General features: G+C 39.4%; 59 protein-coding genes and 5 tRNA genes (1 of these 64 running past the window's edge). 28 read left to right on the top strand and 36 right to left on the bottom strand.

Annotation, left to right across the window (positions count from 1 at the left end):
* A protein-coding gene (locus T489_RS0102325; RefSeq protein ID WP_218140303.1) for an O-acetylhomoserine aminocarboxypropyltransferase/cysteine synthase family protein crosses the window boundary here: on the bottom strand, positions 1–459 show its start. The gene continues 822 nt to the left of window position 1, outside the view; 459 of the gene's 1,281 nt are visible here — the first part of the coding sequence; it begins with the start codon at positions 457–459; its stop codon lies off the left edge, out of view.
* 876 nt (positions 460–1,335) lie between these two features.
* Here T489_RS0102325 and T489_RS0102320 point away from each other — a divergent pair.
* From T489_RS0102320 to T489_RS13405, 4 genes are all read left to right on the top strand, one after another.
* Positions 1,336–1,411: transfer RNA gene (locus T489_RS0102320), tRNA-Phe, on the top strand.
* Positions 1,412–1,420: 9 nt separating this feature from the next.
* Positions 1,421–1,496: transfer RNA gene (locus tag T489_RS0102315), tRNA-Thr, on the top strand.
* Positions 1,497–1,522: 26 nt separating this feature from the next.
* Positions 1,523–1,598: transfer RNA gene (locus T489_RS0102310), tRNA-Phe, on the top strand.
* A 169-nt stretch (positions 1,599–1,767) separates the two neighbouring features.
* A complete protein-coding gene (locus tag T489_RS13405; RefSeq protein ID WP_051621722.1) occupies positions 1,768–2,124 on the top strand; it encodes an RNA chaperone Hfq in 357 nt (118 codons plus the stop codon).
* Between the two features lie 122 nt (positions 2,125–2,246).
* On the opposite strand, the gene T489_RS0102300 is transcribed toward T489_RS13405, so the two are convergent.
* Positions 2,247–2,846 carry an HAD family hydrolase gene (locus T489_RS0102300; protein WP_051621721.1) on the bottom strand — a complete coding sequence of 200 codons (600 nt, stop codon included), beginning with the start codon at positions 2,844–2,846 and terminating at the stop codon, positions 2,247–2,249.
* Positions 2,847–3,032: 186 nt separating this feature from the next.
* Here T489_RS0102300 and T489_RS0102295 point away from each other — a divergent pair, with 186 nt between their 5' ends.
* Positions 3,033–4,460, top strand: a complete 1,428-nt coding sequence (locus T489_RS0102295; RefSeq protein WP_031578427.1) for an FAD-dependent oxidoreductase — start codon at positions 3,033–3,035, stop codon at positions 4,458–4,460.
* A 32-nt stretch (positions 4,461–4,492) separates the two neighbouring features.
* On the opposite strand, the gene T489_RS0102290 is transcribed toward T489_RS0102295, so the two are convergent.
* From T489_RS0102290 to T489_RS0102250, 9 genes are all read right to left on the bottom strand, one after another.
* Entirely contained in the window at positions 4,493–5,713 is a 1,221-nt protein-coding gene (locus T489_RS0102290) for a hypothetical protein (protein ID WP_031578426.1), read from the bottom strand.
* A 73-nt stretch (positions 5,714–5,786) separates the two neighbouring features.
* Positions 5,787–5,978: a DUF4250 domain-containing protein gene (locus T489_RS0102285; RefSeq protein ID WP_031578425.1), complete on the bottom strand. Its 192-nt coding sequence runs from the start codon at positions 5,976–5,978 to the stop codon at positions 5,787–5,789.
* Between the two features lie 251 nt (positions 5,979–6,229).
* The gene (secA, locus tag T489_RS0102280; RefSeq protein WP_031578424.1) at positions 6,230–8,971 is read right to left on the bottom strand and encodes a preprotein translocase subunit SecA; all 2,742 of its coding nucleotides are present in this window, start codon (positions 8,969–8,971) and stop codon (positions 6,230–6,232) included.
* 362 nt (positions 8,972–9,333) lie between these two features.
* Positions 9,334–9,873, bottom strand: a complete 540-nt coding sequence (locus tag T489_RS0102275) for a glutathione peroxidase (protein ID WP_031578423.1) — start codon at positions 9,871–9,873, stop codon at positions 9,334–9,336.
* Between the two features lie 319 nt (positions 9,874–10,192).
* Positions 10,193–10,693 carry a hypothetical protein gene (locus tag T489_RS0102270; protein ID WP_031578422.1) on the bottom strand — a complete coding sequence of 167 codons (501 nt, stop codon included), beginning with the start codon at positions 10,691–10,693 and terminating at the stop codon, positions 10,193–10,195.
* Between the two features lie 314 nt (positions 10,694–11,007).
* On the bottom strand, positions 11,008–11,631 hold the full coding sequence (locus tag T489_RS0102265) for a hypothetical protein (RefSeq protein ID WP_031578421.1): 624 nt from the start codon (positions 11,629–11,631) through the stop codon (positions 11,008–11,010).
* Between the two features lie 183 nt (positions 11,632–11,814).
* Positions 11,815–12,636 carry a tRNA1(Val) (adenine(37)-N6)-methyltransferase gene (locus tag T489_RS0102260; protein ID WP_031578420.1) on the bottom strand — a complete coding sequence of 274 codons (822 nt, stop codon included), beginning with the start codon at positions 12,634–12,636 and terminating at the stop codon, positions 11,815–11,817.
* 73 nt (positions 12,637–12,709) lie between these two features.
* A tRNA-Gly gene (locus T489_RS0102255) sits at positions 12,710–12,785 on the bottom strand.
* A 32-nt stretch (positions 12,786–12,817) separates the two neighbouring features.
* Positions 12,818–12,893 (bottom strand) — tRNA-Gly (locus T489_RS0102250).
* Between the two features lie 327 nt (positions 12,894–13,220).
* Between T489_RS0102250 and rsgA the strand changes: the two genes are divergently transcribed.
* From rsgA to T489_RS0102215, 7 genes are all read left to right on the top strand, one after another.
* Positions 13,221–14,273, top strand: a complete 1,053-nt coding sequence (gene rsgA, locus T489_RS0102245; protein ID WP_031578419.1) for a small ribosomal subunit biogenesis GTPase RsgA — start codon at positions 13,221–13,223, stop codon at positions 14,271–14,273.
* Between the two features lie 5 nt (positions 14,274–14,278).
* Entirely contained in the window at positions 14,279–15,136 is an 858-nt protein-coding gene (asd, locus tag T489_RS0102240) for an archaetidylserine decarboxylase (protein WP_031578418.1), read from the top strand.
* A 343-nt stretch (positions 15,137–15,479) separates the two neighbouring features.
* Complete coding sequence (frdA, locus tag T489_RS0102235) at positions 15,480–17,291, top strand: fumarate reductase (quinol) flavoprotein subunit (protein WP_031578417.1); 1,812 nt, start codon at positions 15,480–15,482, stop codon at positions 17,289–17,291.
* On the top strand, positions 17,291–18,046 hold the full coding sequence (locus T489_RS0102230) for a succinate dehydrogenase/fumarate reductase iron-sulfur subunit (RefSeq protein WP_031578416.1): 756 nt from the start codon (positions 17,291–17,293) through the stop codon (positions 18,044–18,046). Before frdA ends, T489_RS0102230 begins: the two co-directional genes overlap by 1 nt.
* Positions 18,046–18,453, top strand: a complete 408-nt coding sequence (locus tag T489_RS0102225) for a succinate dehydrogenase/fumarate reductase transmembrane subunit (RefSeq protein ID WP_031578415.1) — start codon at positions 18,046–18,048, stop codon at positions 18,451–18,453. Before T489_RS0102230 ends, T489_RS0102225 begins: the two co-directional genes overlap by 1 nt.
* A gap of 12 nt (positions 18,454–18,465) precedes the next feature.
* Positions 18,466–18,810, top strand: coding sequence for a fumarate reductase subunit FrdD (gene frdD, locus T489_RS0102220; protein ID WP_031578414.1), 345 nt, complete (start codon positions 18,466–18,468; stop codon positions 18,808–18,810).
* 183 nt (positions 18,811–18,993) lie between these two features.
* Complete coding sequence (locus tag T489_RS0102215) at positions 18,994–19,332, top strand: hypothetical protein (protein WP_031578413.1); 339 nt, start codon at positions 18,994–18,996, stop codon at positions 19,330–19,332.
* A 441-nt stretch (positions 19,333–19,773) separates the two neighbouring features.
* Here T489_RS0102215 and T489_RS0102205 read toward each other — a convergent pair whose 3' ends face one another.
* The gene (locus T489_RS0102205) at positions 19,774–20,115 is read right to left on the bottom strand and encodes a helix-turn-helix domain-containing protein (RefSeq protein ID WP_051621720.1); all 342 of its coding nucleotides are present in this window, start codon (positions 20,113–20,115) and stop codon (positions 19,774–19,776) included.
* A gap of 118 nt (positions 20,116–20,233) precedes the next feature.
* Between T489_RS0102205 and T489_RS14040 the strand changes: the two genes are divergently transcribed.
* The 12 genes from T489_RS14040 (at position 20,234) to T489_RS14030 (ending at position 31,652) form a co-directional block, all read left to right on the top strand.
* Positions 20,234–20,566, top strand: a complete 333-nt coding sequence (locus T489_RS14040) for a helix-turn-helix domain-containing protein (RefSeq protein WP_051621719.1) — start codon at positions 20,234–20,236, stop codon at positions 20,564–20,566.
* A gap of 296 nt (positions 20,567–20,862) precedes the next feature.
* A complete protein-coding gene (gene trbB / locus T489_RS0102195) occupies positions 20,863–21,813 on the top strand; it encodes a P-type conjugative transfer ATPase TrbB (RefSeq protein WP_031578410.1) in 951 nt (316 codons plus the stop codon).
* 75 nt (positions 21,814–21,888) lie between these two features.
* Positions 21,889–22,281 carry a TrbC/VirB2 family protein gene (locus tag T489_RS0102190; protein WP_031578408.1) on the top strand — a complete coding sequence of 131 codons (393 nt, stop codon included), beginning with the start codon at positions 21,889–21,891 and terminating at the stop codon, positions 22,279–22,281.
* A 66-nt stretch (positions 22,282–22,347) separates the two neighbouring features.
* Positions 22,348–22,683: a conjugal transfer protein TrbD gene (gene trbD / locus T489_RS0102185; RefSeq protein ID WP_051621718.1), complete on the top strand. Its 336-nt coding sequence runs from the start codon at positions 22,348–22,350 to the stop codon at positions 22,681–22,683.
* A 3-nt stretch (positions 22,684–22,686) separates the two neighbouring features.
* Positions 22,687–25,266, top strand: a complete 2,580-nt coding sequence (locus T489_RS0102180) for a VirB4 family type IV secretion/conjugal transfer ATPase (protein ID WP_031578406.1) — start codon at positions 22,687–22,689, stop codon at positions 25,264–25,266.
* On the top strand, positions 25,259–25,984 hold the full coding sequence (locus T489_RS0102175) for a VirB8/TrbF family protein (RefSeq protein ID WP_198020393.1): 726 nt from the start codon (positions 25,259–25,261) through the stop codon (positions 25,982–25,984). Before T489_RS0102180 ends, T489_RS0102175 begins: the two co-directional genes overlap by 8 nt.
* Before the next feature lie 17 nt (positions 25,985–26,001).
* Positions 26,002–26,946 (top strand): P-type conjugative transfer protein TrbG, encoded by a 945-nt coding sequence (gene trbG, locus T489_RS0102170; RefSeq protein WP_084155368.1) that lies wholly within the window; start codon positions 26,002–26,004, stop codon positions 26,944–26,946.
* 14 nt (positions 26,947–26,960) lie between these two features.
* Positions 26,961–27,392, top strand: coding sequence for a hypothetical protein (locus T489_RS0102165; RefSeq protein WP_031578403.1), 432 nt, complete (start codon positions 26,961–26,963; stop codon positions 27,390–27,392).
* Positions 27,393–27,403: 11 nt separating this feature from the next.
* A complete protein-coding gene (locus T489_RS14035; RefSeq protein WP_051621716.1) occupies positions 27,404–28,879 on the top strand; it encodes a TrbI/VirB10 family protein in 1,476 nt (491 codons plus the stop codon).
* An 8-nt stretch (positions 28,880–28,887) separates the two neighbouring features.
* Positions 28,888–29,655, top strand: a complete 768-nt coding sequence (locus T489_RS0102155; RefSeq protein ID WP_031578401.1) for a TrbJ/VirB5 family protein — start codon at positions 28,888–28,890, stop codon at positions 29,653–29,655.
* 9 nt (positions 29,656–29,664) lie between these two features.
* Positions 29,665–31,134 carry a P-type conjugative transfer protein TrbL gene (gene trbL / locus T489_RS0102150; protein ID WP_031578399.1) on the top strand — a complete coding sequence of 490 codons (1,470 nt, stop codon included), beginning with the start codon at positions 29,665–29,667 and terminating at the stop codon, positions 31,132–31,134.
* Between the two features lie 2 nt (positions 31,135–31,136).
* The gene (locus T489_RS14030; protein ID WP_051621715.1) at positions 31,137–31,652 is read left to right on the top strand and encodes a hypothetical protein; all 516 of its coding nucleotides are present in this window, start codon (positions 31,137–31,139) and stop codon (positions 31,650–31,652) included.
* Positions 31,653–31,825: 173 nt separating this feature from the next.
* On the opposite strand, the gene T489_RS0102135 is transcribed toward T489_RS14030, so the two are convergent.
* The 14 genes from T489_RS0102135 to T489_RS14010 form a co-directional block, all read right to left on the bottom strand.
* Positions 31,826–32,281 (bottom strand): hypothetical protein, encoded by a 456-nt coding sequence (locus T489_RS0102135; RefSeq protein WP_157608033.1) that lies wholly within the window; start codon positions 32,279–32,281, stop codon positions 31,826–31,828.
* A 20-nt stretch (positions 32,282–32,301) separates the two neighbouring features.
* Positions 32,302–32,739 carry a hypothetical protein gene (locus T489_RS0102130; RefSeq protein ID WP_031578397.1) on the bottom strand — a complete coding sequence of 146 codons (438 nt, stop codon included), beginning with the start codon at positions 32,737–32,739 and terminating at the stop codon, positions 32,302–32,304.
* 84 nt (positions 32,740–32,823) lie between these two features.
* Positions 32,824–33,495 (bottom strand): recombinase family protein, encoded by a 672-nt coding sequence (locus T489_RS0102125; protein WP_031578396.1) that lies wholly within the window; start codon positions 33,493–33,495, stop codon positions 32,824–32,826.
* On the bottom strand, positions 33,495–34,421 hold the full coding sequence (locus tag T489_RS14025) for a DUF5710 domain-containing protein (RefSeq protein ID WP_051621714.1): 927 nt from the start codon (positions 34,419–34,421) through the stop codon (positions 33,495–33,497). The genes T489_RS0102125 and T489_RS14025 overlap by 1 nt, the downstream gene beginning before the upstream one ends.
* Complete coding sequence (locus tag T489_RS0102115) at positions 34,414–34,677, bottom strand: hypothetical protein (protein WP_031578394.1); 264 nt, start codon at positions 34,675–34,677, stop codon at positions 34,414–34,416. Before T489_RS0102115 ends, T489_RS14025 begins: the two co-directional genes overlap by 8 nt.
* Positions 34,678–34,929: 252 nt before the next feature.
* Positions 34,930–36,087: a site-specific integrase gene (locus T489_RS0102110; protein ID WP_031578393.1), complete on the bottom strand. Its 1,158-nt coding sequence runs from the start codon at positions 36,085–36,087 to the stop codon at positions 34,930–34,932.
* A gap of 90 nt (positions 36,088–36,177) precedes the next feature.
* Positions 36,178–38,655 (bottom strand): zincin-like metallopeptidase domain-containing protein, encoded by a 2,478-nt coding sequence (locus tag T489_RS14020; RefSeq protein WP_157608032.1) that lies wholly within the window; start codon positions 38,653–38,655, stop codon positions 36,178–36,180.
* Positions 38,656–38,784: 129 nt separating this feature from the next.
* A complete protein-coding gene (locus tag T489_RS0102100) occupies positions 38,785–39,087 on the bottom strand; it encodes a hypothetical protein (RefSeq protein ID WP_031578391.1) in 303 nt (100 codons plus the stop codon).
* Positions 39,088–39,116: 29 nt separating this feature from the next.
* Positions 39,117–41,168: a DNA topoisomerase 3 gene (locus T489_RS0102095; protein ID WP_031578390.1), complete on the bottom strand. Its 2,052-nt coding sequence runs from the start codon at positions 41,166–41,168 to the stop codon at positions 39,117–39,119.
* Between the two features lie 149 nt (positions 41,169–41,317).
* Positions 41,318–41,881 carry a conjugative transfer signal peptidase TraF gene (gene traF / locus T489_RS0102085; RefSeq protein WP_037318473.1) on the bottom strand — a complete coding sequence of 188 codons (564 nt, stop codon included), beginning with the start codon at positions 41,879–41,881 and terminating at the stop codon, positions 41,318–41,320.
* 1 nt (position 41,882) lies between these two features.
* Positions 41,883–43,724: a type IV secretory system conjugative DNA transfer family protein gene (locus tag T489_RS0102080; protein ID WP_031578388.1), complete on the bottom strand. Its 1,842-nt coding sequence runs from the start codon at positions 43,722–43,724 to the stop codon at positions 41,883–41,885.
* Entirely contained in the window at positions 43,721–44,059 is a 339-nt protein-coding gene (locus tag T489_RS0102075; protein ID WP_031578387.1) for a hypothetical protein, read from the bottom strand. Before T489_RS0102075 ends, T489_RS0102080 begins: the two co-directional genes overlap by 4 nt.
* Entirely contained in the window at positions 44,056–45,927 is a 1,872-nt protein-coding gene (gene traI, locus T489_RS14015) for a TraI/MobA(P) family conjugative relaxase (RefSeq protein WP_051621712.1), read from the bottom strand. The genes T489_RS0102075 and traI overlap by 4 nt, the downstream gene beginning before the upstream one ends.
* An 81-nt stretch (positions 45,928–46,008) precedes the next feature.
* Entirely contained in the window at positions 46,009–46,371 is a 363-nt protein-coding gene (locus T489_RS14010; protein ID WP_157608031.1) for a plasmid mobilization protein, read from the bottom strand.
* Positions 46,372–46,752: 381 nt separating this feature from the next.
* On the opposite strand from T489_RS14010, the gene T489_RS0102060 reads away from it, so the two are divergent.
* The 4 genes from T489_RS0102060 (at position 46,753) to T489_RS0102045 (ending at position 48,575) form a co-directional block, all read left to right on the top strand.
* A complete protein-coding gene (locus tag T489_RS0102060) occupies positions 46,753–47,136 on the top strand; it encodes a hypothetical protein (protein ID WP_031578384.1) in 384 nt (127 codons plus the stop codon).
* Positions 47,137–47,200: 64 nt separating this feature from the next.
* Entirely contained in the window at positions 47,201–47,440 is a 240-nt protein-coding gene (locus tag T489_RS0102055) for a hypothetical protein (RefSeq protein WP_031578383.1), read from the top strand.
* A complete protein-coding gene (locus T489_RS0102050; RefSeq protein ID WP_031578382.1) occupies positions 47,437–48,174 on the top strand; it encodes a nucleotide-binding protein in 738 nt (245 codons plus the stop codon). The genes T489_RS0102055 and T489_RS0102050 overlap by 4 nt, the downstream gene beginning before the upstream one ends.
* Entirely contained in the window at positions 48,171–48,575 is a 405-nt protein-coding gene (locus T489_RS0102045) for a hypothetical protein (protein ID WP_031578381.1), read from the top strand. Before T489_RS0102050 ends, T489_RS0102045 begins: the two co-directional genes overlap by 4 nt.
* A gap of 219 nt (positions 48,576–48,794) precedes the next feature.
* Here the strand turns inward: T489_RS0102045 and T489_RS13395 are convergent, their stop codons facing one another.
* The 10 genes from T489_RS13395 to T489_RS0101990 all read right to left on the bottom strand — a co-directional run bounded on the left by T489_RS13395 (position 48,795) and on the right by T489_RS0101990 (position 57,025).
* Entirely contained in the window at positions 48,795–49,631 is an 837-nt protein-coding gene (locus T489_RS13395) for a ParB/RepB/Spo0J family partition protein (protein ID WP_051621710.1), read from the bottom strand.
* 114 nt (positions 49,632–49,745) lie between these two features.
* Positions 49,746–50,999, bottom strand: coding sequence for a hypothetical protein (locus T489_RS0102030; protein WP_157608030.1), 1,254 nt, complete (start codon positions 50,997–50,999; stop codon positions 49,746–49,748).
* Positions 51,000–51,013: 14 nt separating this feature from the next.
* Positions 51,014–51,625: a hypothetical protein gene (locus tag T489_RS0102025; protein WP_031578377.1), complete on the bottom strand. Its 612-nt coding sequence runs from the start codon at positions 51,623–51,625 to the stop codon at positions 51,014–51,016.
* Between the two features lie 37 nt (positions 51,626–51,662).
* Entirely contained in the window at positions 51,663–52,208 is a 546-nt protein-coding gene (locus T489_RS0102020; protein WP_031578376.1) for a 3'-5' exonuclease, read from the bottom strand.
* A 53-nt stretch (positions 52,209–52,261) separates the two neighbouring features.
* A complete protein-coding gene (locus tag T489_RS0102015) occupies positions 52,262–53,356 on the bottom strand; it encodes a DUF5710 domain-containing protein (protein WP_031578375.1) in 1,095 nt (364 codons plus the stop codon).
* A 10-nt stretch (positions 53,357–53,366) separates the two neighbouring features.
* Positions 53,367–54,566, bottom strand: coding sequence for a ParB/RepB/Spo0J family partition protein (locus T489_RS14005; RefSeq protein ID WP_051621709.1), 1,200 nt, complete (start codon positions 54,564–54,566; stop codon positions 53,367–53,369).
* On the bottom strand, positions 54,556–54,813 hold the full coding sequence (locus tag T489_RS0102005; RefSeq protein ID WP_031578373.1) for a hypothetical protein: 258 nt from the start codon (positions 54,811–54,813) through the stop codon (positions 54,556–54,558). The genes T489_RS14005 and T489_RS0102005 overlap by 11 nt, the downstream gene beginning before the upstream one ends.
* The gene (locus T489_RS0102000) at positions 54,800–55,594 is read right to left on the bottom strand and encodes a ParA family protein (protein ID WP_031578372.1); all 795 of its coding nucleotides are present in this window, start codon (positions 55,592–55,594) and stop codon (positions 54,800–54,802) included. Before T489_RS0102000 ends, T489_RS0102005 begins: the two co-directional genes overlap by 14 nt.
* A 13-nt stretch (positions 55,595–55,607) precedes the next feature.
* Complete coding sequence (locus T489_RS15105; protein WP_031578371.1) at positions 55,608–56,216, bottom strand: hypothetical protein; 609 nt, start codon at positions 56,214–56,216, stop codon at positions 55,608–55,610.
* The gene (locus tag T489_RS0101990) at positions 56,213–57,025 is read right to left on the bottom strand and encodes a sigma factor-like helix-turn-helix DNA-binding protein (protein ID WP_031578369.1); all 813 of its coding nucleotides are present in this window, start codon (positions 57,023–57,025) and stop codon (positions 56,213–56,215) included. The genes T489_RS15105 and T489_RS0101990 overlap by 4 nt, the downstream gene beginning before the upstream one ends.
* Positions 57,026–57,671: the final 646 nt, after the last annotated feature.

The raw sequence follows: 57,671 nt of genomic DNA, 5'->3' as shown, positions 1-57,671 counted from the left end.
TTCAGCGTATAAGGCTCTGGTGTTTTCATCAATGGCAGCTTCAAAAGCGGCAAGATCACCAGGATCCACAAACTTGGTCTGCACACCGTAATTAGGAAGAGTATGAGCCAGAAGATTAAAGGTGCCGCCATAGATGTTTGAGGCAGCAACCACATTCTGACCGCCACTTACGGCAGTAAGGATGGCATAGGTGATTGCAGCAAGACCGGAAGCGGTAGCCAGAGCCCCCACACCGCCTTCAAGAGCAGTGATTCTCTGTTCCAGGACATCAACGGTAGGATTGGTCAGTCTGCCGTAAATATTGCCAGGATCTCTTAAAGCGAAACGATCTGCGGCATGCTGTGAATCGTTAAATACGTATGATGAGGTTAAGTAAATAGGTACCGCTCTTGCACCGGTAGCACTATCTGGTTTTTCCTGACCTGCATGTAACTGTAATGTTTCAAACTTGTATGACATCTTTATCTCCTTACGGTTCATTCTGAGATTCAAACTGTTTCCTGTGCCTACCATCAACTTAATCAGACTGACCGTAAGTTTCCTGATAAAGCACTTCTCATGTATTTCAATTATTTCTTCTTATTATTCGGACAGGAAGCCAGAATGTCTTTTTTGTTTATTATGTTTATTTATGACTATCTTATTTGAATTAACGTGCAGAAAAACTTCCACTTTAAATCATTCCGGACTTCCTTTATCCGTAAACCTTTCGTGTTGTGCAGGAGTTTTTTATTGTTTTGTTTATTACCCCCTTATTTCCTACTCAACCAATAGGTTTAGTCATACTATACAGAATATTACATAGTAATGCAATAGGAATTATATAATTTTTTTCAAAAATTTTTCATCATTCTAAAAAAAATCACTGCAATCCATTGATTATCAAGGCGTTTAGCAAATTTTATCCATTAAAATTTTTTTTGCGTAACATCATTTATTTTCAGAAAAATCCCGTTTTTTTAATCAAAAAAGGTTAATTCACTATATTTCTGGTATGAAATAAGAAATATCATTTTCATATCCTCAGCTGACCCCGATTAATATATAAGATATTCTGAATTCATGTTTTCCTGACGTATCCATTTCCTATTACCTCATCCTGCCTCACCGGACATATCCATACACCTGACTTTTATCTGCCTGTTCAGTAACACATTAATCAGAGACGGTTTACGGTAAACTGCAGGCACACACCTGTCCCAAAGTAGAGAAAAGGCTAAAATAACGACACATTACACATATTTAGGGTAATATTTATACAAACAGCCGTAAAATCACAAAAAAACACAAAAAATATTTGACTTAAAAAAATCATTCTGTAAAATAGCCCCTGTTGCCCAGATAGCTCAGTCGGTAGAGCAGGGGATTGAAAATCCCCGTGTCGGTGGTTCGATTCCGCCTCTGGGCACCAGGCAAATGTGCCGGCTTAGCTCAGTAGGTAGAGCAACTGACTTGTAATCAGTAGGTCAACAGTTCGATTCCGTTAGCCGGCACCATCAGTTATCTTTCTAACGACTCTAATGCCCAGATAGCTCAGTCGGTAGAGCAGGGGATTGAAAATCCCCGTGTCGGTGGTTCGATTCCGCCTCTGGGCACCATTCTATTACACATCAAAAAAGCTCAAACCAAATCAAAAACACAATGCATATTTGATTTTGTGCATATTGTTCATGTTTTTTATTGTTTAAATGTAAATTTGGTATAAAATCTTAAACACATAGAACTATGAACATTTCTTCATGAAAATATAATAATTACGAGAATCCAATGACAGATAATCAGATTGACACTCAGAATTCCGAGAATACAGAAAAACTTAACTACAAGACACTTGAACAGGCTTTTTCATTAGGCAACGGACAGAATACCGCTCTTAACTGGCTTATGGAAACAAAGCAGACCGTATCAGTTTTTTTAGTCAGTGGCATAAAGCTTGAAGGTGTTATCAGCGGACACGATCAGTACAGCATGGCTTTAACCGATGCCAGCGGAAATCAGCAGCTTATCTACAAGGCTAAGATTTCCACCATCACCATTGCAGGCAGTGCCGAAAAGCCGGCTCACAGAAACAACTTCAGACAGAATAATCACAGACCTCAGAGAAATTATCAGAACCAGAACTAATCTGATGTCTGTTAGATTCTTTTCCGGTCGTCCGATGCGGCCGGATTTTAAAACCCGAACCTGAAGTTCGGGTTTTCTTGTTCTACGGCGCCCTGCCCTGTCATTTGCAGAACACACCGCACTTACTGAAATTCGGGGATACCGTTTATCACCTTTATGAGATCGAATCCACCGTTAATCGCAGCCTCATATCCGAAATATGAATCCTCAAAAACCGCACTTTTATGAGGATCAGCCCCGAAAGCTTCGGCAACCTTCAGAAATGTATCTGGATGAGGCTTGTGATTTTTTACGTCATCAGCAGAAACAATAACTTTTATATAATCTTTCAGAATGGTGTGATTCACGATATATTCAACATTGGAACGCAGCGTCCCCGTCCCTATTCCCATGGGAATGTTATGCTCTCTGGCAAAATTCAGAAGCTCCAGCATCACGGGATATACTTCCACGTTTCTGATGTTTTCAAGATAGTTGCGGGTCTTGATTGCTGCAAGTTCATGGGGATCATCAAACGGCAGATGATGTTCATCAATCAGGATTCTGGCAATCTTATGACTTGGAACCCCGCCGTGTCTGTACATCCATTCCCTGTCTGGCACAAAACCGAAAGGAGCCACGGCCTTGACCCAGGCTCCGTAATGAAAAGGCATGGAATCCACCAGTGTACCGTCAAGATCAAACACCAGACATTCATATTTCAATAATTTTGCAAAATCCATCATTCCACCCTGTCATCTGTCAACTGTCATATGCCACTCATCAGTAATATATAACTCTGACGAATGCGAGCCTATTCTAACAAATTAATAGTTAACATCAACGAACAACACTCTTTATACTTAAAATCATTGTCTCGGAGCCTGCAATCTCAGTATAATTGAGAACAAAAAGCTGAGGGAATAACCATGAGACACATCTCTGTTGACACTGTTATTATCGGTGCCGGCACTGCTGGAATGCAGGCCTACAAGGCGGCTGTTGAAAATAACGCGGACACAATCATTATCGAACAGGGTCCTTTAGGCCCCACCTCAATAAATTCAGGATGTGTACCTTCTCAGCTTCTTCATGAAATGGGCAGACAGTATTCAGCCAACAGCACTCCGATGCTTACCATGACACTTTACGGAAAATCACCGGACAAGCATCTGGACAGAAGTGACATTCTCAATACCGTACGAAATGAGAAAAGAGCTTTTCTTGATCAGTACATCAAGGAATTCTATACCATTCCCGAGGACTGCCGTATTATGGGGAAAGCCTTCTTTGTTGACCCTTACACCGTTGCCATTGAAGGAACTGACACCACCATTTCCGCCAGAAGTTTTGTTATTGCAACAGGATCAAAACCCTACGTTCCCGCCAATCTGAAAAAAATCGGAAACAAGATAATAACCAGCGATGAACTTTTTGAACTGAAGGAACTGCCTAAGAGCATTGCCATATTCGGTACAGGAAGCATAGGACTGGAACTTGGGGAATACCTAACCAGACTAAACGTTAAAACGGCTATATTCGGCATGGGAGAAATAGGCCACCTGACAGACCCCAAGGTTGCATCAGCAGCTCTCAATGCCATCAGAGAAAGAGTATTCATCGTACCTTACGGACATTTCACAACCATAGAGCAGAACAACGATTCCGTTGTTATATATTATCTTGATGAAAGCGAACACGAATGTTACCTGAAGGTTGACTGTGTACTCTGCGCAACAGGGCGAATACCGAATCTTGACGGACTGCAGCTTGAAACAGCTGGAATACAGCTTGATTCGATGAACTGTGCCTACTGCAATGAAAAAACACTTCAGACCAGCGTTCCCCATATATTCATAGCCGGAGACACCACATCAACAAGGAACAATCTGCAGAAGGCTTTATACCAGGGAAAAATAGCCGGGAGCAATGCCGCCACATACCCGCGTATACCCCAGACATGCGACATGCCTCATCAGGACATTACCTTTACCGATCCGGAAATAACCGTAACCGGACTGTCATTTGAAGAAGTTAAACAGAGAGCAAGATGCGGACACAAGTTCATTCTCGGTGAAAGCTCAACCGCAAACAATACCACTTCAGTCATCAAAGGATACAAACACGGACTTGTTCACGTGTATTTTGACAGGGAAACACAAATGCTGCTAGGAGCTGAAATATGCGCTCCCTATGCACAGCAGATGTCTCAGTTTATTTACAGTGCGCTGTTCAATCGGCAGACTCTTGACGACCTGATAGGATACAACTTCTATCACCCTTCTGCTTTTGAAATGCTTACCGAAGCATTTGAAGACGCCAAAAAGAGTTTTAAGCTTTTTGAACCGGTAATTTAAAACAGGCTGTTATTCAAATTCAAAGCCTTTTATTACTCAGACAGATACCTGTACAGATTCGCCAGTCTCTGAAGACTCTGCTGATTACTGTTCTTTTCAGCCTGAGCCGTTGCATATTCAAGTTCAGCGACCATATTGTCTCTTGCGTTGCTGATTCTTGCCGAGACAATGTCTCTGTATACCTCATCATATCCCAGTGGCAGAGGATAATCCTCTGAATAGAGGTAATCCATCATGGCGGTGCGAAGTCTGCCTGAGGCTCTGGCAATATGTGCACATACTTCATCTGCAGACAGAACATCCCGGTCCTTCTCGAACCACTCAGACAGTTCTGCAAACATTGATTCAGTACTTCTGTATTCATCTGAAGCAAGAACATCCTCAGATTCATTTTTAATACTGCTTTCAAGGTTATCCATAAGCATGAGGTATTCTGCCGAATCGGTTCTTAAATACGCAGAAGATTCCGCATGAAGCTTCTTTATCTGCTCGAAATCAGTTTCGAGTTCTCTGGCAATGGACGTATTTATTGCCGAACTTACCGTATAACAGACAGCTCCGTTAACAGGAAGTACCAGAGGTTTTATCTCCTTTACTATACTGATTCCGAGTACATATTCGGATGTCACCATTACCGGTGTAAAAATAAAAAAAGAATCCTCACCTATACCCAGTATAATTTTTCCGGATGATTCAGCCGTATCCAGAACAAGGGATTTATTGACAAAATAACTGAGAAGCTTTGGAGCCTTAATATACAGATCCTTAAAAACAGCATACATGCTTCTAATGTATCTGTTATCGGTGTTTTCCGTTTCAGCTCCGAGCTTCTTTATATTATTCCATGCCTGTGGATAATAAAGTCCCTTCAGTGAAACCGCGGCATGAACAATACTTTTAAATGAAGTTATTCTTTTGTTTTTCAGCACGTTTCTCATCTGCAGATTACACAGAAGTTCCCTGAACATCAGATAGGCTCTTTTTCCGGAAAAAACCAGACGTTCGTGATTCTTTATAATCATTGCAAGTCTTTCTGCAGCTGCCGCCGGATTCAGTCCGGTATTCCTTACGGCTTCAATGCAGTCGCAGTCGAATGAAACAGCATACGTCGGGGACGGGCATATGCCTGCAGGAGGCGTTACCACAATTCTGCTCTGAGAAAGAATCTCAGCATTTTCTGGATTTACGGAAATTATATCCACACACCATGGATAATTATCGCGATTAAACGGAAGAAGATGAATTAATAACATAATTTAAACTGTGGCAATCAGGGGATTATTCTTATTTAATCTGAACGGAGTAGCCGGTAATTCAAAGTGAATTCTATTTGAACTGGTTGGTCTCGGGATCGTACTCGAAACCGGCATCTTTCAGTTTCTTCTCGAGTTCTTCCCTGTTAATTTCGTATGTGGCACAGAAGCTGTCCAGATCATGATCATCAAAATCGCGAAGTTTCATGTTTACTATGGACAGTAAAATATAAGGATCCATTTTTGACAAGTTTTCAAAAGCCATAATAACCTTCTTTCAAAATCTGATTTTAAATTACGTTAAAACTGACGCAGGATGTGTTATTCCCTGGCTGACAATAAACGTTTTTCAATGAGCCGATAACAAATTACGGCTATTATACTATGTTTTCTGCACCAGTGTTTTTTTGCTTAATTTATCTCTGATTAACGGACTGAATTCATCATGATAGTAAAAACCCGTTATCAATCCAGTGATCAATAACGGGTTCAGATTATTCACGATTCATTCCAGAATTAAACCAGACGTCCGTGACAGTTCTTATACTTCTTTCCGCTTCCGCAAGGACAAGGATCATTGCGCCCCACCTTGTGGTCAGGATCTGAGAAAGCCGCATTCATCTTTTCGATTTCCTTGGCCTTGGATTCAGCTTCGTCATTAAACTTCTTTTCAGCTTCATCAGCCAGTTCCTGACGCTTCTGTTCCATTTCATCAATTTCCTGAACCTTAATCTGGATGCAGCTGAGAATTCTGATTACCTGATACTTGAAGTTCTCCATCATCTCAGTGAACATACGATAGGATTCAAGCTTGTATTCCTGCTTAGGATTACGCTGTGCGTAACCTCTTAAACCGATACCCTGACGGAGATAATCCATTGAAGCAAGGTGTTCCTTCCAGAGAGTATCAAGAGACTGCAGCATAATGTTGCGAATCAGCTGACCGGCTCTTTCCTCTCCGATAAGCAGCTTCTTCGCTTCAAATACATCCTTTGCCTCATCAACGATCTTTGAACGGATGTTTTCCTCAATCAGCTTCTCATCATTATCAATCCAGCTCTGAATAGGTAAATCCAGGGCAAATTCATTCTTGAGCTTTTCAGTAAGGCCAGGAACATTCCAGGTTTCAATTAAAGAATTAGGACTGATGAATTCATTGATAACAGAGTTGTAAACATCTGAACGAATCATGTCGATATTACCCTGATCAACCTTGCCGTCGAGCAGGGAATTACGTAATTCGTAAATTACCTTACGCTGTTCATTTGCTACATCGTCGAATTCAAGAAGGCTCTTACGCAGGTCAAAGTTTCTGGTTTCAACCTTACGCTGTGCATTTTCAATCGCTCTGGACACAAGCTTGTGACCAATAGGCTCACCGCGTTCCATCCCGAGATGCTTCATAACGGTCTTGATTCTGTCTGAACCGAATCTTCTCAGCAGATCATCATCGAGAGAAAGATAGAAACGGGAAGAACCTGGGTCACCCTGTCTGCCTGAACGACCACGGAGCTGATTATCTATACGGCGTGATTCATGACGTTCTGTACCGATGATATGGAGACCGCCAGCAGCTACAACAGCATCGTGACGCTTCTTCCATTCATCCTTAACCTGCTGAATCTGTTCAGGAGTTGGATCGGTGAGAGCGGCAAGGTCCGCATCAAGAGAACCGCCGAGTACGATATCAGTACCACGACCTGCCATGTTGGTTGCTATGGTTACTGTACCAGGACGACCTGCCTGAGCAACAATCTGAGCTTCCTGTGCATGGAACTTGGCGTTAAGAACCTGATGCTTGATATCGAGCTTGGTCAGATACTGAGACAGCTTTTCGGAATTTTCAATTGAAATTGTACCTACAAGAACCGGACGGCCTTTACCGATTTCAGACTTGATATCCTTCACAACAGCTTCAAACTTTTCTTCTTCAGAACCGTAGATAAGGTCAATCAGATCTTCACGAATCATCGGCTTGTTTGTAGGAAGCACAACTGTTCTTAAGTTATAAATCTGCTGGAATTCGTATGCTTCGGTATCTGCGGTACCGGTCATACCTGCAAGCTTTTCGTACATACGGAAGTAATTCTGGAATGTAATGGAAGCAAGAGTCTGGTTTTCATGATGAATTTCCACACCTTCCTTGGCTTCAACTGCCTGATGAAGACCGTCACTCCATCTGCGGCCGATCATGGTACGGCCAGTGTGTTCGTCAACAATGATTACTTCACCGTCTTTAACGATATAATCCACATCCTTTTCAAAAAGCACGTGAGCACGCAGTGCAGCCATCACGTGGTGCAGCAGGGTAATACTTGCACTTGAATACAGTGTCTGGTTTTCAGGAAGAATACCTGCCTTCTGAAGCAGTTCCTCAACATGAATCTGACCGTTTTCAGTAAGATAAGCCTGCTTGTTCTTGAGATCACGTGTATAGTCACCATTGCCGTGGTAATCGTCAGAATCTTCCTTTTCCTGTTCTACAAGTTCTGGAATAATCTTGTTCACAGCCACATAAAGATCGGAACTGTCTTCTGCAGCACCGGAAATAATAAGAGGAGTACGAGCCTCATCGATGAGCACTGAGTCCACTTCGTCCACCAGAGCATAGAACAATGGTCGCTGAACACGCTGTTCAGGAATATAAGCCATGTTATCTCTGAGGTAGTCGAAACCGAATTCATTGTTGGTACCGTATGTTACGTCACAGGCATATGCGGCACGCTTTGCTTCCGCATCCATTCCCGGAATGTTACATCCCACGGTCATTCCGAAGAACTCAAAAAGAGGACGACACCAGTCACTGTCACGCTTGGCAAGATAATCATTTACGGTAACAACATGAACGCCTTTACCAGTAAGTGCATTGAGATATGCAGGAAGAAGTGCAGTCAGAGTCTTACCTTCACCGGTCTTCATTTCAGCAATCTGGTTTTCATTGAGAACCATACCGCCCATCAGCTGAACATCAAAAGGTCTGAGTCCGAGAACACGTTTTGAAGCTTCTCTTACCAGAGCAAAAGCCTCAGGAAGAATCTCATCAAGAGTGCTGCCGTACTGTTTCTTTCCGTCAGCTTCAAGCTTTAAACCTTCAGCCACGCGCTTTTTATAATTCTCTGTATAGGTTTTGAAATCCTCATCCTTAAGCTGTTTGAACTGAGGTTCTAAACCGTTAATCTTAACAACAACCTTATTTAATTGCTTAACTATACGATCATTGCTGCTGCCAAAAATTTTTGTAAGTATTGTCTGAAACATTATTCTAACCAGTTATTTTTATAATTCATCCGTATACAAACGTTTTTTACACATATGGTTCTGTATTTTACAGTAATACATGCTGTTTGTCTTAGCATAATTCGTCAGTAATGGGCTACTGCACACTATATAAATGGATTCTCTCTGCCAATGCCCAAGTTAAAAAAAATCTGAATGCTATATTTTAAATATGTTATGCCTTGCGTTTTTTCAATGACATACTCTTTTAAATTTACAAATATATGTTAGAGATCTCATTTTTACGTATGCACAATCGTAAAAATTCCGAGACCGGAGAACTTAAATTACATGAGAGAATCCTGTTCCGTCCTTCGAAACAGAACAGGATAATGATTCACACGTTAAATAAGTGACCTGATAAAATCTTCCACGTCACTCATGTCGGCCGTAGGTTCAAAACGGGCGACAACCTGACCATTTCGGTCTATTACGAATTTGGTGAAATTCCACTTAATATCCGATTTTTTATCCCATTCCGGATCTGCTTCAGCCAGCATTTTTTCAAGAAGAGGTTTCAGTTTGTGTTCATCAAAACCGGCAAATCCCTTCTGGGACTTAAGATAGGTATACAGAGGAAGCTCATCAGGTCCGTTGACATCGGCTTTTTTCATCTGAGGAAAGGTTGTATTGAAATGCAGAGTACAGAATTCATGTATTTCATCATCAGTCCCCGGTGCCTGACCACCGAACTGATTACACGGGATATCAAGGATCTCAAGTCCCTTCTCATGATAATTTCTGTAAAGCTGTTCAATAGGCTCATACTGAGGGGTGAAACCGCATCCTGTGGCGGTATTTACAATCATAATCACCCTGCCGCGATAATCATTGAGATTCAGCTTATCACCCTTGCCGGTGGTGATAACGTAATCATATATCATTCATTTTCTCCTTAATATGTTAATTGAATTCAGACCTTAACAACAAAGGGCACAACAGACAATTATGTTATTATATAAAAAACATATCAGAACATTCCTTAGAACATTCATAATACATAATAACATAAACGTATTTTTGAAATACTGAATAATTATATTACTGTGAAAACGAACGTTTTCCGTCTATAAAAACCAAAACTTCAGAATTTTATCTTCACCTGTAAAAAACGAAGTCGTGTACTTTACTCAAAGGACACGACTCTGAAAGAAGTCTTTACATCAGGGTATACCACGCAAAGCCTCATTTTGTCACTTATATTTAAAAAGTATTTTTAAAAAAAGAAAATAACTTTATCCAGACAAAAAGAAGAAATCCCTGTATACCCAAAGTGACTACAAGAAGTCCGCTGATAATTACTGTTTCAATAGAAGAAAGATTGGATAAGGCCCTGTTGATAAGTTCATAAGTACTGAACATCATATCAAACGGTTCCATTCCTATTCTTACCGCAATTTTAAATAAAAACATCCCCATGAATAAACCGAACACCTGAAGAACTATATTGGCAACTATGGAGCTGAATGAAAGCAGTCTCAGGAACTCAGGTGCTCTTATATCATCAAGCATTTTTTTTACTTTTACCATTGCCATAAAGTTTACCACCACGGCAAATATCCCCAGAAATGAAACAAGGTATGTGGCCAATGTAATAATCAGACCTCCCATCATCCATGATTTCACATTCTCCACATCATGATTTACCTGTGCAGATACAGTAACACTTTTACTTCTTTTGTTATGATAATCATTATTGTACATACAGCATTCTCTCCTTTATTTAAATAATTACCTGTTCCTGTTCATACCTGCGGTTCATCAATCCTCATAGAAGGAATCCATGGTAAAAATTTATATTTCTTTTTCTGCTGTTAACCAAACAATAATCAGTTAACGCACACTTTTTATTAAAAAGTTTTATATTCTATACAAAAATAAACAAAAATCAAAAAATGTTTTTTAGAACTCAGGGCATACCGCAAAAAACCACTGTAATTATTGAAAACATTAAAAAAAAAACAGGGAGGCTGTGTCCAGCCTCCCTGCAATATAATTTTTATATACTTTCAAACCTTTTAATAGTATGCCTTCAATGCCTTATGCAATCTCAACCAGGCGTACAGCATGTATAAACTGATTAAAATAACAGCCACAGTGCATAATAACATCACTCCAATTTCCAGTCCGCTTAATCCTTGGAAAACAAAATCATAGACATCACCATCCTCACTATCAGACGAATGATCGAGAGAACTAATAAAGCCTTTCATCATCAGAATAATCATAATTACCTGCACTCCTATTGAGGCCCAGTATGTGTAGGCTGTACCGGCTGCAAATTTTCTGTTTTCCTCAGAATTGACTCTGGTAAAAAATTTTTTTACTTTTGAAAGTCCGATCAAAGTAAACACCAGAGATAAAATGCCGAGTACTGTTGTTGCATCAAGCATTGCAAGAATTACACTTGCAACATTTGACCAAAGCCCCATATGCATGAAAACAGAACAGTTCTGGGCTTCAACACGAATTGACGCCTTTTCTCTTCCGCTCGGCTGAAATCCAAATCTTTCAACATTTCTTAAATTATTCTCTTCACAGGGAAAAGGATTGGAATACTCCTGCTGACCGTTTCTCTCAACACGATTTTCGTTGTTGCGATAATCTCTATTGTAACCGTCATTCAAATCTCCGCCTCTCACTGTTTATTCTCCAATTCAAATGCAAATAAAATGAGGGACACATTACAACCGCCTGCCATGTTAAACATACAGGCCGTTTTCTCTGTTATTCCGCATGCATACCTATATCTGACACCGAAGCCATAATAAATTCAATCAAGAACCTTAACAAGATATTTCGATTTTTTGCAGATTCAAAACATGTCATGTGCTGAAAAGATAAAGATTAGCGGTAATCCTGCTGAAAAAAACACTTCTGGAGCCATCATCTTCATGCAGATAACACTCATGAATACTGTTCATTTCTCCAACAGAAACAGAATGATTTTCATTATCTGTCTCATCTGCATCCTGATTACCCAATACAGGCAGCTTACCTGATTTTACAAAACCAAGCAGAATGACATAAGGCTCCTTATCCTTTTTTGATCTGACCATTACTCTGTCAGCAGCGATCAAACCGCATTTTTGAGCAACGGTTAAATATGATTTTTCCTGCTCGACCGGAATTATTATGCAGGCTCTGCCGTCATCCGCCATTAATCTGGCTATAGAGGAAAACAACGCATCTGCAGACAGACTGACATTACACCTGGCATTTTTTCTTGAATCATCGGCAAGTTCAGCACTGAAATCAAAATATGGAGGATTACAGATAATGAGTTCATAAACTCTGTTGTCGTTACGGCAATTACCGTAGCTGTTTTCGAGACCAAAAGTTGATATATCCTCTTTTATCAGAGTTAATCTGTCTTTATAGGGGCTTGCGGAAAAATTCAGGCTGGCATCATGAATTGCTCCGTCATCGATATCAACAGCATCAACCTTAGCATTCGTAAAATTCTGAGCCATGATGAGGGCCAGAATTCCGGTTCCCGTGCCAATGTCAAGGATAGCGGAAAATTTTTTATCTTTAAGCAAATCTGCTGTCCATGCCCCCAGAAGCACTGCATCGGTACTTAACTTCATTCCCGCCTTTTCACGCGTGATGGAAAAAGATTTAAATCTGAATACCTTTGCAGCCATAATGCTCGAACCCAACAACAGAAAACAAATAAAACAGAAGAATCTGAAACAAGATTGGTTATCTGAAAAAATTTGGAGCGGGAAACGAGGCTCGAACTCGCGACATCAACCTTGGCAAGGTTGCACTCTACCAACTGAGTTATTCCCGCATCAAAACGATAACAAGTTTATCTGAAGTTTCTGGAGCGGGAAACGAGGCTCGAACTCGCGACATCAACCTTGGCAAGGTTGCACTCTACCAACTGAGTTATTCCCGCTGAAAAAACAGGTGCATTATACCTGTATTTCAGACTCTTGCAACAATTTTTTTCCAAATAATCAAAATTTTCTTTGAATTTTATATTTTTTAACCACACCTGATTAAAATTAAATCAAATTTTTACAATCCCAGGCCTATTACGGAAAATACGGAGATTTTTCATCTCATACCATAGATACTTCATGCGAGACAAAGCATCTCGACAACGATTTATCCCGAACACATCCTATCTTTTGTTCAATATTTTCGTTAAACATCAAAAATGAAGTAAAATATTGGCATACGAAATAAAAATAATTTTCAGATATAGGATTCACCATAATTAATGGCAAAAAACAAAATTACCACCAGACAGGCACGCAATATTAAGGCCCGACATGAACGTCTGCTGAAAAACACAGAAGAACTTTTACCCGATGATTCATCTCTGGGGCCTCTGACCGAAGGTACTGTAATCAGCAGATACGGTAAACAGGCTGATGTGGAAAACGATGCTGATTTATCCGTTCACAGATGCTATATCAGAAGAACAATTGAAGGTCTCACCACAGGTGACAGGGTTCTGTTCAGGGCAAACATCAAGAATGAAACCGAACAGAACGGTCTCATCGAAGTACTTAAACCAAGAACAAGTCTTCTCAGCCGTCCTGATTATTATGACGGTGTTAAACCTGTTGCCGCCAATATAACCAGAATTCTTATAGTAAGCACAAGGGAACCTGAGTTTTCCACCAACATCATAGACAGGTACCTCATTGCCTGTATTCACTGCAACGTTCAGCCTGTACTGATTATAAATAAGAGTGACCTTTTTTCTGAAAATGAAAGAAACGAAATCTCAGATATTCTGAAAACCTATGAGAAGATAGGCTATAAAGCACTCTGGGTAAGTACTGAAAACGGCGAAGGAATTGATGAATTAAAAGAAATCATCAGGGGAGAAACCACGATTCTTGTCGGACAGTCAGGCGTAGGCAAGTCATCCATCATCAACCGAATCATCCCTGAAGCAAACGCTTCAACCAACAGAGTTTCGGATATTTCCGGTCTGGGACAGCATACCACCACCAGCTCAAGACTGTATCATCTTCCGGATCACACGACCATTATCGACTCTCCGGGGATAAGAGAATTCGGTCTCTGGCATTTGACTCCTGAAGAAGTAATCAAGGGATATCCCGAATTTCTTGAGCATACCCCCTACTGCAAGTTCAGAGACTGTAAACATCTGAACGATCCCGGTTGCGCAGTTGTTGAAGCAGTGAAAAATTCCGAAATTGCTCAGTTCCGCTTTAACAACTATCACCGTATAATTGAATCCATGCAGCAGAATGCCCCGACAAGTTTCAGTTCTCCGGGCAAGAAAACAAGGAAATAACCGATATGAACGAATCAGTAAAGACAATCATCCACCGCATGACGCCAAAATACCTGCTTACGAGATTAGCCGGCGTATTGGCACGCAATGAACTGGGCAGCCTCACTACCTGGGCAATCACCAAGTTCATCAGTAAATACGGCATTGACATGAGTGAAGCTCAGAAGGAAAAACCTGAGGATTACAAGACATTCAACGAATTCTTTACCAGAGATCTGAAAGACGGTGCCAGACCTATATGCCCTGAAGAAAACAGACTTTGCATGCCTGTGGACGGAACAATAGCGGAATTCGGCGACATAACACAGGGAAGAATTGTGGCAGCCAAGGGCCAGGACTACAGTTTCAGAGTGCTGGTGGGCGGTAACGATGAAGACGCAGCCGTATTCAAGGACGGTAAATTCATCTGCATCTACCTTTCCCCTGCAAACTATCACTGCATTCACATGCCGATAGACGGCACTCTGAAAAAGATGCTTTTCGTTCCCGGCAAATATTACAGCGTCAACCCGACCTACGTAAAAACCATCAGTGAACTTTTCACCAAAAATGAAAGAGCGGTATGCCTGTTTGACACACCGGCAGGACCTATGGCCATGGTTCTGGTCGGAGCAACAATAGTGGGCAGCATTTCAACTGAATGGCACGGAGAAGTGTCACCGAACAAACTGAAACAGGTTACTGTATGGGATTATTCAGACAAGGATATATCTCTTAAAAAGGGAGAAAAGATGGGGAAATTCTACCTTGGTTCAACAGTAATTCTTCTGTTCGGTCAGGATGCGATATCTTTCGTTGACGGACTCGAATCCGGCAAACCAGTCAAATTAGGTGAACCGCTGGCGGACAGCACCTCTAACTAATCAGAAAAAGAGCCGGAATATCATTTTCCGGCTCTTATATTCCGTCCTTTGATGAGTACCTGACAACCTTCATCTTCAGTCATCTTTTCTCAGTATCACCGTCTCAAATCACAGGCATTACCTGAAATCAGTCTCTCAATATAGTCATCTATTGATAAAAACATAAGCCATTCATAAAAAAATCATACACACAGTCTCCGTTCACACACGAAATTTACTGCAAAAAAAGTGAGAATTTTTAGCTGATTTTTGGTAAAATAGCGAACAGCATGTCAGTCATAAACGGCTGTCTTATTTTTTAACCTTTTAACTTTTTATTTTTGTACCTTTTTAGGAGAATAACGTGGAGATTATTAAGACCGACGTCGCCATAGTTGGTGCAGGTGGTACTGGTCTCAGAGCAGCTATTGCTGTTGCAGAACAGGATCCAACCACTAAGATTGCACTGATTTCCAAGGTATACCCAATGCGCAGCCACACCGTGGCCGCAGAAGGTGGTGCTGCAGGTGTAATTGGTGAAGACGATACCCTTGAAAAGCATTTTGAAGACACTGTTGCCGGTGGTGACTGGTTGTGCGAACAGGATGTTGTTGACTACTTCGTAGCTCACACCACTGAAGAACTGTTCCAGCTCGAACACTGGGGTTGTCCTTGGAGTAGAAAACCTAACGGCGAAGTTAACGTACGTCGTTTCGGTGGTATGAAAGTACCACGTACCTGGTTTGCCGCAGATAAATCAGGCTTCCACATGCTCCACACCTTATTCCAGACTTCAATCAAGTACCCTTCAATTCAGCGTTTCGACGAACACTTCGTTCTCGACCTTCTTGAAGAAGACGGTCAGATCAAGGGGGTTGTAACCTACGATATCCAGAACGGTGTATGCCGTACCATTATTGCCAAGTCTGTTATTCTTGCTACCGGTGGTGCCGGCCGTGCATACAGCTTCAACACCAACGGCGGTATCGTAACCGGCGACGGTATAGCTCTCGCCTACCGCCACGGCGTACCTTTACGCGACATGGAATTCGTTCAGTACCACCCTACCGGTCTGCTCGGTTGCGGTGTATTAATGACCGAAGGCTGTCGTGGTGAAGGCGGTATCCTTGTTAACAAGGACGGCTACCGTTACCTCCAGGACTACGGTCTCGGCCCTGAAACTCCTGTAGGACATCCAAAGAACAAGTACATGGAACTTGGTCCGCGTGACCGTGTTTCACAGGCTTTCTGGAACGAACAGAAGAAGGGCAGAACCATCAAGACTCCGTTAGGCGATGCAGTTCACCTTGACTTAAGACATCTTGGTAAGGATTATCTCCATGAACGTCTCCCTCTGATCTGTGAATTAGCTATGGCTTATGCCGGTGTTGACCCAGCAGAATCTCCAGTACCAATTCGTCCAGTAGTTCACTACACCATGGGTGGTATTGAAACCGACGGCAAGACTGCAACCCGCAAGCCTGGTTTATATGCAGCCGGTGAATGTGCTTCTGTTGGTATTCACGGTGCTAACCGTCTCGGTTCTAACTCTCTTGTTGAAACCATCGTATTCGGTAAGGTTGCCGGTATTGAAGCTGCCAAGTACGCCAAGTCAGTACAGTTCGGCAATGAAGAATTCCTCACCAAGCAGGCTGAAGAAGTTGTTCTCAAGGCTACCAAGCTGTTTGAAAACAGTACCGGTACTGAAAGCTGCTCTAAGATTCGTCATGAAATGGGCGATTCCATGGAAGAAGGTGTTGGTATTTACCGTGAAGCAGAATCAATGCAGAAGACCATCGACACCCTCAAGGCTCTGCAGAAGCGCTACAAGAACATCAAGATCAAGGATACTTCAGGTCGCGTATTCAACACTGAATTCCTTAATGCCATCGAACTCGGCTATACTCTTGACGTTGCAGAATGTATGGCTAACTCTGCTATCAACCGTAAGGAATCCCGCGGTTCTCACCAGCGTCTTGACGGTCCGGACGGCGCATACAAGAAGCGTGATGACGTGAACTTCTTAAAGCACACTCTTGCATTCAAGAATGGCGACGACGTTCCAACCATCAGCTACAGCGATGTTAAGATCACCCGCTTTAAGCCTGCTGAACGTGTATACGGCGCAGCTGCTGAAGATGCTGAAAAGAAGAGACAACAGGAGGCAGCTAAGTAATGTCAGACAATCAGATCATGAAAATTTCTGTTTCACGCTATCGTCCTGAAACAGATAAAGAACCATACCTTCAGGATTTTGAAGTTCCTTACAGAAAGGAAACCTCTTTACTTGAAGCTCTTAACTACATCAAGGATTTCCTGGAACCTGAACTCAGCTTCCGCTGGTCTTGCCGTATGGCAGTTTGCGGTTCTTGCGGTATGATGGTTAACGGTGTACCAAAGCTCGCCTGTAAGACCTTCTTAAGAGATTACGCCGGCAAGTCAATGAAGATTGAACCTTTAGCCAACTTCCCTATCGAACGCGACCTCGTTGTTGATATTTCTGATTTCATTGAAAAGCTTGAACGCATCAAGCCTTACATCATTCCTTCAAAGGAAAATGAAAACAAGCCATTAACCGAAGGTTACATTCAGACTCCACAGCAGATGACCAGCTACCTTCAGTTCGCTCAGTGTATCAACTGCGGTATCTGCTACGCTGCATGTCCTCAGTACAAGCTGAACAAGAACTTCATCGGACCAGCTGCTTTAACTCTTGCTTACCGCTACAACATTGATAGCCGTGATGCTGGTGCTGCTGAACGTATGAAGCTGTTAAGCCTTGATGAAGGTGTTTGGAGCTGTACTTTCGTAGGTTACTGTTCACAGGTATGTCCAAAGCACGTAGACCCTGCTTCAGCTATTCAGCTCGGAAAGAAGGCAAGTGCTATCGACTATGTTATCAAGATGTTCAAGCCAGGTGAGGAAGAATAATGGAAAACAATGTAAAGTCATATCGTAAGCCATACGTTCGTCCTGTAAAGGCAAACTGGTGGACTGATCGCGGTTTCTATATCGCTTATATGATTCGTGAAGCTACTGCCGTTTTAGCTGTTGTTGTAGCACTTGAACTTTTAGTTTTAAGCTGCCTCTCAGCAGAATCTGTAACAGCTTTCTTAAAGAATCCACTGGTTATTATCGTAAACATTCTTTCTTTAGCTTCTGTAATGTACCACACCATTACCTGGTTCAATCTGATGCCTAAAGCAGTTCGTACGTTTGCGACCAAGAAACCAACTGACACCAAGCTTATTCCAGCTAAACTGATTGTTACAGCTGAATGGATTGGTGCTGCGATTGCATTCGCAGTAATCGTTCTGGCATGTACCTGTTTAGTTTAAAGGAGAACCATAATGACTACTCGTCGTTCAGATGAACCGATTTACTGGGGTTTATTCGGTTTTGGTGGTATGGTTATCGCTTTCGCGTTACCTGCAATTTTAACCCTCATGATTCTTCAGGGCTTCGGTGTTGACTGCTTCAAGCTGGCAGCAATTGTTAAGACCTGGTGGGGTGCCGGTGCTTTATTCGTAATCGTTTCAGCATCTTTCTGGCACGGTTTCCACAGAATCTATCACGGTCTGCATGATCTCTGCATCCACACCACTCGTGTACATCACTATGTACTCTATGGTCTGGCCGCTGTTCTGTCAATTGCAGCTTTAGTTGTTTATACAATAAAGTTCTTCGGAGCTTAATGACTGAATTAACAATCAGCAGATAAGTATCGGAAAGCCTGAGTTCAATCTCAGGCTTTTTATTATCTGTCACTGAGATGTATTTCCTTATTTCTTATATTACATAAATCTTTTACTGATTTGATATAATGTACCACACGACATTTATCATCAGATTTTCGACATTATAAAAACCATGAAGCTATGAACCACGGCAGTTTACAGAACAGAATATCAGGGAAATACCTGACCATAGCTTTTTTTCTGGCGTCATTTACGGCCGCCGGTATATTTACCGTCTACGCTTTCGCAGATTTTCAGAAAAAATATGCTCTCGGACATATGCTGGAACAGTGCGAAAAAATTAAACAGGAACTGGAAAAATGCATTTACGACAGATCTGAGGTTGTAATGTCAAAGTGCACAAACAACAGCCGTACTTTAAATTCCACTCTGCTATCCCCTGACGATTACGCTGACAGACAATATGAAACGACCTCCACGAAAGAATGTAAAAACGTGGATTTACCGTGTAAACTGTAGATGTTTGTAAACAGATACGGATTTACCGCAAACATTAAATGAAGGTCGTTATGAATAAGATAATATATATTGGAATGGATGTCCACTCTTCTAACTTTACTTTGTGCTCTTTTGAACCGGGTTACGGCATGACCGAGGATAAGATATTCGGTCAGGTGCAGTTTAAAGAACGGTTACAGTGCAGAAAAATAGAAAAAATAGAAAGGTAGCGGATAGCAGGTTGGGTTTTTGCTGAACTCCCCTTTTGACCCTACGGCTCGCGATTACTTCAAAATAACGCCTTTCAACTCCAACAGTATCGCCCTATGAATTAGAAACCGCTTTACTTAATACTTGAAAATCAAAATTTGCTGTCGCTCATCAAGAGGACAGCTAAATGATATCATTTTTCTGAACAATGGCAAGTCTTTTTTACACATCACTACAGAAGTTTGAACTTATTCAAACTTTTTCTTCTAGAACTTCATTTTCTCGTTGCTTTGCCTTCTGGTTGTAGCGGATAAAGTAAACCCTGGCTCGATTAGCTTTTTTTTGTATTTTGCCTATACGGTCTTCCTTTTCCCAAATATCACCCAAGCCGGTTAAGTAGCAGATTGTTGCCCACTCCGTATAAGGAATCTTAACCTTTCCAGTTCTCCACCGTGATATTGTAGCTTGCTGAACTCCCATCAGCTCTGCCCATTCAGCTGTGGTGTAATCAAGCATATCCAAAGCTTCTATTATCTCATCAGCTGTCGGTCGTTCCCATTCAGAAAAAGAACATAATGTCGATTCTCTAATCATTATTATTGTCCGAAACGTGATTTTTACAATTAATTTGCTATAATCGAAATGACATTTTGTAATTCAATACGACTACAAATATATTTTAAACTTCACGATATTCTAACACAAAACAATCATGATAAGTTACAACACAATCTTTTCTGACAACTTGAAACAATTTTTAGCGCAGCAAAAATTAACTCAGGCAGAGTTAGCAGCAAAGGCAGATATTTCCAAAACAACTGTAAACCTCATTTTACGAGGAAAATACAACCCTTCTCTTGAGTTAATGTCTAAAATTTCCGATATCTTGTCCGTTCCTTTGTTCCTGTTTTTTGTAGAATCAGATTCTCAATCTGGCAAGTGCCATAGAAAAGAATTGGAGAATGGCAAAGTGGTTATCACCGCAATAGTGAGTAAAACAAGAGCATTCCAAATCGAAAAATGGCATAACTCTGTTTCAAAGTGATTCATCTGTCTACTGCTTTTCTCAATTCAATCTTTCTTCATCTTTCACCTCAAATCATAAAGTAACAGCATAAACAGTTGTACTTTATGTCATCTCGCCCATTACATTCATCGTTGGCGTCATCCCCTTTTTCTTCTTCAGATTTTAGCATGCTAAAAAAATTCAATGTCTGTTCACTGGCAGTACATTAGAAATTTACTGAAAATTCATTTTCTATATTTTTTAAATATTTTCTTTCATTATCAACATAATGTAATATAATACAGGTATTAACCGCTATTTATCAAAATATTAAAATGAACGATACAAAATATTCACGAACGATAGAACTTCTGCAAAGAAACATGAGTACAGAGCTGCTCACTGCGCTTAACGATCCACGAACAGTGGAAATTATGCTCAATCCTGACGGTTCTCTTTGGGTTGAAAAATTAGGACAGCCTTCCGTAATGGTCGGTTATTACGAGAAGGTCAGAGCAATGGCATTCATGGAAACTATTTCTGCATACCACAATAAGGAACTCACTCCCTCTAAGCCAATTCTGGAGTGTGAGCTGCCAATTGACGGATCAAGATTCAGCGGATTAATTTCACCTGTTACTTCAGGTCCTTGTTTCACTATACGAAAAAAGGCCATATCCATATTTACTCTTAACCAGTACGTTGAAAACGGGATCATGACTGAACACCAAAAGACCTGTATTGAAGACTCAATCGCAAATCATCGCAACATCCTAGTTATTGGCGGAACTGGTTCCGGAAAAACAACTCTTGTAAACGCCATCATTGAAGAGATGGTTCATCAAAGACCTGAAGAACGTCCGGTAATTATCGAAGATACCGGAGAAATTCAGTGTACTGCCAAGAATTCTGTTCAGCTTCATACAACTATAGATGTAAGCATGACAGATCTCTTAAAGACAACTCTCAGAATGAGACCAGACCGCATCTTAGTGGGCGAAGTACGTGGACCAGAAGCTCTTGATCTTCTGATGGCTTGGAATACAGGTCATCCTGGCGGTTCAGCAACACTTCACGCCAACGATGCAAAAGCAGGTCTTGATCGTTTGGAAACACTCATTTCTATGAATAAAAACGCTCCATCCGAAATAAAGCCTTTAATTGCCGAAGCTGTCAATATCGTTGTCTGCATTGCTCGAACTCAGACTGGACGAAAAATTAAAGAAATACTTGAAGTAAATGGATATAGCAATTCAGAGAACACCTATTTAACAAGGATTTTATAAAACATGACTGTTACCCATATTTAGCATGTGCTAAATATTTTTCTTAACTTAGTTAACTTTAATAAGGAAATTTCAATGTTAAAACATATGTTAAAACAACTATCACTTTTCATTTCTGTCTTTGCCTTATGTGGCATATCAGTAGCCGTTGCTAAAGAAACCGGAACAGGTATGCCCTATGAAAGCATGCTGACTAATCTTTCTAATTCCTTGACCGGACCTGTTGCCAAGGCAGTTGCTCTTATCGGTATTGTCGGTTCTGGCGCTGCTCTTATCTTCGGCGGTGAGATTTCAGGATTTTTAAAATCTGTAATTTACCTGGTACTGGTATGTTCACTTCTGATTATGGGTAACGTAATTGTCGAAAAATTCGGATCTTCCGGCTATGAGATTACTCAGGAAGCGGTTATGAATGCTTCTCCTGCTTATTTAAACACTGATTCAGCAACTGTGATTATAAAGAATTAGTCTTTCAAAAATCATTTATACGGCTCTGTCTTGTATTATCAAGGCAGAGTTTTAAAGGAATAATTAATGCTTAGAAATATACCTATCCACCGCTCTTTGCACAGAGCAAATACCTTTATGGGAGGAGATCGTGAAGTAGTAATGATGGCTGCTCTTATCACAATTTCATCAATTGCCGTTGGTCAGAATCTTGTGTCAGCCGTTTGTGGTATTTGCTTCTGGTTCATGGTGCTTATACCTTCAAGAAGAATTGCAAAAAGAGATCATTTGATGCGAACTGTTTTTTTTGCATCATTTGCGTTCCGGCAGAAATATTTTCCTCCGCATACGCATATCCTCGCAAATCCCAAAAATAACTACAAAGCAGTATTAACAAAATCAGGTATGACATACAAGGGATGATAAATGGATTATATCAGCATCATTGTAACAGTAGTTTCCATTGTGGGAATTATTACAATTCTTCTCTTTATTGATCTTTTAATTTTTGTACTACATGGGAAGCATTTTTTAAGAAACAGTCAAAAACGTAAAGGTTTTTCAGATTTGCTGAATTATGCAGCGTATATTGACGATGGCATCATAATCTGTAAAGACGGTTCCTTAATCGCGTCATGGGAATATTCTTCAGGGGACACTTATTCCACTACAGATGAAGAACGCAATAATCTCAGCAGTCAGATAAACAACGCCATTAAGGACTTAGGTTCAAACTGGATCTTTTATGTAGATTCCATTCGTTCTCAAACATCATCCTATTCTGACAGAAATAATTCAAATTTTCCTGATGAAATCAGTCAGGCCATTGATAATGAACGAAGGGCTTTTTTCAATGCTCAAAACACCGTTTTTAAGACCAAAACAATAATTACAGTAGTTTTCGTTCCTCCTCTTCTGGCAGAACAGAAGCTCACTGATTTAATGTTTGTCGATGAAATTAAAAATGCTCAGAAAAACCGAAGCATTCAAGAACAGCAGCAGGAATCAACAAATAAGCTGGTCGAAAAATTCAAAAACGAAATCAGCAAGCTTGAACTCCGTCTCGGTATTGTCTTCAAACTCAGAAGATTAAAGACTTACAAGAAGCTTGATTCTGAAGGAAATGAAGTAACTTATGATGAATTGCTGGAACATCTGAATTTCTCAATTACCGGAAAACAGCACCCGATTCAGCTTCCATCTCAGATGATGTACCTTGACAGCATCATTGGCGGTCATGATTTCTTTTCAGCAATTACACCAAAAATTGACGATACCTTTGTCCAGGCAATTAACATCGAAGGATTCCCTAACGACAGCTATCCGGGAATTCTGAATATTCTTTCTGATATGCCTTGTGAGTACCGCTGGAATACCAGGTTCATCTTCATGGATGAATTTGAAGCCGTTGCAATCATGGACAAATACCGAAAGAAATGGAGACAGAAAATCAGAGGATTCTTCGATCAGCTCTTCAACACCAATTCGGGCAAAATCGACTCTGACGCACTCGCTATGATGCAGGACAGTGAAGATGCTATCAATGAAGTTAAAAGTGGCTACGTTTCCAGCGGATTCTACACCTCAGTAGTTCTCGTCTACGACAAATCCAGAGAAAACCTGGAACAGACTGTTCAGCAAATTCAAAGACAGATCATGAAGCTTGGCTTCTCAGCGCGTGTGGAAACTGTAAATGCCACTTCTGCATACATAGATTCATTGCCGGGGCATTACCACAACATGAGACAGCCTCTCATGAATACTCTCAATCTGTCAGACATGATTCCAACCAATACTATCTGGACCGGACTTGAACATTGTCCTTGCCCTATGTACCCAAAGAACGCCCCTGCCCTGATGTACTGTCTGACAAACGGAGCTTCCCCTTTCAGATTAAATCTTCACGTCAGAGATTTGGGACATACTTTCGTTTTCGGTCCCACCGGCGCAGGAAAATCTACATTACTTGCAACTTTGGCTGCTCAGTTAAGACGTTATCAGGGAATGCACATTTACGCCTTTGACAAAGGCTTATCAATGTATCCGTTAACCAAAGCCGTTGGAGGCTGTCATTTTGCCCTGGCTGGCGATGATGCAAGTCTCAATTTCTGCCCTCTGGCGTTTCTTGAAACTCAGGGAGACAGGGCTTGGGCTTCAGAATGGATTGAAAACATCCTCTTGCTGAATGACATCAAAATAACACCTGTCCAGAGAAATGTTATCGCCCAGGCAATTGAATCAATGCATAACACCGGAGCAAAAACCTTAACAGATTTCACAAACACCGTTCAGGACATAAACATCAGGGAAACTTTAAAACCTTATACCATTGAGGGTTTGCTTGGTCATCTGCTGGACGCTTCTGAAGACGGTTTGACATTCAGTGATTTCTGTACCTTTGAAATAGAAGACCTGATGAATCTCAGCCCTAAATACTGCCTTCCTGTTCTTCTCTATCTGTTCAGAAGAATTGAAAAGAACCTCAAAGGCGAGCCATCTGTCATCTTCCTTGATGAAGCCTGGCTGATGCTCGGAAATCCTGTTTTCAGAGAAAAAATCAGGGAATGGCTGAAGGTTCTTCGTAAAGCCAATTGTGCTGTGGTAATGGCAACACAATCATTAAGCGACGCTGCCAATTCCGGAATTTTGGATGTTATCACCGAATCCACAGCGACAAAAATCTTCCTGGCCAATGTTTATGCCAGGGAAGACAACAACATTGAGCTTTATAAGGGTATGGGACTTAACTCAAGACAGATTGAAATCATCTCCCAAATGATCCCTAAACGTCAGTACTACTATGTTTCTGAAAACGGCAGAAGACTGTTTGAACTGGCTCTGGGACCGTTGACCCTTTCCTTTGTCGGCGCAACAGACAAAGAATCAATAGCAACCATCAAGAATCTGGAACATGAATACGGCGATTATTGGACTGTTTCATGGCTTAAATCCCGTGGTATCGATCTTGAAGATTATTTAACCGATGAGAATTTTGAAAATGAATAAAAACAAACTCCAGGAAAGAAATGAAACGTTTTTGGCAGGCGGTCGCAGAAAAGGCGAGTCCGATAATCCCTTTCTCTCTACAAGAAGAACATGGAACGACTATCTTGCAGCCCAGGTCGCTTCCCGTAAGCTTTGGCAGGTTATGACAAGTCTTTCGCTGCTCATTGCTCTGGTAGCTGTTTTCGGATGTGTCTATAACAGCACAAAATCAAAATACATTCCTTATGTTATCGAGGTTGACAAGCTTGGACATGTGGCAGCTGCTTCCGGTCCGTTGGAAATCTCAACATTCAGCAATCAGAGAGTCATTCAAGCGACATTAGCAGATTTTATTGAACAGGCCAGAACTGTTACTCCGGATGTCAGCATCCAGAGAAAACTTATTTTTAAGCTTTACGACAAGATGAATCAATCAGATCCAGCGACTCTCAAAATGAATGAATTTCTCAACGGAGATCCTGAGAAAAATCCATATAAAAGAGCAGAAAAAGAGATGGTTAATGTGGAAATCACATCAATTCTTGCTCAGAGCGATACCACATATCAGATTGAATGGGATGAAAGCACTAGAACCAGAACCGGTTCTTTAAAAAGCAAAGCTCATTGGAAAGCCCTTATCACAATCTATATCGTGGACAGCCGTGATTTCACAGAGGAAATGATCCGCAGTAATCCAGCAGGAATCTATATCGAAAACTTTTCATGGACCAAAATTTAAATTTGTAAGGAATCAAAATGAACAATTTATCAAAAGTAATTTCAGGTATCGTAAACAAAGGACTTATATTTTCTTTCTTATTGCTTCCATTCGGAGTTCATGCTGAAGATGAAGTGGCAACCCCGGACAATCAGCAGTCATTCAATGATGAATTCGTGTACGAGTATTTTTATGGAGAGGATGTAGAACTCACGCCCCAGGAGCTGAAAGCTCTTAAATTAACCCAGGATTGGAAGAACACCACGGCATCCACCGCACCAGTAAGAGGACCAGCCGGATCAATCCAGTTCATTTTTGGAGGTCAGTCAATTGATATTGTCTGTGCCGTTCTTCAGGTTTGCGACATTCAGCTTCAGCCAGGAGAAGAGGTGAATTCAATTCATATCGGCGACAGTGCCAGATGGAAGATTGAACCGGCAATCACCGGGTACGGAGCTTCAGAAATTCAGCATTTGGTTATCAAGCCTCTTGACAATAATCTTAAAACAAATCTGCTTGTTACCACTAACCGCCGTTCATATCACATGAATCTGAAATCTCACAAAACAGAACTGATGCCCGAAGTAAGCTTTATCTATCCGGAGGAAGCAATTCAGAAATTCAAAATCAAAAATCAGAGACAGCAGTCATTCATGGCAAATAACACCATTAGCTCAACAAATGAATACCTTGGTGATCTCGACTTTGATTACAAAATTAAAGGTGACAGCCAGATAGACTGGACACCAGTGCGTGTCTATAACAATGGCGTTAAAACCATTATTCAGCTTTCTGACAAAACAACCTATACAGAAATCCCTACTCTGCTTGTCCTGGATAAATCATCGAATAAGGAAAAACTCGTAAATTACAGATTCATCAATAACAAATTTATCGTTGATTCTGTATTCAATACGGCTGTCCTGATCATGGGTGTGGGATCTGACCAGGAAAAGGTAACAATCAGCAGAATTTCAAAATAGGATAGGAGATCAGAATGAAACATTATTTTTCATGTGCCTTAATCGCTATGTCAGTATTTTGTTCCGGTTGTGTAACTCCCGTAAAACAAACTACCGGCACGATTGCCACTGCCGATATTTCAGCAAGTTCTTCAGCAATAGCCAAGGATTCAGTGTCATTTCTCAGCCAGCAGTTTTCACCGGCAAACACAAGATTGAATATTACTCAGAGCGTTCTTCAGAATGATGTTTTCAGTCAGGAATTTGTTGACCAGCTCAGACAGAGAGGCTTTGAAATTCAGGAAAATTCGGCTGTCAGCTCATACAACAACATGAATTTCACTCTTGATAGCAATGACAGCATGGGATTCATAAGAATTCTCATCAATATTGATAACTCTACTTACAGCAGGTGTTACTCAAACAGCGGATCACCTCTTTCCTCTTGGTCTGTAATCAAAAAATAAGGAGGATAAACGTGTCTAACGATCTTAATAATGAACAGCAGCCAATACCGGAAAACGAGCTGGATCCTGAAAATAACCCAATGCGAGTATCAGGATCCAAATATCTTTCTGACACTGCTCGCAAGGCTGTTTTGGGGATTGGAATCCTCGGATTGGGGATTCTTTTTACCACACTCATGGGAGATGACTTCTTCAGTGATCCTAATGACAACAAAAAAGAAGAAAAGGTCATCAAGAATGTTATTGCCGATAACTCCCTGAATGCCGAAGTCATTAACGGTATGGCAGGTCCGGAATCCATTATTCCGGCAAATCTTGATACCGGAATTGTCGGAGAAAACAATGAATCCGACATTCCGAATGACTCAAATACCATTGCCATGACTGAAACCCCTTCAGGAACAAGAATTCAGTTAATCGATCCGAACAGCAGAAATCACGGCTCTGTAAATCTGCCCCCTCCTCAGAACACAATGCAACAGCCGTCTTATGAAGATGAAGCTGCCAGACAAAAGAGAATGGACAAGGAAAGAGAACGTCAGCAAATTCGACAGACAAAGATCCAGATGTTCAACAATTCTGTAAACTCTCCGTCAAAAATGGCTGTGGCATACGAAAAAACGAAGACTTCCACAAGCTATTCATCTGTTCCGCCTTCATCTTCAAATACCAGTGAAAGCCTTTCTTATGCAAAACAGGAAAGAGAACGAATTCTAAGTCAAATGGCGGATCTCAATGATCCCAACGGCAGTTATCAGCAAAAGATAAACGCCATGAGAAATGGGAGTACTTATCAGCCATCTGAAAATAATGCGACAAGATTTTCAATAACCACAGCTTCATCAACAGAAACGGGGGATAAGTGGACACTTGATTCTTCTGTACAGGCTCCGAAAAGACTGTCTATCATTACCGGATCAGTGTTGCCGGCAACTCTTATTACCGGCATAAACTCTGATTTACCAGGAAAAATCATTGCCCAGGTATCTCAGAATGTTTACGACTCTCCGACGGGCAGATTTATGTTAGTGCCACAGGGGACAAAAATCTTCGGCACTTATGAATCCGGTGTTGTTTACGGTCAGGAACGAGTGCTTGTTTCATGGAACAGACTGATATTTCCGGACGGAAAAACGATTGATATAGGTTCCATGAATGGTACGGATCAGGCCGGATATTCAGGAATGAACGACCTGGTAAACAACCATTACCTTCGTCTCTTTACATCGTCATTCCTGCTGTCTGTTATTTCTGCCGGTATAACCTATTCTCAGGACAAATACACCTCTAATAACGAAAACGGAACAACAGCATCCTCCGCAATGGCTCAGTCATTTGGCAGCCAAATGGGAAATACCGCTCTTCAGATGATTCAGAAAAACATGAATATCAGCCCTACACTTGAAATTCGTCCAGGATTCAAGATTAACGTTATGGTTACAAAAGATATTATCTTCTCAAAGCCTTATCAGAATTATGATTATTAGGAGAACTTATGAAAAACAAGCTTTTAATTGTACTTTTATCATCATTACTTTCATCACAGGTCTCTGCTGGCGTTCCAGTAATTGAAGAAACATCTGTAATATTTCAGCCTCTTCAGTACATGGAGATGTTACAGACTCAGCTCAACACCATTAATCAGTATGAACAAATGATTCTGGATTATGAAAACCAAATCCGTCAGCTTGAAAATCTTGTACTGAATACTAATTTTGAAAACATCAGAATTACCAATCTTCAAGATCTCCAGAACACACTTAACCGCTTGAGATCAACATACACCGGTGCTATCGAGCAATATAATTCTGTAGCAAACAGAAGCAACAAACTTATGGAAGATGGATGTGATTTCTTAAATAAATATGAACTTTGTGCAAAGGAACAAAAAGAAATATTAAATTCTCTTCAAAATGAAATCACAGAAAGAAACAAGAAAAATAAAGAAGATAACGATCCCAACAACCCAAATTCCTTAGCCAGCCAAATAACTCAAGATCAACAAGATCTAAAAGATTTTTCCACAAAATTGAGTAATAACGTTGGAACCAATCAGATTCTTTCTGACACAAGAGAACTCAATCGACTTACTGCAAAATCATTGATTGATCTCAGGCAACAGACACTTGAAATGAAATCAACGCAAAACGAGTTACTCAACCATTTCAACCAAAAAGAACTTACTAGACAAAAACGATTAGAAACATATAGAAAAAACCTGACCAAATGGAAAACCAACAAAGTTTACCAGGATCATTACTAGGAAAGAAACATGTTCAAAAGATCAATTATATTTTTTGGAATATTATTAATCACCATCAGTGCAATATTTGTTATAGATTCATCAATGAATATCGCATCGGCAGCCGATACTGCCAGCAATTTTCATGTAAATATTCTTGATGAAATAAGCGATACCTTTAAAAACACCGCATCTAACTGGGCTGAAAAACTTAAAGATTATGCACTGACATTATTTTGGATTTTGGCCACCATCTCATTGTCCTGGACCGCAATTGAACTTGCACTTAAACATGCTGAATTCGGTGAAATTATCGGAGAATTAGCAAAATACATAATTTTTACCGGTTTGTTCGCATTTTTGTTAGACAAGGGACCTAACATCGCAAATTCGATATTTCAAACCTTTGCAAAACTAGGAGGCATCGGAGCAGGACTTACAACCGGAGGATCCGGTCTGCCATCCATGACTCCTTCAGCAATTGTAGATATTGGTTTAGATTTCTATTCAACGATGTGGGATTCATTGGAATGGGATTTGGATACCATTGCAAGCGATCTTATTCAAACACTTCTGGCATTAGTATTTTTTATTTTCTGCTTGATTATTGCCATAAAGGTTTTAGTTCAGCTCATTGCTCTATGGTGCTACATGTATGCCGGAGCTTTTTTACTTGGTTTTGGAGGTGGCAGATGGACAAGGGATATTGCCATTAATTACTTTAAAGGGGTTCTATCAGCAAGTGTAAAGTATTTTGCAATGCTATTCATTGTGGCCATCATGAATACTTTAATGGCGACATTGCTGAAAGATATGAGCATTACAGAGCCAATTGCCACTCTCCAGGCTTTAGTTCTGCCTATTATGTTCTTTATGATAATGGAAACAGTACCTGACATGATTGCCGGAATCGCCGGCGGAAAATTTGATTTTTCTTCTCCGGCGGCTTCAGCAGTAGCAGGAGCTATGGCAGGAGGTGTGACAGGAGCTGCAACATCAACCGTTATGGCAGCCCAGGGAACGGCTGCTGTTGCCAAGGGAACATCACGAACCATTGACTACATGAGCAAACATTCTGTTTCTGAAGGGATGAAGGATCTGGGTAATGCCATATCTCAATCATCAGCAGGACAGGCAGTAAAAGCAGGTGCTAGAAATGCCGGACAAATAGCCCAGGCAGCAGCAAATATTACAAAAGGGGCAGTCAAAGGCATATCCGCTGCCACAGGCTTTGGTGCTATGGCTGCTACTGAACCTATACAGACTGCACATGCTGCTCTGCAGAAAGGTGCATCAGGTACAAAATCAAAACTGGTTGCTGGATATAACGCGATTAAAGATTCAGGAGTAAAAGCGTTGAAAAACGGTATGACCCAGGCAAAAGCCACTGTATCTGAAAATATAACACAGCCTTTTAAGGCTGGCGTAAATGCTGCAAAACCAGATACAAATAAATTAAGCAACTCAAACAACAACTCAAACCAAAATCAAAAGGTCTAAAAATGAAATTTAAAAAAATGGTAATTTCTCTTGCAATTATGATAGCAATAACACCTGCTATATCTTCCGCTGCATCCGATGATGAATGCGGTATATGGTTATGCGCTCCTATAGGCTTTGCTCCTGGGGATTGTGCTGGACCGCACAGAGCAATGATCCGGAGAATTCACAAATTACAATCCCCCCTGCCATCCCTTTCATCATGTGGAAGCAATGTAAAAACGGATACAGTAGTTGCACATGACGGCAGAGCTGCTTTTATACCTTCTCACGAAATTTGTCTGGAATTCTCTGAAGAGACGGTTTACACAGCTTATGGTCCCAAAATCAATAAAACATGCATTAGATATGGAGAATCAGGTGACAGCTGGGTAAAAGACAGATTTTGTAACCCGAATTGCGGTAATACCGGATGCAACCCCGATCCTAAAGGATGTATCAGAACTGATTATTATGTAGAGGTATATAATGCTGATGGCACTTTGATTGGACAACCATACTTTTTTAACATAGACTGATTAAGCTAACACTCTGAAAAAACATAAGGCATCAAATTATCTTTTGATGCCTTTCATTATCATAGACAAAATCCGAATAATCACTACCACACAGTATCTATAAAAGTCGTTTTCATTTATCATAAAGAAAACTACTTAAATAATCTCAAATGTAATAGCAGAATTTTATATAATTACTCTAGTTTATTGAGAACATCGAAACGGCAATAATGTTCTTTATAATCATGCCAATAAAATAGATTATCAACAATCATACCTAAATTAATCTGATTTACTGCAATTTCCTGACCTTTGACGTACTTATGATTTTCTAATTTATCATTTTGATACATTAGAATAATTTTATAAAAAACATTACCTTTGGAATCTTTAACATCCTTAATAATTGCCGGATATCCTAAATATTCGTCATAATACCCGACAAAATCAACCGTATAATAGTCATTATTATATTTTTGATTTGCGGCAAAACCTCCGGTATTACTGTTATTATTTCTATTTTCCACATAGATGTCATTACAAATTGAATCTAAATTTACACGTGGCGGCTCCATAACCGCCAACAAATTACATCCATTCAAGAGCAACGATACCATGGCTGACATAGCCATTACACTAATTGATTTCACGTGAGATATCTCCTAAAAACTTAATAATGATCCTTAAACTTGGGATTCTGTTTACTTAAATACCTTTCCTTTGGATCAGCAATCCCAGCTGATCTACAAGAATCAAGAAAGGCTTGAAATAATTCCGGACTTTTTTCCGAATACAGTTTTTCAATTGCATCTCTGTTGTTTCTTCGTTCGTCAGTGTCATACTGGCATAATTTCATCCTGAAATCATGATGAAACTTTTTACAATCACTTTTGAATGCTAATGCTTTACTAAAATCAGGATTATCTTTTTTAATTTTATGCCAATTATTTGTATCTTCTATTGCTGTTACATTCTTTACACTACACTTAAGCAGATGATTTTCTTCTTCTGTAAAATCAGAATTATAAAGACTATTCAGAGGATCTTCATTTCCACAACCAGTGATCGCAACAGTTATGAAACTCGCTGCTATCAAACCTAATTTCATAAAAAATTCCTTATATAATCAATTTTACCCATAATAAAATAGCCACTATTTAAACATAGACAGCTATACCTTCTCAACACTGTTTCACTTACCGTTTTCATCTAAAGACTTTAAGTAATTATTATCATTTTTGTATAAACCACAAACCCTTGTTACCGTACTTATGGTTGTATTCAGAAAATTGGCAGTTTCAGCAATAGACAAAGGCGGTTTCCTCAATATATGACACTCAATTATCTTTTTGTGCAGTTCTCTATCAGCTCGCCTGCCACAAAACTTTCCCTGCTGTTTTGCTAAAGATATACCTTCTTTTTGGCGTTTTCTCCTAAACTCATAATCATCACGAGACATTTGCAAGGCAATTTTAAGAAGTAGTTCCTGCATTGCTTCAAGTACAATTTTTGACATGCTATCCTGAGTGTTCTGTATAATATCTGTGAAATCAACAATTCCAGGAACAAGCAACTTCGCTCCTTTTGCCTTTATCTGAGAAATAAGACTTTGTGCATCAGAGATCGGAAGTCTGCTAATACGATCCATCTTTTCTGCAACAACATAATCACCAGGTTGAAGTTCACTTATAAGCTTTTGCAGTTCCGGTCTGTTTTCTATAGCACCAGAAGCTTTTTCACGATAAACACCAGCGACATAGAACCCTTGGGATTTTGCATCATCAATCAGATGTTCCTGACGTTCTATAGTCTGCTCCTCAGTAGATACTCGAATATAGATACGAACATTGCCCTTTGTAGTCATTATCTTCCCCGGATTTTCTTGGGTTCAGTAATTGAAAGCTCTTGGTGAGAGTCTTTTCTGGATGACAGATCTGATTTTGTTGACTTTCTCAATTCATTAAATTCCTCTTTTGCTTGTGCTAACTCATTAACTTCTTGATCACTCAATCTTTTCCAACCTTTTTCTATAAAAGGCTTCAAATCCATACCGGCTGGGACATACAAATGCTTAATTTTACGATCCCATTTTGCACCAAGACTCTTTGCTTCATCATTTTCATAAAAAGGAACATTAAAATAAGTATTTTCAGCGGAACGATTCTTGCGATCAAATTTACGGTTTGCTTCTAAACGATATTCAATGATTTTTTCATTTAAAATGTTTGAAACAAACCAATTTGGCAAATCCGCAGAAACAAAAGTTATTTTATTATTATTTTTCCTTAGAAAAGTTCTAGGTTTCTTGGTATTATCAATAACAACTACTCTATGGAGATTATCAATTAAAAATGATAAATTTTTAAGAGATCTTTCTCTCCTTCTTGCAATTATGTCAGGAGGCACACTATGTCCACCTTTTGCAACTCGTGTTTCTACTCTGGCAATATTATCCATAGTTCCTCGAATAGCCACATAAATTGCAGTAACTTTGTATCCCCTAGAAATAGCATCCTTTATAAAAGAGATCTCAGAGGCTCCGCTTAATGTAGTTTCCATAGCAAAGGATTTGTTCTCTTCCAAATAGGATTTTCTAAGTTGTACAGCTTTTCTGCCAGCTGCAATCCTCGCCTCCCATGAATTACCAGGATTTATTTCCCTTGCTATGTCATCAGGGTTTAAATAGAGTTCTGGAAGCAAATTATGTTTACCAATCCTTTTTGTTACTGTACTTTTTCCAGAGCCGTTAGGCCCTGCAAAAAGTACTAACCTACATTTGTGATCAAGCATTTGAATAAAGAGCCTTTTCCCAATCATAGTCCGGAGCTTCAGATCTTACTTCAATTTTGTAATGATCACCAAGACCAACAATCTCCCGATGTTTATCTTTATAGACACGTGAAGTACATCCTTCAGGTTCATCACCTACACCAATATAAATATAGCCAACCTTCTCAAAGTTTTCTTTCCATACTTCTTCCGTCAGTTCCTGAAAAAACTTAGGATCCTCGGTTATTGAAAGCTCATCAATTTCATTATCAATCATAAAAACTCCTCACAAGAGTTAATAAAATTTGTTCTCAACCAGCAACCTAAAAGGTATACCCTAATAAGGTAAGTCATTAGAGTAACTTACAAGGTATATTATAACTCATTTACACGACATATACAAGGTAACTTGTTTAACTCGTGTCTAAATTTCGTCAATAATTGTGCCTTGCTTCGTACAATGAGACATACCGACAGGGTTTATATTGACATGGAAGACTCAGGAAATTCTTGACAACAACAACGCTTATTAACACTGATCTTTCTTACTTGATGGCCTGTTAAGTCGTTTTTCCAGCTTTTCAACATAAGCTTCAGTCTGATTTTTTTCTTCAATTAGACCTGACACCTCATATACAAAAGAGGCATACTTACACATGATCTCGATTCTGGGAATCAAATAATCATTTCGATGATATCTGTTCTGAACATAGCTATCTGTCTTATGATTGATATACGCTTCCTTTTCGTCCTTCCCAAATGCCTTATCTTTATCGATAAAGTCAATTGTAGTCCTGAAAATTGCCCTTGTGCCATGAAGGCAAAATTCATCTTTAAAATTTTTTGCGATAAATCTTCTTAAAATTGAAATTACAGTTTCATGTGATTTTTTTGAATACAATACTTTGTCTGTATCTATCATCTTATGAATAAAATCAGGTACAGGCATCCTAAAATCTGCATCAGCTCCGTTTTTTGTGCATTTAGTTTTTATGTAAACAGTTGTTAAAACATTATTTTCATCATAATCAATATTTCTCACAGCATCAATGTAATTAAAGGTTTCACTTATTCTTGTCCCCAAAATGAAATGTAATACAAGAAATCTGTACATACTAATATCAATTTGACCTTTAACCTTTTTAAAGAACTCAGTTAGTATTTTCTTGGCTTCTATGTCATCTATCCATTTTTCACAATTCAGTGCAGCGCGAACCCCCTGAGAAAATTTTTTAAACTTGTGTAAATGTTTTGTGCAGGGGTTATAATCAACAATTTCCTCACGCACCAACCAAGAGAACACTGAATTTACTATATTTAAATACTGATATTCACTGCCATTAGTAACGTTAAACTTCTCTATAACCTCCCTGTTTATTTGCCCAACACTAACATCCTTCCACGATTCAGAATCACTGCTAATATTTTTCAAAACATTTTTAAAAGCTGTTATATACGACATTCTTGTCCATTTTTTTAAATTTCTCCTGATTATATACAAGTTTAGAAGCTCTCCTATCTTTCTATCGTTTTCTCTTTGATTCGTAATTTCTTGTTCACCACCTGTAACAACAATATTAATATTGTTATCTTTAAAAAAAACGGCCATTTTCATAAAAATTTCATAAGTTGTTTCAACTTTAAAGCTTCCACTCAATATTACTTTTTGATCATTTGAAGCATCCATCAATTAGAATTCCTTATTCTTACCGAAAAAAAATAAGGAAATTACACAACACATGCAATTTCCTTAATTACGGTAATTGTCGTTTAAACCCTATCTGCCTCTAAACTTCACCTTATCTGTTGCAAGTACTTGTTTACTCTGCTCCATAGCAGAAGTTTTTGAATTTATTAAATAGCGAGATTTTTGTTCGCTTAATTCATACTCCCTCTGATATTTATTTACAGCGACATCAGCCCTCGTCCACTTGTTGAACAAATTCAAATCTGTACCGGCTGGGACATACCAATGCTTTATTTTACGATCCCATTTTGCACCAAGACTCTTTGCTTCATCTTTATCGTAAAACGGAACAACCAAATATGTGTCAGCGTAAGCAGGGTTGACCTTATGCGGAATATTCATTTCTTGCCGTTCCTGCATTTTTCTGTATTCGCTTTGTTCGCCAATTTCATCTCGTTTGTCCAACGAGTTGACTGCATCAGCCTTAATACCTTTTACATCAAGCTCCTGATTCAATTCAACCAGTTGTTTAAGAGTTTCGGCATGAGCAATAAGGTCGCTCAATTGTCCTACATAAACCTGCTTTTCTTCGGTACTTAACGATTCTTTTACTGTCTGATCATTTAGATACTTGATTGCTTTATTTAGAGCTGTTTGTAAATTCTCAAGTTTTGACATACTGCTTTTAAGCTTCTGTCTTTCTTCAAATTTATTTTCCTTTAAAAATGACTCAAACTTATCATTTTTCTTTTTTAAATCATTTGCATGTGCTGAATCTAATAATTTAGTAGCTTTTCTATCATCTTCCGTCATATCAGGCACAGTGTAAATTTTTACACCTCCACCATCGGAAATATGCTTTATAACATCTCCTTTATCACCACCAACTCCACATATATATCTCATTTTGGTACATAAATCTGATTGTGGCAAGTTTGTTTCACCGCCTCTTTTATCAAATGCAACAACAGTAATATCATTTTCAAAATACTGTCTATTGCTTTTAGCATCTTTATTTGCATCAAACAATAACTTATTTGCTTCGCTCAAAGTCAAATAATATCCTCGATCTGCAAATGTTTTTTCTACATTAACCCCCTCTCCGTCTGATGACTTATCTAAACATGCATAAAAGACCATTGCTGGCATTTCTTTTTCTTTCAACACATACTCCAATGCCTGAGTATTACAAGAAATACCATTAATCAGATCTGCACGATACCACCCATTATCATCAACATTTCTTTCATGTTCTTTAATCCTGTCCCAGGCAAACCAATTTTTATACATTAGACCATTGTTTTCTTCTGGCAATACATCATTGATTTTCCTAAATGTCTCAAAATCAATGTTCTTATAGTAACCACGTTCTGTTTTGCCTTTTTCGTAAATGACTTCTAATTCACTTTTTTTATTTTGACTTTGAGTCTGCTCGTCAGGTAAAAAATCGGAAAACTTAGATAAGTCATGAGTCTCTTTAGTTACATAGAATTTGTTTTCAGATATATCATAGAAAGCACCTAAATCAATCAGCTGCTTTTCAAAATTTTGATCGTCTTTCGTTGATATTAAGTAAATTCTGTCTTCAGCTAAAATATTATTCTGTGAAAAGCTCGTAATAAACTTTTGCGCTTCGTTCGCCTTTTTAGTTGCTTCGATGATCTCCTTCTTGTCATCCTTTAATATCTTTGACCATGATTCAACATACGAAGCATGATTCTCAAGATTATGACCAATTCCTAAATTCATGCAAAGCATAAAGCTTGATATTTCCGCAACAAGCTCCTCTCTGGCATAGTTTGGGGTTCCGAATCGGCTGTTGTATGGTCTGTCCAATCTCGCCTTATGCCCTGTCCAGTGTGAAAGTTCATGAAGCGCAGTACTGTAAAAACCTTCCTGAGTTTTGAACTTTTCCTTTTTCGGTAAATTTATGTAGTCTTTTGCCGGGGCATAAAAAGCCCTGGAACCGGTTCCGAACACTATCTGAGCGTTGGTATTCTTAATTAAATCTTCAGCCCTCTGTAAATTTTCCCATACCTGCTCCTGTGTGACATCGCTTGCTAATGGCTGAGAATACTTGTGTTCCGGGGGAAAACTGATTTGTTTGACGTTAAAAACCGTAAATGTATTGATTATTGGCGGATCAAGCTCCTCAATTTCAGTAACCGGCTTGCCATCCTTATCTAAAACAGGTTTACCCTTGTCATCAAGTACCGGAACTTCTCGTTCAAAAATAAAGGTTCTCAATGGAACACCATGTTCACCTGCCTTCACGTATCCACCGGCAGCCTTGGCCTGATTAAACGTCATCCATCTTGAGTCCTGATAACCGTTAAGCTCCTCCGTCATAAATAAAAGAGCTGCGTTTGAACCTTTATAAAATGTTCCGGTTTCAGGATTCCTTGGTGCCATGTTCATCATGTCTTCGGTTGACCACGGTTTTGTCCAGGGTGCAGTACCGCTCTCAATGGATTTGATGAAAAGATCAGCTACAAAATCGTTGTACTTTTGCTCTGCGCTGACTCTTGTTGTCTTTGTCGTTGGCGTATTTCTATTCTTCTGAGCCATTTTTGCCACCTTTCGCAAAAAAATTCTTGAAAACTCTGTAGAATTAATTATAATTAAATTGGCAGCTGAGTGTAACGCCAAAAAAAGCTCCTTTCCCGGAGCACTCCCTCGGCTGCCCTTTTTTATTCCTTACTTATTTTTCTTATTTTCCCCTTTGTTCATGTAAAACTGAGATTCAATGTTTTCCATACCGGCATAAGCTTCTTCATCAGATAATTCATCAAGATTATCACCAAACAAAGCTCTCACTTCGGAAGCAGGAAGAGAATCTATACCACATGCAGCAGCTTCTTCTCTCGTTACCGGTACATGATTTCCCGGAATAGCACTGGCAGTCATAATTTCGATAATCCTTTCTGAACTTACGTTACTGCCAAACAACGCCCGGCGTTTCGCCATTTCCGTTTTAAATTCTTCTGTTACTTCAGCCATATTGATGCTCCTCTATCCAAATTTTCACATTACTTCTTTTCAGACCCCTTGGAATCTGATTCATACTTGGGTTTCCCCTTATCGTCAAAATACGTCTGTTTACATGAAGGATATCCTGAACACCCCCACCAGAACACTCCCTTGTTCTTTGAAGATTCCCTTCTGATAAGACCTTTTCCGCAAACTTTACATTTGAATTTTGCGGATATGTTCTGCTCCTTCTTAGGCGCAATAGCAATCGACAAACCCTTTACTTTGTTAATTTCATCCTCCACCAGCTTCTTCTGTTTTCCCATAAAGTCATCTACAGACATTTCCTTTTTTTCTATCCTGGATAACATGCTTTCAAAAATCGCTGTCAGCACAGGCGACTTGATCTTTTCAGGAATTATCCCAATGGCTTTCTGCCCAAGTTCAGTTGAAACAATGTATTTTCCCTTGGCTGCCAGATAGTCTTTCCTCTTAAGCTCGGAAATAATCCCTGCTCTTGTTGCGCTTGTTCCTATGCCGTCCCCGTCCTTCAAAAGTTTCTTTGATACTTCATCGTCAATGTACTTGTAGATATTCTCCATTGCCTTTATAAGCGTACCTTCGGTAAACTTTGCCGGAGCCTTGGTTTTTGCCGTTTTGATTTGCTGATTAACACATGAAGTCAAATCACCGTCATTCACATCGGGAAGTGCTTTGGAATTGACTTCAGAATCTTCATCACTATCTGACTCGTTAACATCCTTCTTAAAGCAACAGCACCACCCTTCCTTGATAACTGTTATCCCTGTAGCCCTGAAATCATAATCTTCGATTTTACTGAGTATCTCTGTTTCATAATACTCGTGAACACCGTAAAACTGACTGATAAAGTTTCTGGATACCAGGTTGTAAACTTTTTTCTCATCGTCATTCAATGCAGAAAAATCGCCAGCCTGCATAGTCGGAATGATGGCATGGTGAGCCGTTGTTTTTTCAGTATTCCAGGTTTTAGAATGAATTGATAAATCAGCTCCCTCAACCAACTCTGACAGTTCTGAACAAGTGGCCTTAATAGCATCTAATACATTCTGAGCATCAGAATACTGCGCTTCTGGCAAATATGAACAATCTGTACGGGGATATGAAGTCAGTTTTTTCTCATAAAGAGACTGACAAACATCCAGAGTCTTTTGTGCTGAAAAACCCCATAATGATGATGCCTTTGCCGTAATATCTGACAATGAGTATCCCAAAGGCTGATTCTTTTTCTTTGGAGTTTTCTTAAAACTTATGATTTTCCCTGTTCCATCCTTTATTTTGGCAATAATCTCCTCTGCTTTAGATTTATCAATAATACGATTTTCCTCATCTGTGCAATCAAGATTCTCCGTCATCAGTTCTGATGAAAATCTTCCATCATTCTCTTTAACACACTGTTCAGCAAAAATACGGAAATAGTCAACCGGTTTAAAATTGGCAATGGCCTTATCTCTGTCAACCACTAATTTCAGTGTAGGTGACTGTACTCTTCCCATAGTTACAAGGGTCTTTGCCTGAATTGAAAAAGCTCTTGTCAAATTCATACCTACCAGCCAATCAGCGTATGATCGCTGTCTGGCAGCCACACCTAAACTTGTATACTCGTCATTTGATTTCAGACTGTTTAAGGCTCTGCTTACAGAAACAGAATCCTGTGCGTTAGCCCAATAACGCTTGACCGGCAGTTTAACTTTGTACTCTTCAAGAAGTTCATCTACAAGCAACTGACCTTCTCTGTCCGGATCTCCTGCGTTTATTACCTCATTTGCATCTTTAAGCAATTGTTTGATAACCTTCAGCTGCTCCTTGGCATCGTTTTTTGGATGCAGATTGAACGTCTCAGGAAAAATAGGAAGTTCATCAAATCTCCAAATTTTTCTGCCTTTGCTGTTCACCGGAACATCATTCGGTGTGTATTCATCAGGTTCGGCCAGCTCAAACATATGACCAAAACACCAGGTCACAACAGAGCCATCTGAACATTCTATGTAACTCTTATTCTTCTTAGTTACTCCGAGACTTTCAGCAATCGCCCTTCCGACACTTGGTTTTTCCGCAATAAATAATCTCATTTTTCAAACCTACATAGCCCAAAATAGAATGGTTAACATCAGCATGAACATTAAAAAACAAACTCCCAATTCTAAAGTTTGTAACTTCTTTTTAAGAATTTCGATATTTAGTTCTTTATTAGCATTTCCTGTCATAATTTCCTTCCCTATTAGTAATTAAAATGCAAATCTTCATATTTTGAGAATACCAGAAATACCGGAACCACCTTAGAGACAAACTCATCTCTTCTTACTATTCCAAAATATCTTGAATCCCAAGAGTACGGAGATCTGCCCATAACTAAAAACTCTTTATCTTTCAAAGTGTAATCAAGTAAACTATTGTCATTTAACAAGCTATTTACAATTCTTTCAGAATTTGCAAGTTTTGTATTATTCACAAACACACCTTCATTAGATACCGTCACTACATCATCTTTTACTGCCACCACCTTTTTCAAAAGTGGCTGATGACCGTCCTTGCATAAGTAATCATCATTCCTTGCCCTCTTTAATTCATAATCATCCTTGCATAGAAGCACATAGTTATCTTTTTCGATATCTCCGGATTCCTCCCGGTAGACTCCCACGGGCATTGAATTTGTAATATTTACCCAATAACCCATATTGCCTAAAACCAAACAAGTAATGTCAAATATCAGTGTTATCACAGCCACAAAAGCAAGCAACTTTGGAACAAAACGAAGCAAGGCAACAAGTTTTCGTTTTAGCATGCTAAAAGCCACCCTTTAATTTTCCTCTTAAAACATCGGATGTCTCTGCTTCAGGAACTGCCGATCTTTTTTCAAACACCGGATCTTTAAAATACAAGGGCTGCTGACCAAAAATCGGAGGAAAACCGGCTGCAAATATCAGCATTTTTCCTGCTTCTAAAATCATCCCTTTGCTGTCTTTCACAGAGCCTGGTAAAGACTTAACCTCTCCGGGAGTGAGAAGTTCTCTCTTAATTTCCTGAACACCTCTTGTGATATTCGTTTTAAATCCGGAACCGCTCTTGGATTTTGTTTCTTTAACGATTGTTGTTGTACCCGTCATCTTTGAGATGTAGGCACAAGTATCATCTTTAATTGCCGGGAAACAGTTCTGAATATGACAGTTAGACGTAATTGATTCGTCCTTCCCATAAGCAGAATACAACTGTCCCAAATCCTGAGTAATGAGGTAGCATTTGATCCCATATCCGGCCACAAAAGCCAAAGATTCCTGAACAATATCCATTTTTCCCAAAGCCGGAAATTCATCCAGCATCATCAGAAGTCGGTGCTTATAAGTCTTTACAGCCCTGCCGTTTTTAAACTCCATCTTGTCTGCCAAAAGTCGCATGCACATACAGACAAAGATTCTGAGCATTGGTCTGATTCTCCCTTTATCTGAAGGCTGAGATATTAAATATAAACTTACAGGAGCTTCATGATGCATCAAATCCCTTACTGAAAAATCACTGCTCTCAACATTCTTGGCGACTATAGGATCTCTGAACAATGACAAATTTGATTTGACTGTAGAAAGAACAGATCCGGCTTCTTCATCAGGTCTGTCCAGCATATCCTGACCGGCAGCTGAGACTATCGGATTAGAGTGTTCCTTCATTGCCGTCCACAGTTCCTTAACAGAACGAGTCTTATCAGATAAAACCGCATCAATTGTGTGAAAATTTGCCTTCACTATTGCTGACTTCGGATTCCTTGCTTCATACAGAACATAAAGAATCAGCCCTGTGTAAAGAGCAAACGCTGTTTTCTTCCAGTGTCCGTCAGCACCGTCTAAACCTTTGCCGTCAGGATCTACCACGAGCATTGCCAGATTCTGAGCATCTCCAACTTCATACTCTGTTCCAATCCTGATTTCATCAAGAGGATTCCAATGAGCAGAATTTACAGAACTGAATTCGAGTCTTATCACTTTCGATTTCAGGTACTTCTGTCTCCATCCGGAAGTCAAAGCCCATAACTCGCCCTTAATGTCGTTACAAACAACAGAATCACTCCAGGAGAGCATTGTAGGAACAACAAGACCAACGCCTTTACCGGAACGTGTGGGAGCAAAACACAAAACATGTTCCGGACCGCCGTGAACCAGATATCTGAAATTTCCTGATTTATCCTTTATACCGCCGACATACACCACCGGTCCTTTTGGCATTTTCTTATGAAGAAGACCTGCCTGTTCCATATCCTTAATACTTGCCCACCTTGCAGAGCCATGAAGATACTTATTGCCTTTAATCTTGCTGTCCTGAATTGCAATAAACGCCATAAAACACAAAGCAATGATTGTGAGGCAGCCAAACATTACATTCATGGAATCCTCTACATATTGAGGATAATCCTGTTTATACAATTCTGCCCATTCCAGAATTTTCCAAGGTAAGTATATTTTATTATAATTATCACCAAGTACATAATGATAATTGAAACAATGCGCAAAATATTGAGTACCGGAACTAAGAATCAATAAACAAGCCAGTATCACTAGAAACAATCTTAATAATTTATTGCCGGTCTTTTTCTTTTCGTACAGTTCAGGACCGACTTTGTTGTTATATTCTTCCTTCATTGGATAATCTCATTCCCATCACATTCAGTAATTTCATCAACCATGTTTGTACTGTCATATGTTATGGTAAACATTCTTCCGCAATAACACTTCGCATATTTTTTACTGCCAAACCACATGGCTGATTTACAGTGCATGCAACAAAAATCATTTTTTGGTTTTGGCATCTCTGAATCATCAGCTAATATTCTGCTTATAGATTCCTTTTTACTTTCTAATTCCTGACTTAATTCTTCTAAATCATTTTCAGATTTTGATTCCAGCAATTCAGAAAGCTTATCAATAGCTGCCATGGGATCTTCTATAAAATCCTCTTCTGTAATCTGATCTGTCATATTGTTCTGCCTCTTTTTTGTTCCTGGTTATTTCGATGGTTATTTCTGTAAGATCTCATATTCTCATCCATGAATTTTCTGTTTTTCATTTTTGCAAAATTCGTCCGATCTCTGTATTTATCAGATTTCTGTTTTTTAACTTCTTCATTTACATATTCATAAACCTTCTCGGTTTTATCGACATCATCCTTAAAATCTCTGTATTTAAAACCTCTTTTGTTCTTGGCCTTATCAAAATTGGTGTAGGCATATTTGTTTGAATTTCTGCTTTTCTTGAATTTATAGCCATTTCTCCAAACTTTGGAATTCACGTAAATTCGTCCTTCAGTAACAACTATTGTTTTATTTTTGAAGGAATATACCTTGTTACCATTTGACGTAACTTTCTCAAACTTCATGTATTTTTCTATCAAGCGTTTTAGCATGCTAAAATCCTGATTACCGCTGCTGTATTCAGAACTCCTCTTTCTGATGTTATGAGAATTCCTTCGCAACAAAATATTCAGAGCATCAACATTCCCTTTTTCAGCTTTGTTTTTTAAAAATGATAACCATGATTGTTTTGAATCCACCATTTTTTCAAGCTTTGCCCTGGCGGCTGCTTTCGCTTCTTCTCTCATTCTTTTAACCTTCATGCTTAAATACAAATTCAGATATGAACGCATGAATTTTGGAATTTTTAACATGCTGAAAATCTTGTACTGAAGCCTGATTTTGTTAAAATTTTTCTTATTCAGTTTAAACAAATAATCATAAACATCCTTTTTAATTTGCCTGTTATAGTCTTCAGAATCTTTTCTGATTTTTTGATACTCTGACCAAAGAGATTTCTCTTCAGTTTTTGTAAGGTTTTCAGCCGGTCTTTTTTCGGATTGTTTTCTTTTGTCTGCCTTATGCTCTTGTTTATCCCGCTGTTCGTTTTCGATATCAAATTTTTCAGCTTGATTAAAATCATCATTTAATGATTCTGTTTTTTCAGGATCATCATTCATATCTTTATCTGCTTGATTACCTGATTCTTCCTCACGATCATTAGATTTTGATTTATCTTCAACATTTCCATTGTCATTTTGATTGGCATGATCTCCAATTCCACAAATATCATCAAATGAAATAAAGGCTCCAAATCTTTCTTCTAATTTCTTTTTTGAAAAACTTCTATCTACAGTACTCGCCTTAACATGGACACCGCTGTAATCATAAAAAACAAAACCATTGGCTCTGATTTTGATTCCGCATTTATTCTTATAAAGAATCTTATGAAAATCTTTCCAGTTCGCTGCCCTGGCTAACTCATCTTTAATCCTCCTGACAGCTGAACATAGCGATTCTTCCCCTTTATGTATTTCCAGCTTATCAATTCTGTTTTCAACAGACGGTCTGATAAAATCGTGATTATCCCTAATTAGATTATATTTATCTTCACACGCTATACATGCTTTAGCTAATTTTTTATGCGATTGGTATGGCTCAAATATATTTTTGGTCTTTGGATGAATTTTGTTAATTACAATATGAACATGCAAATTATCAGTATCTCCATGAACCACACTTAACCGCTGATAATCACTCATTCCCAGCTTCTTAACTACAATCTCCTCGCAATCCTTCAGTACATCTGAAGAAGGTTTTTCACCAGCAGGGAAACTCATAATCAAATGAAGAGTTTTATCGCTTGTAGCTCTGGTATTCATCATTTGTGTTGCTGTTGCTTCAATACATGCTACATTGACATCATCTGCTATAAAATTACTTAATTTAATTTCCCCGACTCTGGATTCAAGCCCCTTAGAATTGGTTAGATACTTAGTAAGTCCGGTAAACGAACCTTTAATACCTTTCTTTTTCTCAACTTCATAAATAATCATATACTAACAGCAAACATTTTAGCATGCTAAAATTGTTCCCTTTACACCTTCAAATCTTCCTGCTTTTTTAGCATGCTAAAATCACATCTTTAATATTTTTTCCATAATTTCTTCCAGCTGAAGGCGGTTATACTCAATCTCATGCAGCAATCTGACTATTCCTTTCCTGTGATAATAAGAAACCTTTAGCTGATCAGTTAGCCATAATTTGAGCAGACCTCCCAATCTCCCTAAATCGCCATTCACAATTATCAAATCATGAATACGTTCTAAATGTTCATTATTTTTTGGAGTATAACCGCATCCCACCTGTCGCAAATACTCTCCAACCGTCAAATTACATTTCCTGGCGTTTTCACTGATTATCTCTTTATCTTCCTGAGAAATTCTGAAATGTATCTGCTCGTATTTGTTATTTTTCTTTTGTTTATTATCGTTTTTCATTTCAGAATTTTTCTTCTTTACTGCCAGACATTTTGTCGTTCTACGACAAACTCCCACCTTTTTGAAGGTGGCAGGATGTAAGGTTTCGTTGAGCATTCATGCGAATAAGCAAACCGTAAATGTGTACACATTTACCCATCCTGCCATTCTTCGACTTTGTTGCTTTTTCGTTCTATCTACGTTAATTATATGCTCTTTTTTGGTTAACTCCATAGGTAACGTATAAAAAACATTAAAAACACCATAATGTAACATTGACAAAACATCAAATGAACATTAACATAAATATAGCGTTACTAGAACTCTAATTTAACCTGGCTATAACCAGTTAAGAACATAGACAGATAAAAACGCCATAAATGATCATTTTTCAGATAGAGCATGAAGAGACAAAACAACATGGGCAAAGATAACGACCTGAATCTTGATGAATCGATACTCCTGCAAAAAGAGTTCTCGCTCGGAAAAGGCGTAATCACTAGAGTAAAGTTCAAACAGTCACTTAACACGATAGTTAAATTAAAAAACGAAGGCTTTACCTTAAAATACATTTGGGCATACCTGAAAAAACACCAGATGTTTGATTGCACCTATCAACATTTCGGCAGGTTATATCGTGCATGCATCAAAGAACAAAATACGGTGATGGATTCATCAGAAAAATCATCAACACCGGAAACTGACACAAGTACTGAATCAAAACACACGTCTCGAAACAAGACCTTTGATTTCAACCCTACTCCCAACAAGGACGAACTTATCTGATTTACTGAATAGTTGGAGACTCATACTATGCAGGAACTATTTGAAGATAAAGTGGAGAAAAAGAATGACTGAACTTTCGGATAAAGTTTTAGCAGAATCAGCTGTCAAATATAACGACCAGTCTACCATTACAAAAGCTGAGTTTTACGCTCACATCGATCAGATTGTGTCTTCTTACAGGAAAGGATACACCATAAAAGCAATCTGGAGATGTCTTTACGATGCCCACCAAATCAGGATCAAATACGGTCAGTTCTACAATTTATTTAAACGTTTTCTAAAATCACGGGAGGAATGCAAATGAGAGTACATATGATTATGCAGGGAAAAGGCGGTGTAGGCAAAACACTCGCCTCCACACTTCTTGCTCAGTACTTTCTGGCACATGAAAAAAAGATCGCCTGTTTTGACACAGATCCGGTCAACACAAGCTTTGCTGGCTACAGATCCTTGAATGTGAAGGTTCTTGAGCTTATGCAGGACGATGAAATCAAACCAAGAAATTTTGATAATCTTATTGAAGACATAGCCAATTCTGATGCTGATGAGATAATAGTGGATAACGGAGCTTCTTCCTTTGTCCCCCTGTCTCTGTATCTCATAGATAACGACATTCCTTCAGTATTGGCAGATATGGACGTAGAAATATGCCTTCATTCCATTATTGCCGGATCTCAGGCCTTATTGGACTGTATCAATGGCTTCAACGCGCTGATCAAGAATTTCACGAAAAATGGCAAACCGGAAAACCTCGGCTTTTATGTGTGGCTGAATACATTTCAGGGGGCTATTCAGATCGAAAACAAGAACTTTTTCGAGATGAAATGTTACAAGAACAACCACGAATCAATCAAAGCCGTTTTGGAACTTCCTGAACTCAAGAAAGATACTTTCGGAGCCGACTTTACGGAAATTCTAAAAAATAAGCAGACATTTTCAGAAGGCTACTCTGACATGAGCAAACCCATAATGGTGCGTCAGCGTCTTAAGAACCTGGAAAAGAAGCTCTTCAAAGTTCTCGAAGAAGGCGGCCTATGAATCAGCAAACAGAAAAACTGGTAGCCAAAATCTACGAGCAGACCCATGTCAAAATTGAAGAGGACGATCCGGTCCTGAGTCTGTTTCTTGCCCAGCAAGTTTTGATAGATGAACTATCAAACGATCTGTCTGATATTCAGGAAGAGCAGTACGAAAAGGTTCAGAAGATGTATCAGATCGCCTTTGATAAATCTGCCTTGCTAACCTCGGAGATGGCCGAAAAGATAGAAAACTCCATTGAGAGTTCATTGAAAGCTATATCTCAGCAAAAAGACAAGGCCAGAACACAAGAGTACAGCTCCCTATCCAAAAAGATCAGTAATCTTTCAATGATGGTTTATCTGTTTATTCTTGTAAACCTGTTTGTCATTGGAGAAGTGATATTCATCCTCAAACACTAATCCCCGGAGATATCAGTATGGCCGGACGAAAAAGAACAAGACCGGAGGTTGGCAGTATAGATGAACTGGAAGATTGGGCAAGGAAGTGTTTTTACTGTCAGCACTGTTATGTTAGAGCCAACAATGCAGACGAATGGCTTTGCAGTAAACGATCACCTTGTAAATTCAAGCCATTTAAGGAAGAATCCATTGCCAATAATGATAAAAAAATGACAGAGCCTATTCGACAGCATCTAAACTCAGTTCTGAAATAGGCACTTCCATAGACTCCCCTTCGCACAGGATAACGGCATTTCCGGTTCCTTTAGGTCTGACCAGCCTTAACTCGCACTTCTTATTCTGATACATCACTATAATTTTAGCCTTGGGTCCAACGGGACCAGGCTTTTTCTTTCTTTCCCTTGGCACTGACATTTCATGGTTTTCTTCTGAATCTCGTTCTTCAGAATGCTTTCCAGAATCAATGTATTCCTTCATAGTCTGGATGGTTGCTCTGCTGATCTCATCAGCTTCAGCAATCCATTCGGTGATGTCATCTGAATTTTTGTTGTAGAGTTTAACGAGTTCGGTAATTGCCGTCAGATCTGAAATCTTGCCCTTATTCATGGCATTTGATATCGGTTCAGGAAGATCCAGAAGACTGCTGTGCTGGCTTATCCACGCATTAGACTTACCCAGTTCTTTAGCTAGCTCACCCTTTTTAGCGCCATGAGAAACCCTGTATCCTATGTAGTCGGCAATTTCCCTGGGAGAAAGATTTTCACGCTGAATGTTTTCGATAACCTGATCAAGTTTTGTGTAGTCATTGTCTATAAACGCCGGAATCGTTGCCTTTCCTGCCTTTATGCTGGCTCTGTAACGTCTTGCACCATGATTGATAATGTATCTGCCGTTTCCTGCTTCTCTTACGGAAATCGGAGACTTAACGCCCCTCTCTCTGATGGTTTCTGCAAGCTCGTTTAAGGATTTTTCAGCAAATCCGGCATTATCTTTTCTTCTTGGTTGATCAGGATCCTCGTCAATGAGAGTGATATCAAGGTCAAAATATTCAGACATACGCAATTCCAGCCTATGATCATAATGATCGTTACAAAACTTGCTGGCATTATACACACTTTTTACATATGCCGACAACATATCCAAAAATAACCTTTGTTTTATGCAAAAGTTTTATCTGGAATGACCTTTTTTAATTTTTGATTTTTCCTGAATAATTTGTTGTGATTGATTAATTCTGTTTTCGCTGTCTTTTCTTTTTAAAAGTGAACCTTTTTCTATTCCTAACATCTTGCATATTGCTTCATGAGATTCTCTGGATTTTCCGTTTGGGAGCAAATCAAGTTTTCTGCAAACTTCATGAAAAACAGAGGTGAAATTTTTGGTTTCAGGAAAAAGATTACGAAAGAATTCTGTCTTGCTTTCCTTATTAAGAACATCAATACTTGCATTATTTTTTATACAATTTTCTAAATCAGTGCTGATATTCTGTCTTAAACGTTCATCAATTCTTCGTATTAGCTCGTAATCATGCCTAAAATTAAATCCTTGGTATTTATCATTACTAAACACTACTTTTTGATCGTGAACTTTATCATACCCCTTTAAAAAATCGTTAGCAATTGAAACAAGCATTTCTTGTCTATGTGAATTACTAACCCTCTTATTTACATAAAAAGCCAAATCAGAGAAGTGTCTCATGATTGTTTTTTCTACTTCCAATTTAGTTAATAATAACTTTTTCAAATCTTGATTTGACATAATCACAGATGCAACATTGCCAAGTCCTATGGCATTAGCTGTTGTATTCTCTATCACCTTTTCATTTTTGGAAAAAAAGTCCAATAAAGCTTGATCCATATCACCATGATTCTTATCCACTGATACAGACACGTAATCACCAAGCCGTTTGGTTATAGTATCAACAGAAACTGGACATATGTATTTTGATTGCACAGATTTATTAAAAAATTCATAATCAATATTTTGAGGATCTTGTTGCACAACAGCAACCATTTTTTCAACTAGTAATTTACTTCTTTCTTTCAACATTTGAAAATCATCAGATGATAGTCTTTTGATCTTAATAAGTTGAATCTTGTTTGGGGTAAATAATTTTTTCCCTTTTAGTAATTCAATATTATAATGGCTTAAAGTAGTTAATATTACTGCATTATTTTCTCTGTCAAAATAGGTCATTCTATGCCTTGGATCTATATCTCTTGTTGCAACATCAGACATATCACCAGATAATCTATTATTTTTATGCCGATCATTTATACCTAATTTAAGTTCATCTATGTTTTTAACCTGTTTTAATGATTTAAGATAAAGAGCGATTCTATAGAACAAGGCAGCATAATCTTTATTACCACTATCACCCAACAACTTAATTATTTTTAATTGTTGTCGGGCTTCATCTGACACGATTATATCCATTATTAGTCATTCTCTGAATTATAGTTTAACCAATAATCGGCATCATGTTCTTGTAATATTTTTTTTCCAAAATCTCCCAATTCATTTGCGAATTGCTCACACGATCTTAATTCATTTTCATAATGAGCTTTTGCTTCTTCAGGATGCTCTGCTTCCCATTGTTTACGTAATCTATATTCTTCTCTGATTTTTCTCATTTCTTCGTCTTCAATTTTTGCATAAAGCCGATCTTCAATACCTTTAACATAATCTTTGGTGAGCTTGCAGTATTCATCGTCAAGGATAGAAATATGGTTTTCATAACGATAAATCATTAGATTTGCTAAAACCTCATCGCCAAAATCACCTTCATCGTATAAATACATATCTCTAGCAGAAGAAAACAGCGTTACAATATCCCTCAATTCATGCATATGTTCCATCAAAAAAGACACTTGCTCATCATGAGTTTTGTCCTTAACCTGCTCGATCAAGGCACAATAAGCTTTCTCGTACTCAAGGGCATTCTTGTCATCTTCACCGGATTCAGTGTAATTAATTATTTCATCAATAGCAGGAAAACCTGGTCTTTCCAGTTTTTCAATATTTTCTTCCATCTTTTTTTGAGTAATCATATTCACCACCTTGTTCCTATAGATACATAGTAACTGCTCACTTATCATAAAATCCATACTTTTCAGCAATAGACTTGTGCTTCATCAAAGAAAGCCATACCTCTCTGGCTGCCATTGAATCATCAAGACTTGAATGAGGCCTGAAAACAAAATCAGGATTACAGTTTTTTACGGCATCAGTCAGTTTCTTCCATTTAAAACTCTGTCTCACGGGATCATACTCGCCATAATACTCGGCATATGCCTTCATGCAACAATGAAGAGAGGCGGCATGTCTCAGGGAACTTCCTAAAAATACCGAGTCAAAATTCATGTTGTACGCAACAACATGCTTCCCCTTAAAGAGCTTGTTAAGCATTGGTTTCAGAACCTTAAACCGGGGCGCATTCCTGACCATTTCAAAGCTTATTCCGTGAATTCTTTCCGCATCATTCCAGGATTTCTTGCGTTCCGGCTTCACCAGCGAATGAAAAATGCACCTGCCATAATGATCAACAACGCTTACTGACAAAAGTTCATCAGTTCTGTAATCAAGCCCGGTTGTTTCGGTATCAACAAAAATATATTCCGTTTCAGTTCTCATATTCAATACCTGAAGCCCCTGCAAACCTCGCTCGCAGAGGCCATAATCAAAGTTTAAACCAGAAGTTCCGTCAAAAAGCTCTTCAAAACAGCATCCTTTCCGGCACTCAGCATCAGATCGTTAAAGTCTGTGCCTTCATCAGCATCGCCAAATTGAGGAATCACAGTCTTGGCTCCTATAGCCTCGGCTGCTTTTCTGCCTTCATCAACTCCGACATTCTTTTCAGCCAGATGATCATTGTCGCAGGCAATAATGAAATTCTTGTCGGAATATCGTTTTTTAAGGCTCTGAGCCACCGGAAGAAGATTTCCGGCATCAATGGCAGCCACCACCTTTACGTCCCTGTGTTCAATTAAACTGTACTGAATACTCGCTGCTGTGGCATAGCCTTCGCAAATAATAACCGTTGAATCTTCCGGCTCGATTTTGCCAAGCACAACATGGAAGCTTCCATGTTTCCGGCCACCTTTGACAAACCTTTTCTCACCTTCAGGGGAAATGGTCTGTGCTGTTGTCAGCTGCTTGTTTACATCATAAAGCGGTATCCATGTAATTAAACCGTTCTTGTCTCCTTCAACAAAGGTAAAAACGCTCCCCGGAATTCGTTTCTTCTTGAAATACGGTGAAGTAATATCGTTCGTGTTGCTTAACTTCCTGAGCTGCTGTCTGATTGTCATTGCAACCTGCCGTTCCTGCTTCTGCCGTTCCTGTTCAGCCTTGGCCTGCTGAATCCTGTATTCCTCCTGGCGTTTTTTAATCTCTTCAGGAGACTCTCTTTCATCAACGCCACGATTAAGATACAGGTTCTTGAAAGAATCCTTGGTGCGGTTATTCATGAAATATCCGTTAGGAACACCGTCAAGATGCATCACATAGAAACCGCTTTGAATATTCCCCTTATCGCCAGCAACCTGAACTCGATGAGTCTGGCCATCGCATTTTGGCTCACCAGGTCGAAGCAAACAGCCATGAGCAATCAAATCATCAGCAAAACGCACTGAAGGCTCTCTTGTATCGATCCATTTGATGAACAGCGATTCACTCACGCCATCAGGAATAAACCAGCTGCTTGCTTTCTTATCCCATCTGGCTCCAAGTTTTTTGGCTTCATCCTTATCTGAGTAAGGAACATAAATATACTTGGACATATAACCCCTCTTACTCAAACTTCAGCACTGAAAGAATCAGAGAATCCACCGGCACAACAAAGAACTCTCCCTTGGAATTCTTGATGATTGCTTTGCCTGGCTCAGTCTCAACATTGACAACCTCATATTCTGTATCTGAAGCATCCAAAGTACAGACACACAAAACTCTGCTGACAGCCTTTAAACCGCCATAGTTATCTGCCGAAAAACCGGAAACGGCATACTGTTTGATTGTAGAAAATTCCTTCATGTCCAAATCAATGTGTTCTGCCGGTTCTTCCAAATCATCATCGCTTTCGTCATCAGCGATATCGTCCCCTTCAGCATCATCATCTTCAGAATCCTCAGCAGCATCGTTACTGAAGTTTTCATCCTGACCATCAACCGGAGATTCTGCTCTCTTCGGTTTTGTCTTTGTCTTCGTCTCAGTCTGTGCCTCTTGTGATTCCGGAGTCGAATCTGAAGACTGTTCCTCTTTGGTATCTTCCATGGAGATATTGCCGTCAACTGCTGCTTCATCAGAATCAGACTGCTCCTCCCCTTTTTCAAGTTTCTCCTTAAACTCGCTGATTTCACGCCGGGAAATCTTTTCCGCACGGCCAAGAAACGCTAATGTTTTTTCAGAATTCTGACGAAAGCATTTACACAGTTCGGATAATGCTGTCACATCATCACCTAAAACACCAGCCTGCCAAAAAGTATCAAGTTCTGAAGGAAGATCGATAATGCAACAGTACTGACTTATCCAGGCACTTGATTTTCCAAGTTCAGCAGCAACTTCTTTTTTGCTCTTGCCCCTTTTCAGTTCCTCACGAATAAACTCGGCGATCTCATTAGCGGTCAGATTGTTACGCTGAATGTTTTCGATCACCTGATCAAGTTTTGTGTAGTCATTATCGATAACAGCCGGAATTTCAGTTAAACCGGCAACAATACTGGCTCTGTAACGTCTTGCACCATGATTGATAATGTATCTGCCGTTTCCTGCTTCTCTTACGGAAATCGGAGACTTAACGCCCCTCTCTCTGATGGTTTCTGCAAGCTCATTGATGGATTCGTCAGAAAAACCAGGATTGCTTGATGTTCTGGGCTGATTGGGATCTTCATCAATCAAACTAATGGCAAGCTTAAAGGTTTCACCGGAAGCTCCTGAAGATTCCGCATTCATTAACGAACCCAACTTGTTGAAGTCATCTAAATTAACGCTCATTCTTTACATCCTCACATAACAAACCACTGTCTTCAATAATCAGCAGAGCCTTTTCCAAAGCATCAATAAGTTCTATTGAAGCAGTCTCACAAAGATAGCCACGTTCATCACACGATAAGTCGCTGTTCCCGGAAAACGCATCATCAAGCACTGAATCCCATTCAGTAAAAACCTTACGGCAATAAGCCAAACGTTCACGGACAGAAGAAGCTCTTAAGTCAGAAATCTCTTTATCAGACAGTCCCATTTTTACCCTCCTCGCTAATAGCCTCAAAAATCCATGAAGCAAGTTCAGAAAACTCCTGTTTTGCTTTTCTGGCACTGGATTTCTTGATATCTCCCAAAAAAGTTTTCTCAGACAAGGCATCTGCTATGCTGGATCTCAATCCGATAGAATGTCTGATAACCAGGCTCGGATAAGATTCAGTAATCAATGCCAGCTGCTCTCTGTGCCTTTTGTTACGGTTATCAACCATTGACGGCAAAAGCCCCAAAACCTGAAGATTCTTGTTGTACTTACGAATGTTTGAAATCACGTTCTGCAACTTCCCTACGCCCTGAAGACTGTATGCTTCCAGCTCAATAGGACAAATCACATAATCTGAGACAAGCAAGGCACTCGTCAAAGCCTTTCCCAATGACGGAGGTGTGTCGATTAAAACAATGTCTACTCCCATATCACCGACTTCTGACAAAAAAGCCGTCATTCTGGTAACAATGGTCTTAATATCGTAAGAATCGATGTCTGCCAGAACAGAATCCGCTGCCACCACAGCAATACCGGAACTCAAAGACCTGGAACATGAATCTCTCCATGACCTGACATCAAAACAGTCTTTCAAAAGAACCTCTCCGGCACTGACATTCAAAAGGCTGTCAGCCAAACTCCATGAAGCATTCCCCTGAGTGTCGAGATCCATAACCAGAACAGACTGGTTATGCTCTCTGCTTAAATAACCTGCCAAATTTACAACGGTCGCTGTTTTGCCAACTCCGCCCTTCTGATTGCTCACAGTAATAGTCTTCATAAACGCCTTTCTCCTATAGAAGATCTGATTTGCAAATAAAATTCTTGACCGCAGACACTTGCTGAAAAGTTTTGTGTCCTTCATTTTCGGAATAGCACTCAAACTGTTTGCCATCCCTATTCCAATTCCGGATCTCCCCGGACAGATACCGAACAACATCCCCCTTTAAAAAACCCGTTATACAATCCCAAACGGAAAGTCTTATGAATTCCATGTCAAAGGCATTCTGGTATTCCAATGCGATGCCTGTCTCACTGGCAACTAGCCTTGAATTCGCTTCTTCAGCAATACAATCAATCAAATCCTGAATGCGTTCCTGAGCCTTAGCCAAACAATCAAAATCAAACAGAACAAAATCCCCATGAGTCCATAAACACACCTTCTTAGTTCTGTAATCGGAAACAGGAACATAGGCGCAATTAGTTCTTATGATAAGATTCCGGGTTTGTTCAAAATACTTATAGAGCCGTTCCTGACTGAGAAAGTGGCAATATTCCATGATTCCGCAAAAATCTTCTTCCCGTGGCATTTCAGGCTTTCTGTTCCAGTAAACCGCCTTCAGTACGGATTCATACTTAACCGCATCAATATCAACGGACTTCCCAAAATTCATAGTCTTCATTTTTTAGCCTCCAATCCCAGTCTCTTCATCTCACTCTGCTGATATTCCTTTTTTCTGTTTTCCACATAATCAAAAAAATTCTTATCCCATCTTGACCTGGAAACATGTTTGCTCTGAAGAAGAAGCTTTTTCCATAAAACGGCCAAAGGGAAAAACGCCAGGGAAGGATTCGATGCAAGACAGGTCTCAGCAAATTCATACAAGGCCTTATTCCCATGCATGAAATTGAGAAGCTTCATACAGGAATCAATACCGTTTTGAACATCTGAGAATCTTTCAAGAATTCTGGAAAGATAAAGTCTGAAATTCTCTCCTACAAAACCGGCAAGACTTAAAACATCACCTTCATTCCAGGGAATGGAGAAGAACTTCGTGTTTTGAATATCCTTCTTCATCTGATCCTTCATGTACTGCTTGAAGTAAGTCGCACAGAAATGTTTCTTGTCTGCATTCTCGGCCAGATAGTGTCGATAACACTCGGCATAGTTATAACGGCCAGAGGAATAACGCATGCAGCTCTCGGCAAGATATTTCTTGGTAAGAAATTTCTGTTTGCTTTCCGCACGGCGCAGAACCCCGGAATCCTTCAGAAACCGCTTCGGCTGAAGCTTGGCAGCCAATTCCGGAGCTGAAAGCTGCAAATCAGCGATGTCAAACCCTGCTTGCTTCGCATGGCGAACATGCCTGCCTACAGTTTTTTCAGAAATGTGGAGAATTTCAGCCGTTTCTTTGTATGTACGCTTATCCTGAAAAGACAGCGTAAGAATGGCTTTAACCAGATTGGGATCGTACTTACCTGAGTACTGCATAGAACATCTCCCTTAAATTCAGGGAAATGCTGTAAGTACTAACTTGAATTAACACCATAGTATTTCCTTTGCTTTGCAAAAAAACGAACCGGGGGCTTGGTAAGCACCCTTACTTATGGCGTTTTTTGGGGGAAGAAGCTCCTCCCGCCCACGACCTCAAAAAAATAATAAAAACGCTATATCCTGTACCCAAATAGGGACAAGTTATTACGACGTTTAGATCACGTTTTTGAGACGTTTCTTGGATAGCTCCTTCACAACGACTATCAGAAAAAGACTGTTATCTCTTTCTCCTTCAGCACCTTCGTTGACACTCCTTCTTTTTCTTTCTATTAGCACTGTAAAGAAGACTTAATAAAAAACACCGAAAAGTATATCAACAATCTGAAATCACAGAGAAAAGACATCGATATTGTATGTGGTTACGAAGCCGGTTGCCTTGGTTATGTTCCCTGCAGAGAATTAACCAAGGCCGGCATCAACTGTAAGATTCTGGCTCCAAGCACCATGGCTGTACAGAAAGGCGGAAAGAAGCTGAAAAATGACTTCAGGGATGCTTTGGATATTGCCAGATGTCTTGCCAGCGGTTCCTATAAAGCCGTTAACGTTCCTGATGTCGAAGATGAAGACGTAAGGGATTACATCA

The organism is Ruminobacter sp. RM87 (assembly GCF_000701925.1).
Lineage (GTDB): Bacteria > Pseudomonadota > Gammaproteobacteria > Enterobacterales > Succinivibrionaceae > Ruminobacter > Ruminobacter amylophilus.
The sequence above is the reverse complement of the archived record's forward strand: the minus strand, read 5'-3'. Positions and strand labels throughout refer to the sequence as shown.

Excerpts from the sequence above, each read along its gene's own strand:
- T489_RS0102270 (WP_031578422.1), bottom strand. The coding sequence starts at position 10,693 with ATGTACAATAATGATTATCATAACAAAAGAAGTAAAAGTGTTACTGTA.
- T489_RS0102110 (WP_031578393.1), bottom strand. The coding sequence starts at position 36,087 with ATGGATGCTTCAAATGATCAAAAAGTAATATTGAGTGGAAGCTTTAAA.
- trbG (WP_084155368.1), top strand. The coding sequence starts at position 26,002 with ATGAACAATTTATCAAAAGTAATTTCAGGTATCGTAAACAAAGGACTT.
- T489_RS0102180 (WP_031578406.1), top strand. The coding sequence starts at position 22,687 with ATGGATTATATCAGCATCATTGTAACAGTAGTTTCCATTGTGGGAATT.
- trbB (WP_031578410.1), top strand. The coding sequence starts at position 20,863 with ATGAACGATACAAAATATTCACGAACGATAGAACTTCTGCAAAGAAAC.
- T489_RS0102020 (WP_031578376.1), bottom strand. The coding sequence starts at position 52,208 with ATGAGAACTGAAACGGAATATATTTTTGTTGATACCGAAACAACCGGG.
- T489_RS0102205 (WP_051621720.1), bottom strand. The coding sequence starts at position 20,115 with ATGATTAGAGAATCGACATTATGTTCTTTTTCTGAATGGGAACGACCG.
- T489_RS0102130 (WP_031578397.1), bottom strand. The coding sequence starts at position 32,739 with ATGAAATTAGGTTTGATAGCAGCGAGTTTCATAACTGTTGCGATCACT.
- T489_RS0102025 (WP_031578377.1), bottom strand. The coding sequence starts at position 51,625 with ATGATTACTCAAAAAAAGATGGAAGAAAATATTGAAAAACTGGAAAGA.
- T489_RS14025 (WP_051621714.1), bottom strand. The coding sequence starts at position 34,421 with ATGCTTGATCACAAATGTAGGTTAGTACTTTTTGCAGGGCCTAACGGC.
- T489_RS0102125 (WP_031578396.1), bottom strand. The coding sequence starts at position 33,495 with ATGACTACAAAGGGCAATGTTCGTATCTATATTCGAGTATCTACTGAG.
- T489_RS14020 (WP_157608032.1), bottom strand. The coding sequence starts at position 38,655 with ATGGCTCAGAAGAATAGAAATACGCCAACGACAAAGACAACAAGAGTC.
- T489_RS15105 (WP_031578371.1), bottom strand. The coding sequence starts at position 56,216 with ATGAAGACTATGAATTTTGGGAAGTCCGTTGATATTGATGCGGTTAAG.
- T489_RS14030 (WP_051621715.1), top strand. The coding sequence starts at position 31,137 with ATGAAATTTAAAAAAATGGTAATTTCTCTTGCAATTATGATAGCAATA.
- T489_RS0102080 (WP_031578388.1), bottom strand. The coding sequence starts at position 43,724 with ATGAAGGAAGAATATAACAACAAAGTCGGTCCTGAACTGTACGAAAAG.
- T489_RS14040 (WP_051621719.1), top strand. The coding sequence starts at position 20,234 with ATGATAAGTTACAACACAATCTTTTCTGACAACTTGAAACAATTTTTA.
- traI (WP_051621712.1), bottom strand. The coding sequence starts at position 45,927 with ATGATTATTTATGAAGTTGAGAAAAAGAAAGGTATTAAAGGTTCGTTT.
- trbL (WP_031578399.1), top strand. The coding sequence starts at position 29,665 with ATGTTCAAAAGATCAATTATATTTTTTGGAATATTATTAATCACCATC.
- T489_RS14010 (WP_157608031.1), bottom strand. The coding sequence starts at position 46,371 with ATGAAAAACGATAATAAACAAAAGAAAAATAACAAATACGAGCAGATA.
- T489_RS0102215 (WP_031578413.1), top strand. The coding sequence starts at position 18,994 with ATGAACCACGGCAGTTTACAGAACAGAATATCAGGGAAATACCTGACC.
- T489_RS0102060 (WP_031578384.1), top strand. The coding sequence starts at position 46,753 with ATGAAGAGACAAAACAACATGGGCAAAGATAACGACCTGAATCTTGAT.
- T489_RS0102225 (WP_031578415.1), top strand. The coding sequence starts at position 18,046 with ATGGAAAACAATGTAAAGTCATATCGTAAGCCATACGTTCGTCCTGTA.
- traF (WP_037318473.1), bottom strand. The coding sequence starts at position 41,881 with ATGCTAAAACGAAAACTTGTTGCCTTGCTTCGTTTTGTTCCAAAGTTG.
- T489_RS0102155 (WP_031578401.1), top strand. The coding sequence starts at position 28,888 with ATGAAAAACAAGCTTTTAATTGTACTTTTATCATCATTACTTTCATCA.
- T489_RS0101990 (WP_031578369.1), bottom strand. The coding sequence starts at position 57,025 with ATGCAGTACTCAGGTAAGTACGATCCCAATCTGGTTAAAGCCATTCTT.
- T489_RS0102015 (WP_031578375.1), bottom strand. The coding sequence starts at position 53,356 with ATGTCCAAGTATATTTATGTTCCTTACTCAGATAAGGATGAAGCCAAA.
- T489_RS0102000 (WP_031578372.1), bottom strand. The coding sequence starts at position 55,594 with ATGAAGACTATTACTGTGAGCAATCAGAAGGGCGGAGTTGGCAAAACA.
- T489_RS0102100 (WP_031578391.1), bottom strand. The coding sequence starts at position 39,087 with ATGGCTGAAGTAACAGAAGAATTTAAAACGGAAATGGCGAAACGCCGG.
- T489_RS0102285 (WP_031578425.1), bottom strand. The coding sequence starts at position 5,978 with ATGGCTTTTGAAAACTTGTCAAAAATGGATCCTTATATTTTACTGTCC.
- T489_RS0102190 (WP_031578408.1), top strand. The coding sequence starts at position 21,889 with ATGTTAAAACATATGTTAAAACAACTATCACTTTTCATTTCTGTCTTT.
- asd (WP_031578418.1), top strand. The coding sequence starts at position 14,279 with ATGAACGAATCAGTAAAGACAATCATCCACCGCATGACGCCAAAATAC.
- secA (WP_031578424.1), bottom strand. The coding sequence starts at position 8,971 with ATGTTTCAGACAATACTTACAAAAATTTTTGGCAGCAGCAATGATCGT.
- T489_RS0102260 (WP_031578420.1), bottom strand. The coding sequence starts at position 12,636 with ATGGCTGCAAAGGTATTCAGATTTAAATCTTTTTCCATCACGCGTGAA.
- T489_RS0102075 (WP_031578387.1), bottom strand. The coding sequence starts at position 44,059 with ATGACAGATCAGATTACAGAAGAGGATTTTATAGAAGATCCCATGGCA.
- T489_RS0102295 (WP_031578427.1), top strand. The coding sequence starts at position 3,033 with ATGAGACACATCTCTGTTGACACTGTTATTATCGGTGCCGGCACTGCT.
- T489_RS0102050 (WP_031578382.1), top strand. The coding sequence starts at position 47,437 with ATGAGAGTACATATGATTATGCAGGGAAAAGGCGGTGTAGGCAAAACA.
- T489_RS0102175 (WP_198020393.1), top strand. The coding sequence starts at position 25,259 with ATGAATAAAAACAAACTCCAGGAAAGAAATGAAACGTTTTTGGCAGGC.
- trbD (WP_051621718.1), top strand. The coding sequence starts at position 22,348 with ATGCTTAGAAATATACCTATCCACCGCTCTTTGCACAGAGCAAATACC.
- T489_RS0102005 (WP_031578373.1), bottom strand. The coding sequence starts at position 54,813 with ATGGGACTGTCTGATAAAGAGATTTCTGACTTAAGAGCTTCTTCTGTC.
- frdD (WP_031578414.1), top strand. The coding sequence starts at position 18,466 with ATGACTACTCGTCGTTCAGATGAACCGATTTACTGGGGTTTATTCGGT.
- T489_RS0102055 (WP_031578383.1), top strand. The coding sequence starts at position 47,201 with ATGACTGAACTTTCGGATAAAGTTTTAGCAGAATCAGCTGTCAAATAT.
- T489_RS0102275 (WP_031578423.1), bottom strand. The coding sequence starts at position 9,873 with ATGATATATGATTACGTTATCACCACCGGCAAGGGTGATAAGCTGAAT.
- T489_RS0102165 (WP_031578403.1), top strand. The coding sequence starts at position 26,961 with ATGAAACATTATTTTTCATGTGCCTTAATCGCTATGTCAGTATTTTGT.
- T489_RS0102300 (WP_051621721.1), bottom strand. The coding sequence starts at position 2,846 with ATGGATTTTGCAAAATTATTGAAATATGAATGTCTGGTGTTTGATCTT.
- T489_RS14005 (WP_051621709.1), bottom strand. The coding sequence starts at position 54,566 with ATGAGCGTTAATTTAGATGACTTCAACAAGTTGGGTTCGTTAATGAAT.
- T489_RS13395 (WP_051621710.1), bottom strand. The coding sequence starts at position 49,631 with ATGTCTGAATATTTTGACCTTGATATCACTCTCATTGACGAGGATCCT.
- T489_RS0102045 (WP_031578381.1), top strand. The coding sequence starts at position 48,171 with ATGAATCAGCAAACAGAAAAACTGGTAGCCAAAATCTACGAGCAGACC.
- T489_RS0102290 (WP_031578426.1), bottom strand. The coding sequence starts at position 5,713 with ATGTTATTAATTCATCTTCTTCCGTTTAATCGCGATAATTATCCATGG.
- T489_RS13405 (WP_051621722.1), top strand. The coding sequence starts at position 1,768 with ATGACAGATAATCAGATTGACACTCAGAATTCCGAGAATACAGAAAAA.
- T489_RS0102095 (WP_031578390.1), bottom strand. The coding sequence starts at position 41,168 with ATGAGATTATTTATTGCGGAAAAACCAAGTGTCGGAAGGGCGATTGCT.
- T489_RS0102230 (WP_031578416.1), top strand. The coding sequence starts at position 17,291 with ATGTCAGACAATCAGATCATGAAAATTTCTGTTTCACGCTATCGTCCT.
- T489_RS0102115 (WP_031578394.1), bottom strand. The coding sequence starts at position 34,677 with ATGATTGATAATGAAATTGATGAGCTTTCAATAACCGAGGATCCTAAG.
- rsgA (WP_031578419.1), top strand. The coding sequence starts at position 13,221 with ATGGCAAAAAACAAAATTACCACCAGACAGGCACGCAATATTAAGGCC.